General features: G+C 57.7%; 45 protein-coding genes, 1 tRNA gene and 1 pseudogene (1 of these 47 running past the window's edge). 13 read left to right on the top strand and 34 right to left on the bottom strand.

Going from position 1 to position 57671, the window contains the following annotated elements; all coding sequences use genetic code 11:
* The 6 genes from ABF824_RS02640 to ABF824_RS02615 form a co-directional block, all read right to left on the bottom strand.
* Positions 1-2094, bottom strand: partial view of a glycogen debranching N-terminal domain-containing protein gene (locus tag ABF824_RS02640; RefSeq protein ID WP_415486282.1) — the 5' portion only. 129 nt of this gene lie to the left of the window's left edge; the window shows 2094 of its 2223 coding nt (coding positions 1-2094); the start codon lies at positions 2092-2094; its stop codon lies beyond the left edge, outside the window.
* 119 nt (positions 2095-2213) lie between these two features.
* Positions 2214-3056 carry a transglycosylase SLT domain-containing protein gene (locus ABF824_RS02635; protein WP_415486281.1) on the bottom strand — a complete coding sequence of 281 codons (843 nt, stop codon included), beginning with the start codon at positions 3054-3056 and terminating at the stop codon, positions 2214-2216.
* A gap of 171 nt (positions 3057-3227) precedes the next feature.
* On the bottom strand, positions 3228-4448 hold the full coding sequence (locus tag ABF824_RS02630; RefSeq protein ID WP_415486280.1) for an NADP-dependent isocitrate dehydrogenase: 1221 nt from the start codon (positions 4446-4448) through the stop codon (positions 3228-3230).
* A gap of 243 nt (positions 4449-4691) precedes the next feature.
* On the bottom strand, positions 4692-4994 hold the full coding sequence (locus ABF824_RS02625) for a hypothetical protein (RefSeq protein WP_415486278.1): 303 nt from the start codon (positions 4992-4994) through the stop codon (positions 4692-4694).
* A gap of 323 nt (positions 4995-5317) precedes the next feature.
* Positions 5318-5393 (bottom strand) — tRNA-His (locus ABF824_RS02620).
* A gap of 68 nt (positions 5394-5461) precedes the next feature.
* Positions 5462-6631 (bottom strand): aminotransferase, encoded by a 1170-nt coding sequence (locus ABF824_RS02615; RefSeq protein WP_415486277.1) that lies wholly within the window; start codon positions 6629-6631, stop codon positions 5462-5464.
* Positions 6632-6913: 282 nt separating this feature from the next.
* Between ABF824_RS02615 and ABF824_RS02610 the strand changes: the two genes are divergently transcribed.
* Positions 6914-7252: a P-II family nitrogen regulator gene (locus ABF824_RS02610; protein WP_415486276.1), complete on the top strand. Its 339-nt coding sequence runs from the start codon at positions 6914-6916 to the stop codon at positions 7250-7252.
* Between the two features lie 160 nt (positions 7253-7412).
* Positions 7413-8858 carry a type I glutamate--ammonia ligase gene (gene glnA, locus ABF824_RS02605; RefSeq protein ID WP_415486275.1) on the top strand — a complete coding sequence of 482 codons (1446 nt, stop codon included), beginning with the start codon at positions 7413-7415 and terminating at the stop codon, positions 8856-8858.
* A gap of 128 nt (positions 8859-8986) precedes the next feature.
* Here glnA and ABF824_RS02600 read toward each other — a convergent pair whose 3' ends face one another.
* From ABF824_RS02600 to ABF824_RS02540, 13 genes and pseudogenes are all read right to left on the bottom strand, one after another.
* Positions 8987-9235, bottom strand: coding sequence for a hypothetical protein (locus ABF824_RS02600; RefSeq protein WP_415486273.1), 249 nt, complete (start codon positions 9233-9235; stop codon positions 8987-8989).
* 36 nt (positions 9236-9271) lie between these two features.
* On the bottom strand, positions 9272-9757 hold the full coding sequence (locus ABF824_RS02595; protein WP_415486272.1) for an Hsp20 family protein: 486 nt from the start codon (positions 9755-9757) through the stop codon (positions 9272-9274).
* Positions 9758-9898: 141 nt separating this feature from the next.
* Positions 9899-10555 (bottom strand): JAB domain-containing protein, encoded by a 657-nt coding sequence (locus ABF824_RS02590; protein WP_415486271.1) that lies wholly within the window; start codon positions 10553-10555, stop codon positions 9899-9901.
* A 127-nt stretch (positions 10556-10682) separates the two neighbouring features.
* Positions 10683-12269, bottom strand: a complete 1587-nt coding sequence (locus ABF824_RS02585; protein WP_415486270.1) for a DHA2 family efflux MFS transporter permease subunit — start codon at positions 12267-12269, stop codon at positions 10683-10685.
* Positions 12266-13435 (bottom strand): HlyD family secretion protein, encoded by a 1170-nt coding sequence (locus ABF824_RS02580; RefSeq protein WP_415486269.1) that lies wholly within the window; start codon positions 13433-13435, stop codon positions 12266-12268. Before ABF824_RS02580 ends, ABF824_RS02585 begins: the two co-directional genes overlap by 4 nt.
* Positions 13436-13570: 135 nt before the next feature.
* A complete protein-coding gene (locus tag ABF824_RS02575; RefSeq protein WP_415486268.1) occupies positions 13571-15037 on the bottom strand; it encodes a helicase HerA domain-containing protein in 1467 nt (488 codons plus the stop codon).
* A gap of 29 nt (positions 15038-15066) precedes the next feature.
* A complete protein-coding gene (locus ABF824_RS02570; protein ID WP_415486267.1) occupies positions 15067-16290 on the bottom strand; it encodes a TIGR03862 family flavoprotein in 1224 nt (407 codons plus the stop codon).
* A gap of 74 nt (positions 16291-16364) precedes the next feature.
* Entirely contained in the window at positions 16365-17447 is a 1083-nt protein-coding gene (locus tag ABF824_RS02565) for a flagellar biosynthesis protein FlhB (RefSeq protein ID WP_415486266.1), read from the bottom strand.
* 38 nt (positions 17448-17485) lie between these two features.
* A pseudogene (locus ABF824_RS02560) lies at positions 17486-18271 on the bottom strand (flagellar biosynthetic protein FliR).
* 8 nt (positions 18272-18279) lie between these two features.
* On the bottom strand, positions 18280-18552 hold the full coding sequence (locus ABF824_RS02555; RefSeq protein ID WP_415486265.1) for a flagellar biosynthetic protein FliQ: 273 nt from the start codon (positions 18550-18552) through the stop codon (positions 18280-18282).
* A gap of 26 nt (positions 18553-18578) precedes the next feature.
* On the bottom strand, positions 18579-18920 hold the full coding sequence (locus tag ABF824_RS02550) for a flagellar hook-basal body complex protein FliE (RefSeq protein WP_415486264.1): 342 nt from the start codon (positions 18918-18920) through the stop codon (positions 18579-18581).
* Complete coding sequence (flgC, locus tag ABF824_RS02545; protein WP_415486263.1) at positions 18917-19324, bottom strand: flagellar basal body rod protein FlgC; 408 nt, start codon at positions 19322-19324, stop codon at positions 18917-18919. Before flgC ends, ABF824_RS02550 begins: the two co-directional genes overlap by 4 nt.
* Before the next feature lie 14 nt (positions 19325-19338).
* Positions 19339-19731 carry a flagellar basal body rod protein FlgB gene (locus ABF824_RS02540; protein WP_415486262.1) on the bottom strand — a complete coding sequence of 131 codons (393 nt, stop codon included), beginning with the start codon at positions 19729-19731 and terminating at the stop codon, positions 19339-19341.
* Positions 19732-19937: 206 nt separating this feature from the next.
* On the opposite strand from ABF824_RS02540, the gene ABF824_RS02535 reads away from it, so the two are divergent.
* Positions 19938-20216, top strand: a complete 279-nt coding sequence (locus ABF824_RS02535; protein ID WP_415486261.1) for a hypothetical protein — start codon at positions 19938-19940, stop codon at positions 20214-20216.
* On the top strand, positions 20216-20998 hold the full coding sequence (gene fliP / locus ABF824_RS02530; protein WP_415486287.1) for a flagellar type III secretion system pore protein FliP: 783 nt from the start codon (positions 20216-20218) through the stop codon (positions 20996-20998). The genes ABF824_RS02535 and fliP overlap by 1 nt, the downstream gene beginning before the upstream one ends.
* Before the next feature lie 28 nt (positions 20999-21026).
* On the opposite strand, the gene ABF824_RS02525 is transcribed toward fliP, so the two are convergent.
* Both ABF824_RS02525 and ABF824_RS02520 read right to left on the bottom strand, forming a co-directional pair.
* Positions 21027-22490: a gamma-glutamyltransferase gene (locus ABF824_RS02525; RefSeq protein ID WP_415486260.1), complete on the bottom strand. Its 1464-nt coding sequence runs from the start codon at positions 22488-22490 to the stop codon at positions 21027-21029.
* 264 nt (positions 22491-22754) lie between these two features.
* Positions 22755-23372 (bottom strand): hypothetical protein, encoded by a 618-nt coding sequence (locus ABF824_RS02520; protein ID WP_415486259.1) that lies wholly within the window; start codon positions 23370-23372, stop codon positions 22755-22757.
* 349 nt (positions 23373-23721) lie between these two features.
* Between ABF824_RS02520 and ispH the strand changes: the two genes are divergently transcribed.
* Genes ispH through rnhA form a run of 3 tightly spaced genes read left to right on the top strand, consistent with a single transcriptional unit; the run spans position 23722 to position 26174 of the window.
* Positions 23722-24717 (top strand): 4-hydroxy-3-methylbut-2-enyl diphosphate reductase, encoded by a 996-nt coding sequence (ispH, locus tag ABF824_RS02515; RefSeq protein WP_415486258.1) that lies wholly within the window; start codon positions 23722-23724, stop codon positions 24715-24717.
* Between the two features lie 13 nt (positions 24718-24730).
* Positions 24731-25723 carry a homoserine kinase gene (locus ABF824_RS02510; RefSeq protein WP_415486256.1) on the top strand — a complete coding sequence of 331 codons (993 nt, stop codon included), beginning with the start codon at positions 24731-24733 and terminating at the stop codon, positions 25721-25723.
* Positions 25713-26174 (top strand): ribonuclease HI, encoded by a 462-nt coding sequence (gene rnhA, locus ABF824_RS02505; RefSeq protein ID WP_415486255.1) that lies wholly within the window; start codon positions 25713-25715, stop codon positions 26172-26174. The genes ABF824_RS02510 and rnhA overlap by 11 nt, the downstream gene beginning before the upstream one ends.
* 82 nt (positions 26175-26256) lie before the next feature.
* Here the strand turns inward: rnhA and ABF824_RS02500 are convergent, their stop codons facing one another.
* The 5 genes from ABF824_RS02500 to ABF824_RS02480 all read right to left on the bottom strand — a co-directional run bounded on the left by ABF824_RS02500 (position 26257) and on the right by ABF824_RS02480 (position 34761).
* On the bottom strand, positions 26257-29871 hold the full coding sequence (locus ABF824_RS02500) for a Hint domain-containing protein (protein WP_415486253.1): 3615 nt from the start codon (positions 29869-29871) through the stop codon (positions 26257-26259).
* 203 nt (positions 29872-30074) lie between these two features.
* Positions 30075-30590: a hypothetical protein gene (locus ABF824_RS02495; protein ID WP_415486252.1), complete on the bottom strand. Its 516-nt coding sequence runs from the start codon at positions 30588-30590 to the stop codon at positions 30075-30077.
* A gap of 160 nt (positions 30591-30750) precedes the next feature.
* Positions 30751-32172 carry an ammonium transporter gene (locus tag ABF824_RS02490; RefSeq protein WP_415486251.1) on the bottom strand — a complete coding sequence of 474 codons (1422 nt, stop codon included), beginning with the start codon at positions 32170-32172 and terminating at the stop codon, positions 30751-30753.
* A 202-nt stretch (positions 32173-32374) separates the two neighbouring features.
* Positions 32375-33772 (bottom strand): glutathione-disulfide reductase, encoded by a 1398-nt coding sequence (gene gorA, locus ABF824_RS02485; protein WP_415486250.1) that lies wholly within the window; start codon positions 33770-33772, stop codon positions 32375-32377.
* A 113-nt stretch (positions 33773-33885) separates the two neighbouring features.
* Positions 33886-34761 carry a LysR substrate-binding domain-containing protein gene (locus tag ABF824_RS02480; protein ID WP_415486249.1) on the bottom strand — a complete coding sequence of 292 codons (876 nt, stop codon included), beginning with the start codon at positions 34759-34761 and terminating at the stop codon, positions 33886-33888.
* 75 nt (positions 34762-34836) lie between these two features.
* On the opposite strand from ABF824_RS02480, the gene ABF824_RS02475 reads away from it, so the two are divergent.
* Both ABF824_RS02475 and ABF824_RS02470 read left to right on the top strand, forming a co-directional pair.
* Complete coding sequence (locus ABF824_RS02475) at positions 34837-35865, top strand: YeiH family protein (RefSeq protein WP_415486248.1); 1029 nt, start codon at positions 34837-34839, stop codon at positions 35863-35865.
* A gap of 365 nt (positions 35866-36230) precedes the next feature.
* Positions 36231-37175: a hypothetical protein gene (locus tag ABF824_RS02470; protein WP_415486247.1), complete on the top strand. Its 945-nt coding sequence runs from the start codon at positions 36231-36233 to the stop codon at positions 37173-37175.
* Between the two features lie 153 nt (positions 37176-37328).
* On the opposite strand, the gene ABF824_RS02465 is transcribed toward ABF824_RS02470, so the two are convergent.
* The 3 genes from ABF824_RS02465 to tsaD form a co-directional block, all read right to left on the bottom strand.
* Complete coding sequence (locus tag ABF824_RS02465) at positions 37329-38207, bottom strand: ferredoxin--NADP reductase (protein WP_415486246.1); 879 nt, start codon at positions 38205-38207, stop codon at positions 37329-37331.
* A gap of 250 nt (positions 38208-38457) precedes the next feature.
* A complete protein-coding gene (locus ABF824_RS02460; RefSeq protein ID WP_415486245.1) occupies positions 38458-39657 on the bottom strand; it encodes a YncE family protein in 1200 nt (399 codons plus the stop codon).
* A gap of 68 nt (positions 39658-39725) precedes the next feature.
* Entirely contained in the window at positions 39726-40859 is a 1134-nt protein-coding gene (gene tsaD, locus ABF824_RS02455; protein WP_415486286.1) for a tRNA (adenosine(37)-N6)-threonylcarbamoyltransferase complex transferase subunit TsaD, read from the bottom strand.
* A 53-nt stretch (positions 40860-40912) separates the two neighbouring features.
* Between tsaD and hemC the strand changes: the two genes are divergently transcribed.
* The 3 genes from hemC to ABF824_RS02440 are packed head-to-tail and all read left to right on the top strand — an operon-like array spanning position 40913 to position 44020.
* Positions 40913-41983: a hydroxymethylbilane synthase gene (gene hemC / locus ABF824_RS02450; protein WP_415486244.1), complete on the top strand. Its 1071-nt coding sequence runs from the start codon at positions 40913-40915 to the stop codon at positions 41981-41983.
* A gap of 9 nt (positions 41984-41992) precedes the next feature.
* A complete protein-coding gene (locus ABF824_RS02445; RefSeq protein WP_415486243.1) occupies positions 41993-42730 on the top strand; it encodes a uroporphyrinogen-III synthase in 738 nt (245 codons plus the stop codon).
* Between the two features lie 30 nt (positions 42731-42760).
* Entirely contained in the window at positions 42761-44020 is a 1260-nt protein-coding gene (locus tag ABF824_RS02440; RefSeq protein WP_415486242.1) for a class I SAM-dependent methyltransferase, read from the top strand.
* A gap of 2 nt (positions 44021-44022) precedes the next feature.
* Here the strand turns inward: ABF824_RS02440 and ABF824_RS02435 are convergent, their stop codons facing one another.
* The gene (locus ABF824_RS02435) at positions 44023-45819 is read right to left on the bottom strand and encodes a tetratricopeptide repeat protein (RefSeq protein ID WP_415486241.1); all 1797 of its coding nucleotides are present in this window, start codon (positions 45817-45819) and stop codon (positions 44023-44025) included.
* A 178-nt stretch (positions 45820-45997) separates the two neighbouring features.
* Between ABF824_RS02435 and ABF824_RS02430 the strand changes: the two genes are divergently transcribed.
* Entirely contained in the window at positions 45998-47866 is a 1869-nt protein-coding gene (locus tag ABF824_RS02430; protein ID WP_415486240.1) for a superinfection immunity protein, read from the top strand.
* A 19-nt stretch (positions 47867-47885) separates the two neighbouring features.
* Here the strand turns inward: ABF824_RS02430 and ABF824_RS02425 are convergent, their stop codons facing one another.
* The 4 genes from ABF824_RS02425 to ABF824_RS02410 form a co-directional block, all read right to left on the bottom strand.
* Complete coding sequence (locus ABF824_RS02425; RefSeq protein WP_415486239.1) at positions 47886-50012, bottom strand: beta-N-acetylhexosaminidase; 2127 nt, start codon at positions 50010-50012, stop codon at positions 47886-47888.
* A 155-nt stretch (positions 50013-50167) separates the two neighbouring features.
* Positions 50168-54721, bottom strand: a complete 4554-nt coding sequence (gltB, locus tag ABF824_RS02420; protein WP_415486237.1) for a glutamate synthase large subunit — start codon at positions 54719-54721, stop codon at positions 50168-50170.
* A 5-nt stretch (positions 54722-54726) separates the two neighbouring features.
* On the bottom strand, positions 54727-56166 hold the full coding sequence (locus ABF824_RS02415; RefSeq protein ID WP_415486236.1) for an NAD(P)-dependent oxidoreductase: 1440 nt from the start codon (positions 56164-56166) through the stop codon (positions 54727-54729).
* 234 nt (positions 56167-56400) lie between these two features.
* Positions 56401-57381, bottom strand: coding sequence for a complex I NDUFA9 subunit family protein (locus tag ABF824_RS02410; RefSeq protein ID WP_415486235.1), 981 nt, complete (start codon positions 57379-57381; stop codon positions 56401-56403).
* Between the last annotated feature and the right edge of the window lie 290 nt (positions 57382-57671).

The raw sequence follows: 57671 nt of genomic DNA, 5'->3' as shown, positions 1-57671 counted from the left end.
ATCCACCATACCCGGTAGCGTCGGACGTACGAACTGAACCGCGACATTACCAGGATCATAGCGGAGCCCCAGCACGGCCTGAAGAAGAGCAGGAAGTGTGGCGGCCGCCCAAGCCTGAGGAGAACAGGCGACGGGATAGCGCACCGGTCCTTCCGCCTGGCTCCGGGTGAACCCACAGAACAGTTCTGGCAAACGACGCAAATCCGAATACAACGCCGCGTCGCTGAGGGCTTCGAAAATACGCGTCGCCTCTTTCCGGTAGCCATGGCGAGCAAAACCCATCGCAATCAGCGCATTATCATGCGGCCACACTGATCCGTTATGGTAAGCCATTGGATTATAGCGCGCCTCACCAACCGGAATGGTTCGGATGCCCCACCCTGAAAAAGAATCTCTGTTCATCAGGGTGCGCACCACAGCCGCTACACGATCCTGTGGTGCAATATCAGTCAGCAGAATATGACCTGCGTTTGAAGACCGCACGACGCATTGCTGTTTTTTGCCATCAAGCGCCAGCACATAAGTGCCCAACTCCTCGTTCCAGAATTTGACGTTGAAAGCCACACGAAGCGCCGTCGCTTTTTCATCTTGATTGGTGGCATAGGCAGTCTGTCCCAGACGACGCCCGATATTCGCCGCGGCGCGACGTGCGGCATATACGTAAGCCTGAACTTCACAGAGCGCGATAGGCCCTACCGCCAGAGTGCCATCAGCGTGAAAGATACTGTCGTGGCTATCTTTCCAGCCCTGATTGGCCAGACCATCCTTGGTGCGGCGGCTATACTCAACGAAACCGTCTCCATCCCGATCACCAAAACGCTCGATCCAGTCGATCGCGCGCGTCACGTGTGGCCAAAGATGACTGAGCAACCCGACATCACCGGTGCGGTCGAGATATTCTCCCGCCAACATGACAAAGAGCGGCGTCGAATCAATGGAACCGTAGTAACAACGGAACGGCACTTCGCCCAGTTCAGCCATTTCTCCGAGACGCACCTCGTGCAGAATCTTGCCGGGCTCGGCATCTGCCACAGGATCTTCTTTTTCCGCCTGATTGACCGCCAGATATTGCAGCACCCCCTTGGCAATAAGCGGGTCCAGCCAGAGAGTCAGGAGAGCCGTGATAAGGGCATCCCGGCCGAATACCGTGCTGTACCAAGGGATACCGGCATATGGATACGGCCCCGTCTTCTTTTCCGTCAGCAGCATGTAAATGTCGCAAATGCACCGGCGAATAGCTTCGTTGAAAGCCGCATTTGATGTGGCAATCGCCGTGGCGCGAGAGGAACTGGCCCGAAGAGCGCGTCGAGCCTGCACAGCACGCACGAGAAACGCCCGGTCTGGCGGCCATATATCCTTTTCCTTGGGATCGCACTGAATCTCCAGATGGATCAGTATTTTCTCCCCCGGCTTAATGCAAAACGAATATGTCGCCCGATCAGCAGACAGGGTGCTCGGCTGAGGACAGAAACGGAGATGCGTTTTACGCACACGATCATCCAACCCCTCGTAAGACAGAATCACCGTCTCACCGTCAATCTGCGGGGCCAGCGTCTCACCACGTCGGGTCCGCATCATGCCACGCGCCTCAAACAGATCGGCAAAATCGGCAAAAAAACGTAATTCACAGTGTATTTCATGCGGTTTGACATCAAAGTTTCGAATTTCCAAACGTTCGAAACAACTGCCATTCCACAGGAACCGCGATCTCAGAACATGCAGCAGATCGTGAGCAAGCCGCGTCCCGTCTCTCAACTGAAGATTCTCGTTCGTCAGGTTGACGGACAACATGATGTTGTTTTCACGCACGACCGAGGACAGGAGAACCGGCCTCTGATCGTTCAGGCGAAACGTCAGCCCCGACAGATAACGGGTATCACGGTAATATAATCCATCCGCGATATCCTGCCCCCATAGAATATCCCCCGTCTGGTCGAACACCCCGAACAGATCACCGTGTTTGAGCACATGCAGGCGACGATTTGATAAAATCGCGTTGCCTTCGAGACCGAAAACATTCGCGTCCACACTCTCGGACGCTTCTTTGTTATTTTCGTTACTTCTGGAAAAAGAACCTTCGTTTTGATCTGTCATGACGCGAGCTCCCGGACGGACGGATCTTCGTCGCTTCAAGCTCAACGCAACATGCGCCCGGTCGTCGCACAGACAACCATAAAAATGGTAATATTCTGCCTCTAACTGACAGAAAACCGTCAGAAACGAGGCGGAAGAACCATAGCCGACCTCACCAGATGCACCGGATTAGAGCGGTAAAAGGCGAGAGAATGCCCCGGCTGTCCACCGCCCCCTACCGCAGGTGCGGGTCGTGACGGCGGAGGCGCATACCCCTGTACACCGGGGTTAAAGGAAGACGCTGCTTGCTGGGAAACTCCACCCCCTGAAGGAACCTGACCGCCCATCGCAGCCATCGACGCCGCAGCTCCTTTGGCAGACACATAAGGCGTGGCGGGTTGCGTGCTTGGCGCGAGTGGACTGACATGAGGCCTCATGCCGGTAGAAACATGCGAGGTCGCCACACCACCTGACGGCAACGCCCACGATTCCAGCACTTTCCACTGATAGGCTGAACCGATGTCCGGCGTGAAAGAGTGATAGGCCGCAGCGGCACGTGGCCAGCTTCCTGTTTTGTTGAAGAGATCGACCAGAAAACGCGCCGCATACTGCGCATTTGTTACTGGATCGAACGCCGCTTCCAGTGACGGAAACGCATCGGCATGCTGCTGTAGATTGACCTGCATGCAACCGACATCAATAGAACGGATGCCCTGAGCCTGAAAGGCTCTCACAGCCGCAACCGCCTGCGCCTTGTTGTCGTAAACATAGCCCTTGCCCTGCGCATTCACAGTCCAGGGCCAAGGCGCCAATTCGCCATTCACATAGCGACCACTCTCCACACGGCCCATCGCCACGAGAAACTGGTCGGGAATGCGCTGCGCCCGTTCCACCATCATGATCGCGCTGGTACATTGCCGCGCATCACTCGGTGAGATGTTGCCGGTCGGCCGCGGCGGCATATTTCCGAGAGGCGATGCCATCGGAGAACTCCCCGATGAAACCGGCAAAATGGGCCCCGAAGGCAAGGCCAGCAACGACTCCGCATGCGCACTACATGCAGGTAGCCCGCCCATCATCATGAAGGTCGTAAGAAAAATGCGCCGCATCCGGGCAAGATGCGGCGCATTTCCTAATCAACCGTTATCAGCGGCTCAGTTGGCCTTCAAAGCCTTCTGAAGGCGTGTATCGATCGCATCAAGGAACGGCTGCGTATCGAGCCATTTCGTGCCCTTGCCGACCAGAAGCGCCAGATCCTTGGTCATTTCCCCAGCTTCGACGGCTTCCACACAGACTCGCTCAAGAGTCTCAGCGAACGCCACCACATCCGGCGTCTCATCGAAGCGGCCGCGATAGGCAAGACCGCGCGTCCATGCATAGATCGACGCAATCGGATTCGTGCTCGTGGGGCGGCCCTTCTGGTGCTCACGATAATGACGCGTCACCGTGCCGTGCGCCGCTTCCGACTCAACGATGGTGCCCGTCGGGTCAAGCAGAACGGACGTCATCAGGCCAAGGCTGCCGAATCCCTGCGCCACGATGTCGCTTTCCACGTCGCCGTCATAGTTTTTGCAGGCCCAGACATAACCGCCTTCCCACTTCAGGGCGGAAGCCACCATGTCGTCGATCAGACGGTGCTCGTAGGTGATTCCCAGATTCTCGAAATCGGCCTTGAATTCCTTGTCGTAGATCTCCTGAAACACGTCCTTGAACATGCCGTCATAGGCCTTGAGGATCGTATTCTTGGTCGAGAGATAGACCGGGAACTTGCGGTCACGGCCATAGCTCAGCGATGCCCGGGCAAAGCCTTCGATCGAAGCGCGCGTATTGTGCATGCCCAGCGCCACGCCCGGTCCCTTGAAGTCATGCACTTCAAGCTCAAGCGGTTCGCCACCATCCGCAGGCACATAATTCAGCGTCACCTTGCCGGGACCGGGGATTTTGGTCTCGGCAGCGCGATAGATATCACCATACGCATGACGACCAATGACGATCGGCTTGCTCCAGTGCGGCACGAGGCGAGGCACGTTCGAGCAGATGATCGGCTCGCGAAAGATGGTGCCGTCAAGGATGTTGCGGATCGTGCCGTTTGGCGAACGCCACATCTTTTTGAGACCGAACTCCGTCACACGCGCCTCATCCGGCGTGATGGTCGCGCATTTGACGCCCACACGGTATTTCTTGATCGCTTCGGCAGCCTCAACCGTGACCTTGTCATCCGTCTTGTCGCGGTTTTCGATCCCGAGATCGTAATATTTCAGGTCAATGTCGAGATAAGGCAGAATCAGGCGCTCTTTGATGAAGTGCCAGATGATGCGCGTCATCTCATCGCCGTCGAGTTCAACAACCGGATTTTTGACCTTTATTTTCGCCATGAGACGCGCATTTCCTTCGATAATCGTCAGACGGTATGCCGCTTTTTCGGCACAGAACAGATTTTCGGCCTAACACGCTCACCGTTGTCACCCAACCGGTGCTCCCGGCTTTTTCCCTCACATTTACGATAGGTGTCATACAATTGGTGTATGAACTCATACGTTCAGAATTCACTCTCGCGTGAGATGGGAACAGACACTTACTATGGTGGCCCTAGAGGGCCACCTTTCTGTCAATTTTTTTCAGAAAAACGCCCGCGTGTTCCCGCTTGCGACGGCCTGCTGCATGCACATGTAGTGTCCGTTCTGCGTCGCGCCATACCAGAAGCTACCGGGCATATGATAAACGTGCGTTTGAGGGTTTACCCATACTTTCACACACGATTTGGCATCAGCAGACTGCACCACATTCTGCGACGAAGCACGAGCATCATTCACGTGCTGAACGACATTGCGCTGCCGATCAGCGTGTCCTGTCTGGTTATCGGCAAAAGCTGCGCCTGTCATGCTGGTCATCACACACAGAGCGGCGAGATAACGCTTCATGAAACATCTCCGGTTTGATTGAGCCATGCCCAAATCATGTAAAAACCGGATCACGCGAGCAAGTAACGGGCGCGTTAGAGTCAATAATAAAATTGTGTTTTCACGTTTATTCCATACAGAAAAAAAACGGTTTAAACAGAGATACAATTATAACATTTAGGTGATAAAGATAGACGCAATCTATTCTTTAACGTTTAATCTTCAATACGATTTTGAAGGAACATGCCATGTCCCTCTCCTTGATGCTGCCAGCGCAAACCTAGAAACACAAAAACGGTTACGCTTTTGCATAAGGAACGAAAGACAGCTTTTAAGGAAAACGCTGGGGCGAACGACGGGGATCGAACCCGCGACAACCGGTACCACAAACCGGCGCTCTACCAACTGAGCTACGTCCGCCACACAGCGTGAGTGCTGTTAGCGAAAGGTTTTTCCTTCGTCAACAGAAACCTTGCCCATACTGTTTTTCAACGCATCAACCAGTCCCGTAGACGGGTCAGAGCCTCCTGTAGAACGATCGGTTTCTTGCAAAAAGCGAAACGCACGAGATGACGAGGTGGGGCACCTCCGGCTTCATCGTAAAACGCGGAAACGGGAATGACGGTCACCCCTCCTTCCTCCGTCATACGACAACTCCATGTCAGATCGTCTTCACCATTACCGAAAAAAGCACTGATGTCTGCTGTCAGGAAGTAGGTGCCATCGCACGGCAACACACCGAATCCGAGCGCGTGTAATCCAGACGCGAGAATGTCCCGACGCACCTTCATGTCGGTGGCCAGCGTATCGAAATACACCACATCCTGATCCAGCCCGATCGCAACTGCCCGCTGCAAATTGGGCGCGGTCGCGAAGGTAAGATTTTGATGCGCCTTGGCAATCACCGCAGCAAGTTCAGCGCACGCCGTGATGTACCCCACTTTCCAGCCTGTCATGGAGAAGCTTTTGCCAGCACTACCTATACGGATGCAGCGATCTCTCATGCCCGGCAGTGTCATAAGCGGGATATGGCGTGCGCCGAATGTCAGATGTTCATAGACTTCGTCACACAGAGCATAAGCATCGTGGCTGGCCACCAGTCCCGCAATGAAGGCCAGTTCTTCCACCGTAAACACCTTCCCCGTGGGATTCATCGGCGAGTTGAGAATGATCGCCTTGGTTTTTGGACCGAACGCGGCCGCCAAGGCTTCGCGCGGCAATGACCACTCCGGAGGTGTAAGCCGAACCAATCGGGGAACGGCTCCCAGAAGCCGGATCACGGGCAGGTAAGTGTCATATGCCGGTTCAATGACCACAACCTCGTCACCCGGATTAAGTAGCGCCGCGAGAGAGGACGCCAACGCTTCGGTCGCGCCGGAAGTGACGATAACTTCGCGTCCGGCATCGATTTCCAACCCATAAAATCGTGAATTGGACCGAGCAACGGCTTCGCGCAGTTCAGGCAGCCCCGTGAGTGGTGCATACTGATTGCGACCATCCTGCAAAGCGGCGACAGCCGCCTGCACAAGATGCGCGGGGCCTTCCGTATCGGGGAAACCCTGTCCCAGATTGAGAGCGCCATGCTTCTGGGCCAATGCGGACATGACCGTGAAGATGGTGGTTGGCAGCTTCGAAAGCTGTTGATTGAGAGGCTTCACAGGCACTCCAGAAAGAACGGTGAAGTGATTGGCCTCGCCCGCGACGCCTTGCGTTCGGGTCAGCAATGCCAGGACAGCAAGGGATTAAGCCGTGCGTCTTCGCCGCCGTCAATTTCTCCAGGCGCCGTCTGTAATGAAGAATATAAAATGGTCATTTAAGAGTCGGCCAATTGCCCGTGCGGCCATCCCATGCAAAGTTAGGAAGGACAGGCGCGCGAAGGCCGCCGGTCGATGATCGCGCCGACGATCAGGTGGCAACAGAATTGATGTGACGACATAAACATGAAGAAGATCGAGGCCATCATCAAGCCGTTCAAGCTCGACGAAGTAAAGGATGCGCTTCACGAGCTTGGTCTGCAGGGAATCACCGTCATTGAAGCCAAAGGCTTCGGACGGCAGAAAGGCCATACGGAACTCTATCGGGGTGCCGAATATATCGTCGATTTCCTGCCGAAAATGAAAATCGAGGTTGTGTGCCCGGACGAACTGGCCGAGCGCGCGGTCGAGGCCATTTCCAATGCGGCCCGGACAGGTCGTATCGGAGACGGAAAGATTTTCATTATCCCGGTTGATGATGCCGTCCGTATCCGCACCGGCGAACGAGGCGGAGACGCCATCTGAGGCTGAGCCTCACAAAACGGGATGCATGTTCCCGCTTGCCACATTGTCCGGCATAAGCCACAAAGTTTCGACGCGGTATCGATCCGGCTTCAGGCCGCATCGCGCACCACACCGCAAATCAGCGCCGCTGAGGCGGCTTTAACAGTCAGGTAGAGGCACTATGGCGAAGAAAGAAACCGGTTCGACCAAAGCGTCGGCAGAGGCAGTTGCCCGGGTTTTTGAGCTGATCAAGGAAAACTCAGTCGAACTGGTCGACCTGCGCTTCACCGATCCGCGTGGCACATGGCACCACACCACGCAGTACATCACGACCATCGAGGAAGACACCTTCACGGAAGGCTTCATGTTCGACGGTTCGTCGATTGGCGGCTGGAAAGCCATCAATGAAAGCGACATGGTGCTACTGCCGGATCCGTCCACAGCCGTCATGGATCCTTTCTCCGCCAAGCCGCAGCTCATCCTGATCTGTGACATCATCGATCCGGCCACCGGCCAGTTCTACAACCGTGACCCGCGCTCCACCGCGAAGCTGGCCGAGCAGTATCTCCAGTCCACCGGCCTCGGCGACACAGCGTTCTTTGGTCCGGAAGCTGAGTTCTTCGTGTTCGACAACGTGCAGTTCGGCACGGGCCCGAACTACGGCAAGTATCAGCTCGACAGCATCGAAGGCCCGGATGCCTCCCTCAAAGCCTATCCGGAAGGTAACCTCGGTCACCGTCCGGGCGTAAAAGGCGGCTACTTCCCCTGCGCGCCGGTTGACAGCGAGAGCGATCTCCGCGCCGAAATGCTGACGACGATGGGCGAAATGGGCCTGCCGATCGAAAAGCATCACCACGAAGTTGCGCAGTCACAGCACGAACTCGGCACGAAGTTCGACACGCTGGTCCGCTCCGCCGACTTCATGCAGATCTACAAATACTGCGTGCACAACGTGGCCGTGTCCTATGGCAAGTCCGCGACCTTCATGCCGAAGCCCATCTATGGCGATAACGGCTCGGGCATGCACGTTCACCAGTCGATCTGGAAAGCTGGCAAGCCGACCTTCGCTGGCAACGGTTATGCCGATCTGTCCGACACGGCGCTCTACTACATCGGCGGCATCATCAAGCACGCCAAGGCGCTGAACGCCTTCACCAACCCGTCCACCAACTCCTACAAGCGTCTGATCCCGGGCTTTGAAGCACCGGTTCTGCTGGCTTACTCCGCCCGCAACCGTTCCGCTTCCTGCCGTATCCCCTACGCGACGAGCCCGAAGGCAAAGCGCGTCGAGGTTCGCTTCCCTGATCCGACCGCCAACCCTTACCTGGCGTTCTCCGCCATGCTGATGGCTGGTCTGGACGGCATCAAGAACAAGATCCACCCGGGCGACGCCATGGACAAGGATCTGTACGACCTGCCGCCGGAAGAGCTGAAGCAGATCCCGACGGTTGCCGGTTCCCTGCGTGAAGCCCTTGAGGCCCTCGCTGCCGACCACGACTTCCTGCTCGCAGGCAACGTGTTCACCAAGGACCAGATCGAGAGCTATCTCGAGCTGAAGTGGAAAGACGTGTATCGCTTCGAACACACGCCGCATCCGGTCGAGTTCGAAATGTATTACTCGGTCTGATCGCAAGCGCGATAACGGATATTGCCCGATCAGGCTGCCTTGGTGGTCTGATCGGGAAAATGAAAAACGCGACCGTGAAGGTCGCGTTTTTTGTTACTCCCAGCTAAAAAATACGCGCGCCGCGAACTTTACTGAATCGTGCTTGCGACCAGAGAATGCTCGTTGATAGCAGCCCGGATCATATCACCATCCTCGGACGTGCCCATCAGTTGGCCGTTGGCGGCATACAGCGCGAACACTTCCTGCCCAAGCTGCGATCCCCGACGCACATACACCAGATTCGGCAAGCCAAGCGTCAGAAACTGCGCATCCGTCAGATTGCGGACATCAATGGCTTCGTTGGCGAGAGCGGTGCTGGTTGATGCTCTGTTCTGCATTTCCACTCCTCACTGAACATCATGAAATGCGGTCAATCAATCCTCTCCGATGGTTCGGACTGTTCTCGGCACGGGAGGCACAACGCCGTCATTGGCGACCGCACGATCAGCGCTGCCTTTCTTGATATCGATACGCCGCACCCTTACTTCCGGTTCCGGTCGGAACAGATCGATATTCAACAGGCCGTTGTCGAGCCACGCCCCACCAACATCGATACCTTCCGCCAGAACGAAGGACTTCTGGAACTGACGGGCCGCTATACCCCGATGCAGGAAGACCCGTCCCTGTAAATCCTCGGACTGGCGTCCGCGAATGACGAGCTGATTGTCTTCCTGCGTGATCTGCAGATCTTCCATCGTAAAGCCCGCCACCGCGAGGGTAATGCGGAGCGCCGCTGAACTGATCTGTTCGATGTTATAGGGGGGATAACCATCACCCGAAGATTTCGATGCACGTTCCAGCATCGTTTCAAGATGATCGAACCCTAAAAACATCGGTGACCCGAAAACTCTTCCTGACATGCCGCCTCCTCCTTTGAGCGAGACATTTTTACCGGTCCCTATGAAAGGCAACCGATCCCTTTGATCATGATATGGAACACTTCTTCCCCCATGCAAGAGCTGACGCCGTTTCCTCGCGGAAAACCGCCGGTTCAGTAGCTCTTACAGGCGCCCCAACTGCTTCAGGCTCGCCCAGCTTCCACCACGAAGGGCAAACACATCATGCAGCGCGATGGACAGGCAACCTCCGGCCCGCACAAGCTCCCGCGCCAGCGGCTCATCGGCTCCGACCACCGCCTGCGGGTCTACGCCTTTCTCACACAACCTTATCAGAATGAGCGCCGTGGCATGCACCTCCAGACTGCGACGCAATATGGCGGTCGCCTCAGCCATCGTGTCCCGCGCACGCCGGGTTTCATCATCTGAAGGAATGACTTCATCGGCCAGAAGACGGTTCCGGTTATCAAGAAACAGCACCCGCAACTGCCCTGCCACAGCGCCTTCCTGTGCCGTATCGAAATAGGCGAGCAAGACTTCCCAGTTCGAAAGTTGCGGACGTTCGCGTTTTTCCGCCTCGCCCAAACGTCTTGCTGCCAGCCCGGACAATCTCAGGGCCGCCATACAATCCGTGTTCACACCCGTTTTCTGCAAAGTGGCAACCGGAGCGGACAGCACGGCCGCCAGAGAGCCGAACTCGTTGATCAATGCCTTGGCCTGAGGTTTCGTATCACCACGCGGAGTGCCGTAGAACAGAAGCATCTCCAGCACTTCATAATCCGCCAGCACCTCCGCCCCTTTGGCGATGACGCGCTCACGCATCCGCTGTCGGTGCCCATAAGGACCCGTGCTCGCAAACGGGGTTCGGGAAGACGATTCAGATGAACTCTTCATCCGGAAAAAATGTCACCGAATGCAGGGAGTGCCAAGAGGGCACTCCCCATGTCATTCAGTGCGCTCCGGAGGGTGGCCCTCCACCGCTTTTGATCGGCGTCAGAAGGAAACAGAACGGCACGACACAGAACGCCGCAATTCCGAAAATCATGAACGCTTCATTATAGGCCAGCATCGCGACCTGCTGGGCAAAGTCGGAATAGAGATGACGCATGGCCAGCGCATCCGCACGCATCGGCTGGTTATGGTCCAGCATGACCTGCCTGCCCTGCGCCAGATATTCGTTATACGGCTGATGAAATGGCGTCATCCAGTGCACCATATCGGACTGGTGCGCCTGACGACGTTCAGTAATCAGCGCTGTCGCAGCAGAAATGCTCAATGAACCGAAAAAATTCCGTACCATTGAAAAGAGTGCCGACGCGTCGGCGTTCATCTCGCGCGGCAGGGTCGCGTAGGCAATGGTAGAAAGCGGCACGAACAGGAAAGCCAGACACGCCGTCTGACTCATGCGGAACATGACAAGATGGCGGAAGTCCAGCGTCGGCACGAGATGGGCCGACCAGAACAACGCGATACCCATCAGGCCGAACCCAAGCGCAATCACCGAACGGATCGACATAAAGGTCATCATCCGGCCGACAATCGGAATCAGGAAAATGACTGCGATTCCACCCGGAGACAGGACCAGACCAGACAGCGTCGCAGTATATCCCATCACCTGCTGGGCGAACTGCGGCACAATGATCGCGGCCGAATAAAGCAGCGCGCCCATCGCCCCCATCAGAAAGGTGGCGACAGCAAAATTCCGGTCCTTGAAGACCCGCAGATCCACAGCCGGACGCTTTGCCCGCAGCAACCACGTCACGGCACCGATCAGGCCGATGGCTGCCAGAACCGCCATAATGCAGATGAAGTTCGACCCGAACCAGTCATCGTCCTCGCCACGGTCAACCATGACTTCCAGACAACCGAAGCCAAGGGTGATCAGACTGATGCCAATGACGTCGATCGGCTCATGCCGCTTCTTCGCCCACGGCGGGTCTTCCACCAGAAAGCCAACGGCCACTGTGGTGAGAATACCGAACGGCACGTTGATGAAGAAAATCCAGCGCCAAGAATAGTTGTCGGTGATCCACCCTCCAAGGGTCGGACCGAGGACAGGCCCCACCACTGCGGCAATCGCGGTCAGGCCGAATGCCGCCGCGCGCTTCTCGGGTGGGAACACATCAAGGATGATGGATTGCTGGTTCGGCTGAAGGCCGCCTCCGAAGAACCCCTGCAACAGACGGAAGAGGATCAGTTCGCCAAGGCTGGTTGAAATGCCACATAGAAAGGACGTCACTGTGAACATGGCGATGCACACCATGAAATACAGCTTGCGCCCGAACAGCTTGCCCAGCCACCCGGAGATGGTGAGCACGATCCCGTTGGCCACGAGATAGGACGTCAGCGTCCATGTAGCGTCGTCATAAGTGCTGGAAAGACTGCCCGCGATATGCGGCAACGACACGTTCACAATCGTCGTATCGAGAATTTCCATGAAAGCCGCCATCGTCACGACGAAGGCGATCAGCCACGGGTTATGGCGCGGCTTCCAGTCCGCGTCCTTTTTCTCGGTCTCTCCAGCAGCGGCGCTCATTGTGGCTCCCGCGCGATTTCCTCATGGCCCGGATCACGGTTCACAATGTGACCAGCCGAATCACGGGTCGGTGTGCTGTCCGTATGCACAACAGGCACCACCGACAGTCCGAGAGCCAGCGGCACATCGGGGTTCAGCCCGCTGTCGATCCGGATCTTGACCGGCACACGCTGGACGATTTTCACATAGTTACCTGTCGCATTCTCGGGCGGAAACGCACTGAACGTCGCGCCCGTGCCCTTCTGCAACGAATCGATATGCCCGTGCAGATCGTGGGAAGGATAGGCATCCACCGAGATGTCGACTTTCTGGCCGGGACGCATGTTGGTGATCTGCGTCTCCTTGTAGTTCGCGACCACCCACACTTCCGGATCGATTATTGAAAACAGACTCTGCCCGACGCCGACATACTTGCCCCGCTCGACATTACGCTGGGAGATCCAGCCATCGCGAGGCGCGCGAATCTCGGTCCAGCCAACATTCAGTTCCGCACGGGTCAGATCGGCCTGGGCGCTGGCCAGAGTCGCATCGTCACCCGCGACCTGAGCCTGCACGTTGGCAATGTTCGGCTTGACCGGCATCGCGACAGTCACCTGCGCCTGAGCCTCCGCTACACGCGCCCGCGCCTCATCCAGTGCGGCCTTGGAATAATCGATATCCTGCTGCGAGGTCGCCGCGCGCTGGACGGAATGCTGGCGTTTGTAATCGGTCAGAGCCTTGAATTCATTGGCCTTGGCAATCGCCAGATCAGCCTCAGCGGCAGAAAGACGACCAGGGAAGTTCTTTTCGGCCACGGCCAGCAGCATCTGATGGGCGGCAAGACTGGCCTGAGCCTGCTTGACCGCAGCTGCTGCCCGATCACGTTCCGCAATCCAGTCGCGATTATCGATGCGCACCAGAAGCTGTCCCGCATGGACAAACTGGTTATCGTCCACGAGCAGGTCCGTCACATACCCCGCGACATGCGGCGCGATGGTCACCGCGCGTCCCGCTGTGAAGGCATCGTCCGTCTCGACTTCGAATCGGTGCAGAAACCAGTAAAGCACCCCGCCCACGATCACCAGAAGCAACACCAGAATCAGAATGACACGGACAAGCGGGTTCCGCTTCTTGCCGTTCTTCTGGTCCTTGTTTGCGCTGCCCTGCTGCTGTTCCTCGTCGGCCATGCCGTCTCCAATATACCTGCTGCCCGGCTTTCCCAGCTCAGCGTTCCATCGCGTTGCACGCTGACCGATCGGTTCGGTCAGTTTTGTTTCGCACGAGACCACGTCTCCATCAAGTCGGAACCTGACGTGACAAAGCTATAAGCCCGGATCTCCCGGCAGCGTTTCCCACCCGAGACCGATAATCGCCGCCCGCCGACGCCCCATGCCGTCCATCCGCAGGACGATGGCGTTCCGCTCCTCCAGCCAGCCCAGCATACGACGCGCGCGCCCAATGGAATGCGTGCCATAAATTCTGGCGATCGTCGCATCCGAAGGACAAGCCGCCTGCTCCAGCGCGGCCCGCGCGATATAGAGGAATACGCCCTGCATATCGTCAGGGAGCTCCGAAGCCATGGCCTCAGCCTCCTGCCATTCCGGCGTTTCCGCAGTCTCCACCGCAATTCCACTTCGGGCCGAGGCGAGAGCACGCTGGAAGCTGCGCATATCCATCGCCTCACGCCCCAAACCGGCAATTCGACAACGCACAAGAAAATCCTGATAGATCGATGCAGGTGGCCGGAACCCGGCATCCTCATCAGCGAGAACATCCCGCAGAACGGCTTCCATCTGTCTCCGCCGTTCCTTCGGATCAATTGGGTCGGCTTCTTCTTCCGCTTCCGCCAGCGCCGCTCCGTGCGTGGCAAGCTGCGTAACCAGATCGGGAGGCGGCGGTGTCACCGGACGCTTCGGTCGGCTGAGAAGTTCCGGCTCTGGCAAGGGCGCGAGAATAAGGTCTGCAACCGGCTCCACAGGTGGCGCAAATGGCTCAAGTACGGGGCCAGCGGACCGACTGGCCGTCTGCACCGAGCCGATTCGCACCGTTGTCGGCCGACGGTAGAGCGCCGGACCGAGCGCCACGAATGTGCCCCGATCAAGGTCACGGAAAGCTTCGGCCTGCCGTCGCTCCATGCCCAACAGATCGGCGGCGCGTGCCATGTCGATATCCAGAAACGTGCGGCCCATGAGAAAATTGGAGGCTTCGGCCGCAACATTTTTCGCCAGTTTCGCCAGTCGCTGCGTGGCGATGACGCCCGCCAGACCCCGCTTGCGTCCCCGACACATGAGGTTGGTCATCGCGCCGAGAGAGGCACGGCGGGCTTCATCCGATACCTCGCCCGCAGCAGCAGGCGCAAAAAGCTGGGCCTCGTCCACCACCACGAGCACCGGATACCAATGCGCGCGGGGCACATCAAACATCCCCCCGAGAAAAGCAGCCGCCCGGCGCATCTGCAGATCGGCATCCAGCCCTTCCAGATTGAGCACGACAGAGGCCCGATGCACCCGCATCCGCTCCCCCGCAGCCTGCAATGCGGCTTCCGTATGCTCGGCGGCATCAATGACCAGATGGCTGTAAGCATCCGCCAGACTGACGAAATCGCCCTCCGGATCAATGATGGCCTGCTGCACCAGCGTGCCTGTCTGCTCAAGCAGACGACGTAGAAGATGCGACTTTCCCGAACCCGAATTGCCTTGCACCAACAAACGGGTGGCAAGCAGTTCGGCGAGGTTCATCATCGCCGGTCCGCCTCCGACGATCTCTCCCAGTGAAATGGTGCTGCTCATGCGCGTCCGGATACAGGTCCGAATCCTGATCAGGCAACTGCCCTGCGTTGCGCAAGCCACGCGAGAGCACCCTCACCTGCCGCGCGCCCCGTCGCCATGACTGCCTGCATCAGGTAGCCGCCCGTCGGCGCCTCCCAATCCAGCATCTCTCCACAGACGAACACGCCGGGCATATCTTTCAGCATGAAACGGTCATCCACGGCCTCCCGCTTCACGCCGCCAGCCGTGGAAATCGCCCGATCGAGTTCATCCGTCGCGGTCAGAACAAGCGGAAGCGATTTCAACCGCCGTGCAAGCGCATCGGCATCAGCCGGAAGAGGACCGCTTTCGCGCAACACGCTGATCGCAACGGGCGGGAGCTGAACGGCTTTTCTCAGCCGGTTTGAAAGACTTTCGCGTGCCCGCGTCCGCCTCAGTTTTTCCGCGATGACCGTTTCGGAGAGATCAGGACGCAGATCGACAAAAACTGTCGCCTTCCCTGCTTTCTCGATCGCATCGCGCAATCGCGCAGCCAGAGCGTACACCACGCCCCCTTCGATGCCACGCTGTGTGACAGTTGCTTCTCCCCGCCGCCTTTCCTCCTCAAACGAGAGCGCAATTCTCTTGAGTGGCGTTCCAGCAAAACGTTCGACAAACGTCGGAGACCAATCGATTTTGAAACCGCAATTTGCCGGACGGAACGGAGCCAGCGGGACATGATGAGCGGCAAGCTGTTCCATCCATTTTCCGTCAGATCCAAGACGCGCCCAGCTTCCACCACCCAGCGCAAGGATCGTTACATCGGGTGTCCAGTGTTCCTCCGCCCCATGACGAGGCAACAGCGCCACCTCGCCCGCGTCGGTCCAACCCCGCCATGTCATTCCAGAGCGAAACTGCACGCCGCGCTCATCCAGCCGCCGCATCCACGCACGCAAAAGCGGCGACCCTTTCATGGTTTCTGGAAAAACACGCCCTGAAGAACCCGTAAAACACGTCTGTCCCAGATTTTCCGCCCAGAGACGCATGGCAGACGGCGAATATGCCTGAATTGAAGGCGTCAGCCATTCCTCCGCTGCGTCATAACGCGCAAGAAACTGCGGCAAAGCCTCTACATTCGTGAGGTTCAGGCCGCTCCGGCCTGCCATCAGGAACTTGCGGCCGAAACTACTCATCCGATCGACAACACAGACTGAACATGTGCCGCTCTCAGACAGGATTTCCGCAGCAGACAAACCTGCCGGGCCACCACCGATAATCAGCACCTGTTGTTGCACGTCCACTGTCCTTCTCTGCTGGAAGTGATGTGCACCAGCGAGCCGACAAAGGAAAGAAAGGGATTCTCGTTCTTTTACATAACGGGAGGGCGACCACCATTGGCTGGTTGCTTGCGCCGCCAGACATAGGCGATGATTGCCGCCACTGCCTGAAAATATTCGTAGGGAATTTCCGTGTCTTCCGGAACTTTATACAAAGCACGCGCCAAAGGCGGGTTGGACACAATGGGAATTTTCTCCTCGTAGGCAAATTCCCTGATGCGGGCGGCAAGTTCATCCGCACCCTTAGCTACGATCCGGGGTGCTCCGCTGCTGCCCGCTTCATAGGCCAGCGCAACCGCATAATGCGTCGGGTTTGTGATCACCACCGTAGAGGACTGGATCGCGGCCTTGAGCATTTTCCGGTTACGCTGCATGCGTATCTGTCGCTGGCGGCCTTTCACCTGTGGATTGCCGTCAGAATCTTTCATCTCATCCTTGATGTCCTGACGACTCATCCGCAAGTCTCGCCAACGCTTGTATCGCGTCCATCCTTCGTCAAGGACGATAATGGCGACCTGCACGACAAGAACGGAAATGATCGTCTCGACGGTCAGCTTTGACAGTTGAGCTGTGAAAGCCGCCGCCGACCAGGACATGGCTTTAGGAGCCAGAGTCAGCATGTCTTTCACAACGCCATAAAGAATCAGCGAAAAGACCATTACTTTCACCAGAGATTTCACAGCCTCGATCAGGCTTGAAATCCCGAACATCTTTTTTATGCCCTTCATCGGGCTCAACCGCCCTATGTCAGGAACTAATGCCTCCGGTCGGAAGAGAAACCCTGACTGCATGGTCGCCGTCAAAACAGCACCAGCAATCGCCGCCACCACAACAGGCAAAGACAGATAGGCCATCAATTTACAGGATGAAGCCAGCAGAGTCCCCGTGCCGCTGGGATCAAGATGAATTTCTCCAACATGATCGAAAAGAGCGCCCATTTGTCTAACGAATTGCTGGACCGTGGTCGGAACAACCATGATCAATGCAATCGTTGCAAAGGCCAGCCCGGAAAAAAGGTGCAATTCCCGAGACTGGGCAACATTACCTTCCTCCCGCGCCTTCTCCAGCCGGCGGGATGTCGGGGCTTCCGTATTGTCACCGCTTGATTCAGCCACCTAGCGCACCTGACTGCGTGTTGTGCTTGACCCGAATATCAAAAACCTGCCCCGGGAAGCGACCCGAACCCATTTGTCGTCGCATTCATCCAAACGGACAACATTGCCTTGAGTAACAATGCCAGCAAAAGCAGTCCGCCTAGCAACTGTGCGGGCATAGCAAGCGAATAAACCTGCAAACCGGGAGAAAAACGACTCAGCACACCCAGCATCATGGGCCAGATCGTGCCAATCAAAATCATCGGCATGGCAAGCTGAAATGCCAGAAGGAATGAATGCCCGGTTTCGCGTGCGACGGCTTTCGCCGCGTCCCCCAAAAACGGAAAATGTCCTGGTGGAAAAACATGATAGCTACCCACAAAGGCATTCAGCGGCAACACATACAGACCAGAGGTAAAAATAACGACCGTCACCGCAAGTTGCGCCATGTGACTGATGGGCGTGCTCTGCGCTCCCAATTCCGGATCAGGCTGCAAAACATTCGACAATCCAATGAATGTGGACATCATCTGCACTGCAACCGGAAACGAAAGCACCATCAACTGCGCCAGCCATCAGATCAATGCTCCACTTAAAAATTCAGCACAAAAGAAGACAATCAAGCGACCCGGATTCATGATGTCATCTGTTTGGGCTGCCGAAAAAAGTGGAGAGAGAAGCGGGAAAAACAATAATGTAAAACTTACAGCCACAGCCGCCCTTACCACCATAGGAATCGACTGGGAGGACAACGCAGGGAAAGCGACAAGAAAAGCCGCCACCCTTGCGAGAATAGCAACAAAAATGACAGTCTGTTCCGGTAGCGTTGAAACAAACGCAGCCATATCACCGTTCAAGACGTACCTGCGGCAATCAACTGATCAAAAATATGATGTGCATACGACACAAGAGTCGAATACATGAATGGACCGCCAAACAGCAAAGCCGCCATTGACGCTAGAAATTTCGGCAAAAACGCTAATGTGGATTCATTGATCTGCGTCACCGCCTGAAAGATGGAAACGACCAGACCCGCCAGCATAGAAGCGAGCAAAGCTGGCGCACCCACCTTAACCGCAACAAAAAGAGTTTCTCGTAATATCAATGATACATCAATAGAATTCATAAAATATACTCACGCAATATATAAGATCAGATCGTCATACGCATGATGTCCTGATAGGATTGGATGACACGGTCTCTTACTGTCGAAACGGTCTGCAGCACCATCTGAGCCTGCGAGATCGATGTAACGATATCGGTCAGATTACCGCGCCCCTGCAGACCCGCTGCAGCTTTTACTTCCGCTTCTTTATTTGTAGAAACAGCCCCTTCAATGGCCGTTTCAAGCGTTTCACCAAAGCTCGGTTTATTTACGGGCGCAGCTGAAAAATCATCATTTTCTTCAACAGAAGCGCCTGTTTCCAAAGCAGACTGAGTGCGTGCATAAGCAGCCGCGGCAGCCGAGTTCTTATAATCAGAGGAAATTATCATTTGAGCAGATCTATCGTCCGAGTGATCATGGAACGTGTTGTCTGGAAAGTATTGAGATTGGCTTCGTAAGAACGCTGAGCCTCATGAGAATCCACCACTTCCACCATCGTATTTACGTTGGGCACTTTTACATACCCGCGCGCATCCGCGGCTGGGTTCGAAGGATCGTAACGGGTCTCAAAATCGGACATATCATGTCCAATTTTTTTTGTTTTTACCTTTGAGACACCCGTTTCTTTATCAATAACATTTTCAAATGATATCGTTTTCCGACGATATGGATCAGCTCCCGGCGTTGATCCAGTTGTGTCCTGATTGGCGATATTCTCCGCCACAACGCGCAGACGCTCAGACTGGGCCTGCATACCTGCGGCAGAAACGGATAGTGTCGAATTAATATCCATTCGTGATAATTACTTTACTTTCCAAGAACCGTCGTGAGCATGGCATGGTACGTCGAATAAACATTCGTCGCCAGCCGCTGCTGGTCCCCCGTCTCGGCCACCAACTGCATCTGCGTTTCAAGAGAAACACCATTTCCATCCAAGGAATGTTCCCCGGATGAATCATCCTGCATGCGACGCCCCTTTGCCTTGCCAGCGATATGCATCTCGGATGTCGTGGCTAGCTCGCCCTCAAACTGCGACATGACACTTTCAAAAGGCGCAAGATCCTGTGCTACATAATGAGGCGTATCTGCATTGGCGATATTGGAAGCCAGCACCTGCTCCCTTGCATCAAGCCAAGACAGGCGACGTTGCGCCAGACCAAAAAGATCAACACCACCAGCAGAACGCGAAGCATCAAGCATTGAAAATCCCTTTAAATCGCACCCTAAGGAAATGCCTTTCATTGCGATAGAACGCTACTTTGGCGATTAAAACCTGCAATATCGTTAAAATTAAAATCAAAGTAGAGTATTCGTTTAAAAGAATGGAAAAATCGCATCCGTAAGTAAATCATTCATATTTTCCCGCCAAATCTGATCGCCGAAACCGCAACTCGGAACGCGTCAGCATGGGTCTCTATGATTTTTTTTCAGTAATTCTGGCGCTTTCTGCTGTGCTGGCCATGATTCTACTGAGCAAGAATGGATGGCAGTTCGCGGCAAAGCTAAGCGGGAAGCAGAACAACGCAGGACTGCTCTCTGTTGAGGCCACTTTAGCCCTTGATGCCAAGCGACGCCTTAATGTTGTGTGTTGGGAAGGAAGACGGATTCTTCTTCTTACAGGTGGCAGCACCGATATCGTTGTGGACAGACTAACCTCAGACGACATCATCAGGGAGAGCACATGATGGCATACGCTCTCTTGCAGCGGCGTTCTTCTGCTTTCAGATGTTTGGCGGTCAGCGGACTGCTGGCCATCACTCTTTTACTGTTATGGCCAATATCGTCTCATGCGCAGTCCGTGAGCCTTGACCTTGGACAGAATGGCGGTCCTGGAACGACAGGGCGGCTCGTCCAGCTGTCAGCACTCATCACGGTCCTTTCTCTCGCTCCCAGCCTGCTGGTGATGGTCACCGCCTTTACGCGCATCATCATCGTGCTGTCGCTGTTGCGTGGTGCGATTGGCGCACAGGGAACGCCTCCCAATACTGTTCTGATCGGGCTGGCCTTATTTCTTACTCTCTTCGTCATGCAGCCCGTTTTCGAGCAATCATGGCAACATGGAATTTCCCCCCTTATCGAAGGGCAGGTCAGTGAAATGGATGGCCTGAAAGCGGCTGCCGAGCCTTTCCGCACTTTCATGCTCCAGAACGCCCGTCCGGCTGACCTTTCGACATTTTTTCACTTAGCAAACACCAAGGCACCTGAAGTCTCAGCCGACACACCCTGGCGTGTTTTGATGCCCGCTTTCATGATTGGCGAATTACGCCGCGGGTTTGAAATGGGATTTCTGCTCTATCTGCCTTTTCTCATCATTGATCTGGTGGTTTCCACAGTCCTGATGAGTCTTGGCATGATGATGCTGCCACCCACCACCATATCGCTGCCATTCAAACTGATTTTCTTCGTCATGATTGATGGCTGGCAACTGACAGCGGGCAGTCTCGTCCGAAGCTTCGGGGGAGGATAGCCTCCCCTCCCCAACTGGGACAACAGCTTTAGTCGTGATCCAGTCCCGTTGCATATCCGCTACCGCGCGGATCAACCCAACCGAAGCAGTGGCTACTTCCACCCGGGAGACCTTCCTTGCAGGAAATGGCATTGGCGCGGCCTGCGGAAGTCGCAGGTTTGATATTGCCAGCCAGAGCCCCGTCCAGCGCGACGGCAGCGGCGTCCGCCGCATCGGCCTGACCAGACGCTGTGGCCGCCGCCAGAAAACGATCATCACGATAGGCAATCGCGGCAGGAATCATCGCATTGGGCCGATGAACAGAGGATGCCCCCAACACAATACCGGTGGAACCAGCGACACGCCCCGTCCCGAAGAGATTGTTCATGGAGACAGCGCAGGCAACTGCACCGCCTTTCCGATCCACCACAGCGAAAGACGTGGAAGCCGGAAGGTTTGGCAATCCTGAGCCACCCGAAGTGCGGCCTGCGTCGAGAAGAGTTTGCGCACGCGCAGTCAGGGTCTCCACTGAAACCCTTCGCCCCTCAACAACCTTCCGCCAGCCCGTCACAGCACGCGCACCGATATTGCCTACCCCTTCGCCCGATTCCAGAGCTTTCCATGCAAAGGCCATACCATACCCACCATCGGCTGGCGGGGGGAGGAAGGAAACGCTGATCCCATGCAGGCTGACCGTCAGCGGCTTCCCTTCGACAGGCACACCAGCGCGAAGACCATCCATGGTCAGACCTGCGCCCGTCTTGTCATTCGCAGCGACAAGCACCTGCGCCAGAGCACCAGTATATAGATCCCCCACACCAGCGGAACGCATACGCTCCAACGTGCCCGTGAGGTATCTCTGCGTGAGGATGTCGCCTGCGCGCAGAACCGTGCCATCCGGGCGCGCAAATATCTGGCGTGCACCCTCATTCGCCAAAAGCGGGGCCTGAACAGCGGAGAGGTCCGAAGCAAGCTGAGAGCCGACTTCAATGCCATTGCGCGCAAGCATGATCGCGGGCTGCACTGTTTCCGAGAAATCGACGCTGCCGTAATGCAGCTGCATCATGAAGAGACCACGCGCCAGCATCGGCGAGGAAGCCGGCCGGTCGACACGGCTCTTATCGTCAGAATTCGTGCTTTTCGGCGAATCTCCGGTCGGCATGAACAGGAAAGCCTTGCCGGCTCCATGATCTTCCGGTCGCCATGCAAGACAGGCGCCCCCCGCTCCCAGAGAAGCGCGCGAAGGCAGCGTCACGGCCAGAGACAGCCCCAGCGCCGCAGCCGCGTCAGCAGCATTGCCTCCCCGCTGCAGGACCGTCATGGCCGCCAATGCGGCATGTGGCTCGTCGGCCACGACGTTCCCGACATAACCGGTCAACATTTTCGAGCCTGCGCCATAGAGAGAAAGCACGGGGTGCTCATCACCCCCCGCATTCTCCGCACCGCTGCCAAAAATCCATGAACAGCCAGAGAGAGCGCCTACGGTTGCCAGCAGAAGGCCGGTCTTCCACACAACCTTTCTTCCTCGCCCGCAACGTCTGGAGTTGAGCGCCGTTTCGCGCGAAACAGAACGAAGACTTGCAGAACGTTCAGACACGCGAGAGGCACTCCATTTTCCAGCGCTGGCATCCGCTAACCGCGGCTCGGACCTGCGCGATAAGATCGTCCGACCGTCTCAAATTCATGAAACGGATATTCGTATTCTGGTTAGCTTTCTTCCCGGCAGGCAGCAACGGGGAACCGCTGCTTTTCCAGTCTGACAGAGCCTCCCAGCCAATCATTTCGACAGGAAAGTCGCCGTGATGTTGTGCTCGCGGTTATAGGCCAGCTGCGTATGGTTCAACTGGAAACCAACCTCGAAGCGGTAGTCGTTCTCCACCGTCGTCGGCTTGATCGGCAGATCAACCGTCACAAGGCGCGTATCGACCGCCACAGTGTCCTGTCCGGCGGGGAAGGTCACATCCTGAGCGAACACATGTTTGCCGACAATCTTGTCGTTATGCACAACGACGACAAACCAGGGTAACGACACTTTCCCAGATGTCGCAGCCGGACCGCGACGCACGATCATGCGGACTGCAAGACGTGTCCGCAGATCCTTCTTGCCCTGCGCGAGGCAATCGCCGTTCAGGGCCGTCAGGCTGGCATGGGTCACAAGATGATCGAACGATGGGCCTTTCGCCGAATAATTGTAATAGTCGGCGACTTCGGCAGGGATGTGCATCTCCGGGCAGCTCGGCGCAAAAACCATGCTTTCATTCTCACCGCAGCCGGTCAAAGCAAGCGGGAGCAGGAGGGACACCGCGCCCCAGCCCCATGCGCAACGACTCGAACGGAAGATGTTCCCCATGCGCGCGCCACGAAAGAGATCAATCACAGAAAAAAACCGGGCCATTCAACAATCCATGCTGACAGGTTGCGCGATCCGCCACCTCAGGTTCCGTCATGACAGACGAAAGAGACAGCATGAACGTCAGACCGCACCCCAAGTATCATATAGAAACGCGCGGACGAAAACTCCCCCACGCAAGGAAAGCTGTTAAAACTGCATTACCAGAGTGATGCAGCCGCGCAATACCGTCCATATTATGGCATACAGATGAGAGACGACAGCCTGCCACGATGCGATAACGGCTTGCACGATCCGCCTGTCTTGCGTAGGGCGGGGCACATCAGATGTATTGGACAGCTGGCGCACCCGCCGATTGCCCCGTAAGCCGCCTGCCGAATGTTTGGGGAGCCCCATGCCCGATCAGACCACACTTTCCTCGAAGCCCGCCGCTGACAGCGAGACCCGCGCCCTGAAGGTTCTTCTGGCCGGACCACGCGGTTTCTGTGCCGGTGTCGACCGCGCCATCCGGGTTGTGGAAGAGGCCATCCGCGCCTATGGCGCCCCCGTCTATGTGCGGCATGAAATCGTCCACAACCGCACCGTGGTCGAAGAACTGGAAGAGAAAGGCGCCATCTTCGTTGAAGAACTCGACGAAGTGCCGCCGGACGGCCATGTGGTGTTCTCTGCGCACGGCGTCCCCAAGACGGTGCCCGCCGAAGCTGCACGCCGTAATTTGCTCTATCTGGATGCAACCTGCCCGCTGGTTTCCAAGGTGCATCGTGAAGCAGAGCGTCACTATGCAAATGGCGGCCCCGAAAGTCGTCACATTCTGATGATCGGCCATGCCGGTCATCCGGAAGTCATCGGCACCATGGGCCAGTTGCCACCGGGTGCGGTCACACTCATCAACGATGCTGAGGAAGCCCGCACGGTCCAGCCGGAAGACCCGAGCCGTCTGGCTTTCATCACCCAGACCACACTTTCCGTGGATGATACGGCAGAGATCGTGGACATTCTGCGCGACCGCTTTCCCCTCATCGAAGGCCCGAAGCGCGAGGATATCTGCTACGCGACGACGAACCGTCAGGAAGCCGTGAAAGCCATCGCGCCGGAATGCGATCTGGTGATCGTCATCGGTTCCCCGAATTCGTCCAACTCCCAGCGCCTGCGCGAGGTTGCGGAGCGCTCGGGCACCAAGCGTGCGCTACTCGTGCCGAAGCTCGCCGCTCTCGACTGGTCGGTGCTGGACGGCGTGCAGACGCTCGGCATCACGGCTGGCGCCTCCGCGCCAGAAGCGCTGGTGCAGGAAATGGTGACCGAACTCGCACGTCGCTACACGTTGCAGATCGAAGAACGCACCGTGAAGGAAGAAAACGTCACATTCCGTCTCCCCGCGCCGCTCGGCTGATTCAAAGGCAGTCATGGCCGTCTACACTGAGATAGAAGACGAGGAACTCGAACGGTTCCTCGCAGACTACGATATCGGACATCTGACCGCCTTTCGCGGCATTGCCGAAGGGGTCGAAAACAGCAACTTCCTGCTCCGGACCGATAAGGCAGGCGTTGCGTCCGATTTCATCCTGACCCTCTACGAAAAACGCGTTAACCCCGACGATCTGCCGTGGTTTCTGGGTTTCATGCGTCATCTCGCAACGGAAGGCTTGTCCTGTCCGCTGCCCGTAGCAGGCAAGGACGGCAATGCCCTGCGCATGCTTGCGGGACGCCCCGCCGCCATAACGACCTTTCTGTCCGGCGTCTGGCCCCGCCATGTCCATGAAGCCCATTGCGCTCCCCTTGGCGCTGCGCTTGCGCGCCTGCATGTCGCCGGAAGCAGCTACGCGCCCACCCGCGCGAACAGCCTCGGGCCCCATGCGTGGCGTCCTCTGCTCAATGCCACACAGCAATCAGCGGGTTCAGAAGAAGCTTTTCCCGCCCTTATCGGCGAACTCGATCAGGCACTCGGTCGGATTCTCTCCGACTGGCCCGGCACCAACGGTCAAAAAGATCTGCCACATGGCCAGATCCATGCTGATCTCTTTCCGGACAATGTGTTCTTTCTCGACGGCAAGGTTTCCGGGCTGATCGACTTCTATTTCGCCTGCACCGATCTGCTGGCCTATGATGTCGCCATCTGCCTGAATGCTTGGTGTTTCGACGATGACGGCGCGTTCCACCCCGTCTTTGCCCAACGACTCCTTGAAGGCTATGAAAGCATCCGCCCTCTAAGCGCAGATGAACGTGCTGCCCTCCCGACCCTGTGTGCGGGTGCGGCGATGCGCTTCGCCCTGACGCGTCTTTACGACTGGATCAACACGCCGGCTGGCGCGATGGTCACGCGCAAGAACCCGATGGCCTATGTCCAGCGTCTGCGCTTCCATCTCTCCGCTGCTGGCAGCGAGGCTTATGGTGGCTGACGAACAGGTTATCGAAATCTGGACCGATGGCGGTTGCAGGCCTAACCCCGGCCCCGGTGGATGGGGTGTCCTTCTCCGCTACAAAGGTCACGAACGCGAGTTGTCAGGTGGCGAGTTGGAAACCACCAACAACCGCATGGAGCTGACCGCGGCTGCCGAAGCGCTGGAGGCTCTTACCCGCCCCTGCAAGATCATCCTGCACACCGACAGTGAATATGTCCGTAATGGCATTACACGCTGGCACACGGGCTGGGTCCGCCGTAACTGGCGCAACGCTTCAGGTGATCCCGTGAAGAACATGGATCTCTGGCGCCGCCTTCTCGATGCCGCCAAACAGCACGATGTGGACTGGCGGTGGGTTCGGGGCCATTCCGGCGTGCCGGAAAATGAACGGGTCGATGAACTTGCCACAGCGGCACGCATAGCGGTGGAAAACGAACAACAAGGCTGAAACGTCAGGTAGTCTCAGCCTTCTACAAAAGAGTCAGCCCTATTTGAGATGGAGGAATGCAGAACATTCCTCCACCAGCCCCTCAGGCTCTTTTGGCTTCATTCTGGGCGTTGGCGACAGGAAGCCCCAAGGCCCGAACGAAGCACTGATCGACTTCATCTACACAGAACTTTGCCTGAATCATCCGATGGGCAAGCTGCCCAAGATCATCCGCCATGTCAGGATTTTCATACAGGCGGATGATCTCTTCAGCGATTGCTTCAGCATCATCCTGCACCAGACCTGAAAGAGCTTTGGGGAGGGCAAATCCTTCCGCCGCAACGGACGTCAGCACACAGGGCACACCAGCGGAGAAGCTATCAACCACCTTGGCGACGATACCGGCGCTGAACTGCATGGGCGCAACGCTCACACGTGCCTTGGCAAACAGATCGTTCCGGAGATCATCGACCGGCCCCAGAACCTGCACGTTTCCACCCAGTTCTCCCGCCTTCGTCGCCAGCGTATGCAGGACGTGCTCCTGCCCATAGCCTGCCAGCAGACAAGGCACATGCGGAAGCTTCTGCCAGACGCGCGGCATGATATCGCGGACAAGCACCAGTGCGGCGTCCAGGGATGGCGCGCTGTTGTAATTGCCGACAAAAGCAATTCCCGAACGTGCGGTCGCGGGTGTGTCCACCATTTCTCCAGCGACGTCCCAAGGCGTGATATGCACGTTTAGACCCGGCAACAGGCTACGCAGCGCCGTGGCTTCCGTCGCCGAATGCACAAGAACCACATCGCACTGCAAGGCGGCCGTCATCTCATATGTCCGCAGGCGCCCAATGGCCCGCTTCAGATCCATACGGCCTTCAACCGTCGCCTGACGGTCCATGCGGATATATTGCAGATCCCGCGCCCCATAGATCAGCTTGGCACGCTTCATGTAGCGCCGCGCCAGACCGGCGAAGGAAGACACCACGCTGAGGCCACGCAGATAGACCACATCGAATGAGCCAGCCTGCCGACGCAGCACTTCTTCCGGAGAACCATAGACCGGCGCTCCCGCGATCCTGATTCCCTCCTGCTGGAGCTGTTCTTCCAGATCCGGCGCAGGCGCAGCGTCTACTGTGGTGAACGTGACATCGAAGCCCAGACGCACCAGCGACCGCATATGCGACAGCATCGGCACGGCATCCGCATTGTCACCGATTCGAGGCATACTCTCGGCAATCACCAGAGCGCGGCGGATCACGGGCATGTTCGCCGCAGCCGGACCGGCCTGCCTTCTGGCACGATGGAGTTCGATTACTTCCTCACGACGCGTATCGAGATCAGCCTGTTGCTGGCGAAGCTGGTCTGCCTGCTGCTGAAGGAAGGACAGTGCATCCTTCCGCCGCGCCGGGCTCTCCAGATCCTGTACGGCGTGTTCGATCGCCGTACGCATCGCCTCATCGAAATTTCCGGGCACTCCCACTCTCGCGGGCGAACCATTCAGCGGAGCCGTTGTGCCCGCGAAAAGAACCTCGACCACATGCGCCTTGCGCCAGTCGAGAGGCGTGGGGAAATTGTAACGGAATCCGGCCCAGCCATTCCCCATCCCGGCAGCGGCAAGGTCGCCACGGTGGTCAGATGCGGAAATGGTAGCAACACACTCTCCGTCGACAACGATGTCAATTTCCGCCCTGTCCCACGGATGCGCCGCATTCCATGCCCAGCCGCTCACATATTCACGGGTGACATGATCAATCCAGCCATGAAGCTGCTGCCGATCAACTTCCACACGCGGTTTCTCGGACGCTTTTTCCACCGGCGTGGCGGATGTGACACCCGGATAAAGCTGCGCTCTATCCCTGAAGCGGCGCACCACCACATTGCGCGCCTTCTCCATCTCCATTGGCGTCCGATAGGAAACAGCGAAGCTGTGCCGCACTTCCTCTCCGTTTTCTGTGGCAACCCGTTTGGCCTCAGCCGTTAACTGACGTGCAACAATCCTCCGGTCGGCAATGACCTCGATCTCAAAAGGCGCCGTGTCTTCCTGCGACACAAACCAGCCGGAAATTTCGTGACCGTTGGCGTATTCCACATGGCCGGCAATACGGGGATGTTCCAGCGCCAGTGCCCGGTCGTTCAGACGATTCCAGATCGCCAGCAGCTCCTCGCCATCATCAATGCGCGGCGCACAGTGAACGGGCACCTGTGGGTCGGTTTCAGGATAAAGAACGTAAAACTCGGCGGCGTTATGAAAGATGCTGCGTCCGCCGTCTTCGATATAACTTTCCGAAGGTGCCCCTTCGGCCAGAAGCAGATCGTGACTGTCCAGTTCTATGTGGAAATAGTCGATCTGTTCTGCGGTCTCCTGCTGCACGATGGTGCGATTGTTGAGCAGGGCACCAGCCGGAACCAGAACGCCGTCCACATACATGGCATGTTTTGGCGAAACACGCAGATCACGACGGGGAACATTATCCGCAATCGCACCAGCCTTGATGACAATCGGCAGGAGGCTATGACTGTTGCGCACGAACTCCGGCGCATAACTACGCCTGCCAATCCAGCGTATTTTACGCAATTCACCCGAGGCAGTGCGGACCATATCACCAATCCGCAGCGTCTCGACTGGCACTTCCCCTTCCTCAACCGCGATCAGCGTCCCGAGGCAGTAGCACGCGACATACGTAAGCAGAGCCGACCCCGTCCCATCGTCCACCATCTGGAATTCGTCGGCTGAAATTGCGCCGACCGCACTGGCGAGAGAGAATGCCTGAGTGATGGCATTTCCATCGCTGTCCGTGCCCGTGACAGTAACGGTATTTCCGTCGACAGTGACTGCCGGAACGGTCGATGAATAGTCAAAGCTTTGAAGATCAATAGTCGCGCCCTTCTGGAGCGTCAGACCAGTGATTGAAAAACCTGCGTTCCGAAGAGTAAACGTGCCCCCGCTATCCACCGTAACATTTGCAAGCGAGGCTAGGCCGTCACCACCGGAAGCGATGGCAAGAGTGCCACCACTTGCTATTTCAGCGCCATTGATCGTGCCGCCATCATTCGCACTCAGACTGGCACCACTGCCAACAGTGACATTCGAAACAGTGGCACCCGCTTCATCCAGCGACAGGCTACCACCAGTCTCCAACTTAGTACCGGACGCGACACCACCAGAAGAAACAACCTGCACACCGTAATTTGTCACAACAGTGCCGGACGCGACACCACCATTCATGACAGACTGAACACCATAATACTGATCGTTTATGCCACCACCAATCACCGTTACATTAGTGGAAGAGCCATATACTTGTTGAACGCCGCTATTCTGTATTATTGTATTAGCCGCGCTACCACCAACCTCAATATTCTGTGTTACCCCTTTACTAACAGTTGCGCCTGAATCAACGCCAAAAACATCTTCCTCGACATTTAAAATGAGACCGGAGGCTGAACCACCTTTTGCCACCGTGAGCAGGGCGGCACCCGCATCAAACGTCACATTTTCTACAATACCGCCCGAATTAACAACTAATGTGCCGCCCGCCTCCACAGTGCCACCACTGACAACACCCTGATTACCGAGGGTAAGCTTGCCACCATTTACAACAGTAACCGTGGAAAAAACGCTCCCACTGACTGCAGAAATGCTCACCCCGTTTTCGATTGTAGCAGAATCATAAGATGACCCTGAGACGGTGGTCGATGAGGTGAAATCCATGTCGCTCATTCTGTTACCTCAGTTTTGGCGGTGCCTGACGCGGTTTTGCAAAATCATTTCTGGGTCTCATTATTCGCTCTAATGACTAATTTTCTCGATACAGACCTTGCTGAGCCCTTAACTCCGGCCGCAAAAGGTGTGGTCAGGTCATAAAAAAAGCCGCCACAATGTGTGACGGCTTTTCAGGCACAAAGATTAAAGGGGCTGAGGAATTACAGACCTTTCAGGTGTTTGTTGCAGACGCTGTAATAACCGCCGCCTTTCTGAATCCACTTCAGACCGGCGTTTGCGCCTGTCGCCTTGTTCGCATTGTACTGGTCGACGCAGGTTTTCATGCGCGCCTTGCCTGCGGACAGGGACGAATATTTCGACGAAACCTTGCTAGGAAAAACAGCATTGCCCGTATAGGCAGGAGCCGAACTCTTCTTCTCCGAAGCCTTGGTTGCGGCTGTTTTTTCCTCTGCGGCAGCCGGAGTCGCGGCCGCGTCTGTTTTGGCTGGCGTGTCCGCCTTGTCATCCGCTTCAGCTTCCGAACCCGCGCACTGCGCAGCCTTGAACTCTTTGTAGGTCTGCGTGCCCAGAGTACCGCCTTCCTTGGCGGCCTTGAATTGGGCGTGGCATTCCTTGGCCGTGACCGCAGCCCGTGCGTCCGCCACACCAAACCACGCCACGCCTGCCAGAAGAGCAAACGCGGCGGTCGCCGCGCGTGCGGAACGATTGAAGCTCATCAAGTGTCCTTACATCTCAGTCGTATTACTGATGCCGCCTTCACGCGACACAGCCATGATTTAACAGAAAACCGAAGAGAAACAGACATCGAAATCAGCAGCGCAAGAAAAAAGGGCGGATCAAAGACCCGCCCTTTACATCCATTGCTGTGGATGAAGATCAGTTGATGCGCTCGCCGTGCAGCGCAAGGTCGAGACCTTCCTGCTCCGCTTCTGTGGAAGCACGCAGACCCACCAGAAGATCCACCACTTTTAACAGCACGAACGTCATGATGCCACACCAGACAATCGTCACGCCAACAGCCTCGGCCTGCACGATCAACTGGTGAATCGAGCCGGACGTGCCGGAGGGGTTAGCATCAGTGGCAGACAGCGGACCGTATGCGAACACACCTGTCAGCAGCGCGCCGACGATACCGCCAATGCCATGAACACCGAATGCGTCGAGGCTGTCATCATAGCCCATCATGTGCTTGAGCGACGTGGCGCCCCAGTAGCAGACCACGCCCGTGATCAGACCGATGGCCAGCGCGCCACCCGGCAGAACGAAACCGGCCGCCGGGGTGATGGCCACAAGACCACCGACCGCACCGGAAATGATGCCCAGAACCGTCGGCTTACCCGTGCGCGCCCATTCCGCCAGCATCCACGACACACCCGCAGCAGCCGCAGCGATCTGCGTCGTCGCCATCGCCATGCCCGCGCGACCATTGGCTCCGACTGCCGAGCCGGCATTGAAGCCAAACCAGCCCACCCACAGAAGAGAAGCGCCAATCACGGCATAGGTCAGATTGAATGGGGCGAGGTCATCATGACCATATCCACGGCGCTTGCCGAGCACGATGGCGCACACCAGACCGGCGATACCGGCGTTGATATGCACAACCGTGCCGCCCGCGAAGTCGAGGGTGCCCATTCCGGCCAGCCAGCCAAGCGGGCTCCAGACCCAGTGAGCGACCGGGGCATAGACAATCAATGACCACAGAATGCTGAACACACAGACAGCGGAAAACTTCATACGCTCCGCATATGCACCCGCGATCAATGCCGGTGTGATGATGGCGAACGTCATCTGGAACATCATGAAGATGCTCTCAGGAATGGTCATCGTGGAAGCGGCATCCGTGCCAGCGCCGATCGTGAAGGGAATATCCGCACCCTTCGTGATGTGATCGCCCAGCGTCGCGAGAAACGCCTTTGACAGACCACCGATATACGGCGTGCCATTGGTGAAGGCCAGCGAGTAACCCGCGACCATCCAGACGATGGTGATGATGCAGCAGATGGCGAAACTCTGCATCAATGTCGCAAGGACGTTCTTCTTGCGGACCATGCCCGCATAGAACAGGGCAAGACCCGGAATGGTCATCATCAGCACAAGCGCCGTGCTGATCAGCATCCATGCGGTATCGCCCGTATCGATGGTCGGCGCGGCCTCATCGGCGGCAAAAGCCGGAAGGGACGAAAACAGCACTGTGGTGCCAGCCAGAACAGCGGCAAGGAAGCCGGACTTCCCGTATCCCGCTGTCTCGTTCTGTCGGTGCGGGCGATGACCCGCGAACGAGGAAAACTTATTATTCATAAACGCTCGCTGCCCCCTGCCTCATTCGCGTCTGGTTCGTCTGTTTTGCGACATGCGCTATCCGCGTGAGACGGGCGCGCACCGCCATATCCGGCACACAGCACGCCCCCGCCATTATCTCTAAACCTATACGTAGCCTATTCGTAACGAAATGCTCAAGGCCGCAATTCATAAAGAAAATAACGGCCGAATGCAGATAAATTCAGGAGCCCCTCACCCGGGTCCGGGTCCGCATGGTAACGAACTCCTCGGCGGAGGTCGGATGGATTCCGATCGTCCTGTCAAAATCCGCCTTCCGAAGTCCGGCAGTGACCGCAATGGCCAGCCCCTGCATCAGTTCGGCGGCGTCCTCACCCAGCATATGCGCACCAACAACCTTCTGGGTCGCCTGATCGACAACGAGCTTCATCAGAGTGCGACGCTCGCGCCCACTTAGCGTGTGCCGCATGGGGCGGAATTTCGAGAGATAAATATCCGTCGCGCCATTTTCCGCAGCTTCTTCTTCCGTCAGGCCAACGCTGGCCAGAGGCGGGGTGAAAAACACTGCCTTCGGCGTGGTGTCGAACGACCAGGAACGCGCGGTATGCGCGAACAGGCGATCGGCAAGAATATGCCCCTCAGCAATCGCAACGGGCGTGAGATTCAGGCGGTTCGTTACATCTCCAATGGCGAACACACCCGGTTCAGCCGTTTCCGAATGATGATCGACCTCGATTCGCCCCTCTTCCGTCGTACGGACGCGGGTGTTCTCCAGTCCCAGCCCTGCGGTTTTCGGATGCCGCCCGGTGGCCAGCAGCACACAGTCGACCGTTACGTCCGAACCATTGTCGAGAGTGACCACAAGATCATCACCATCCTTGCGGATTCGCGTCGGACTCGCCTTCACATGCTGCGTTACGCCCCGCTGGTCGATGGCTTCGTGCAGCGCCGTCCGCATGTCCTCATCGAAACCGCGCAGAGGAAGCGCCTGCCGGTAAACCAGATCGACCTTCGCCCCGAGGCCTGCGAAAATGCCGGCAAATTCAATACCGATATAACCGCCCCCGATGATACAGACACGCTTCGGCATTTCCTTCAGACCGAACACCTCGTCCGAGGTGATGGCGAACTCGGCCCCGACAATATCCAGCTTGGAAGGGGTCGATCCTGTCGCAATGACAATCTGCTTCGCCGTGATGCGTTCCGGTTTGGCGTCAGGCGCGAGCGCCGTCGGCTTCGTGACGATGGTATGGGCATTCTCGAAATGGGCGAAGCCCGTCAGCAGCCGCACGCCCGCCTTTTCCAGCATCGAGACATAGATGCCGTTGAGACGGGAGATTTCCTTGTCCTTGGCGGCAATCAGCTTGCCCCAGTCAAAAGCGCCCTGCTCCGTGTTCCAGCCGAATCCGTGACTGTCCTGAACATAGTCACCATATTCGCTGGCCTGAACCATCAGCTTCTTGGGCACGCAACCCAGATTGACACAGGTGCCACCCCAGTGACGGCTTTCCACGACCGCCACGCGTGCACCATGTCCGGCGGCGATCCGTGCGCAGCGGACGCCGCCCGATCCCGCGCCGATGACCAGCAGGTCAACGTCGTACGATGTATCTTCGGGCATTCTGTCCACTCCACTCGGGTTCATCAAACTGTCGGTCGGGAAAATGCCTTGAGTGAGGAGCGGAGACAACCATCTGTGGATTTAAGACATTGCTCTGTGTGACAGATGGACGGTTAAAGCATCTCCACAAAGGCCTGTGCCGCGCGGCTCATAGGCCGCTCACGATGGCGCAGCATGTGAAAACTGCGTTTCTCCAGCGTGCAATCCAGCGCTTCAACCAGCCCCGCCCGCACCCGCGACGCTGCGGCGAGGTCGGAGACTGCCGAGATCAATCCGCCACTTGAAACACCTTCCAACACAGCTTCATTGGAAGGAAGCACCAGCCTGATATCGAGATCAGCCAGATCAATCTGGAAAATGGACTTCAGACATCGCGCAAGGTGATCGCGCGTGCCGGACCCCTCCTCCCGTAGTACCCATTGCGTTTCGACAAGATCCTGCCGACGCAGCGCACGCCCAACGAGTGGGTGTCCGGGAGCCGCATACAGGCGAAAATCGTCCCCTCCGACAGGCTGTTTATGCAGCAAAAGCGCATCATCAATCTTGCCCTCGACAAAACCCAGCTCGGCTTCGCCACCCATGACAGATGCTGCTGCCTGCGTCGTGTTGCCAACGCGCAGATTCAGCCTGATAGTCGGATAACGGACGGCGAACCGTGTCAGAAAACCCGGCAGCCAGTAGTTCGCCACCGTCTGGCTGGCAGCGATACGCAACTCGCCGCGCACCAGCCCCGACAGATCATCAAGCACCTGCAATGCTTCGGTCGCTTTGGCCAATACATTCCGCGCAGCAGGCAGAAACGCCCTTCCTGCCTCGTTCAGTTCAAGCCCGCGTCCGATGCGGTGAAAAAGGCGCGTCGCATGGCGCTCTTCGAGAGCCGCGATGGCGGCGCTGATGGCGGGCTGTGAGAGATGCAGCCGTTCCGCCGCGGCCCGCATGTTCAGCATTTCTGCGACTGTCACGAAAATACGGAGCTGCTCAAGCGTCATTCAATAAATTTCCTTTATTGAAACAAATATATCAATCCATTGGATTTGTCATTCGTGCGGCGCGATGTTTCCTGCATGAAACGGACACCCCTTCTCTTTCGCACGCTACCCGGCTTCCTTCTGAGTCTGGCCGTCGCGGGGAGCGCCATGCTCCTTGAACAGGCGGAAATCATCCTTACAGGTTCGGCCTGGATCGAAAGCCTCGTGCTCGCCATTCTCGCAGGCACCGTTCTGCGAACCCTGTGGAAGCCGCCGGCGACCTTTGAGAGTGGCCTCCATTTCTCTGCTCATACTCTGCTGGAAGCAGCCGTCGCCCTGATGGGCGCTGCGGTCAGCATCGAAATGGTTCTCAAAGCCGGGCCTGCGCTGGTGGTTGGCATTGTAGCGACTGTCGGCATCGCGATTGGTACAGGCATTCTACTAGGTCGCGCATTCGGTCTGCCAGCAAAAATGGCGGTGCTCATTGCCTGCGGTAACGCCATCTGCGGCAACTCGGCCATTGCCGCCGTGGCAGTTGCCATTGACGCGGACAGCGACGAAGCCGCGACCGCCGTCGCGTTCACAGCCGTGCTCGGCATTCTGGTGGTCCTGTGCCTGCCGTTGGTGGCCCATAACCTGCATCTGACACAGACAGCCGGTGGCGTGCTTGCGGGCCTGACGGTCTATGCGGTGCCGCAGGTGCTGGCGGCCGCTGGGCCGATGGGTGCAACGGCCGTGCAGATCGGCACACTGGTCAAACTGGTGCGCGTGCTGATGCTTGGCCCGGTGGTGGCGGTCTCTTCCATGATTTACGCCCGCCAGACTCCGTTCAGAAACAGCACGAAACCGAGTTTCAGTCTGAACAAGTTCCTGCCGCCCTTCATCCTGGTCTTCATGGGACTGATGGCGGCACGCTCGCTTGATCTGGTGCCGCATGCCCTGCTTGGACCGCTCCACACGATGAGCGGTTTGCTCACTCTCGTTGCCATGGCGGCACTTGGGCTGGGTGTTGACCTGCGAAGCGTGCTGGCAGCCGGCCCGCGCGTGGTGGCTGTTGTTACTCTGTCGCTGGGGGTGCTGGGTGGCGTGGCGCTAGTGGTGGCAAGGCTATGCTGTCAGGTGTGAAGGGAGAAATTCGTTTCATAACCGATGCCTATGGCTGCTTTTTGTCAAAAAATGGCAGTTCACTCCGGATGGGCAGACATTATGACACATCAACTGAAGTGCTGCGGATCAACCGTGAGCGATTGTATTGTGATGTTGTTAGGAACAATAGAAACAGACGAAGCGGGACAATCTGGAAATCGCACTTACACGCTTTCATTCGACCAAACAAAGCACGACCCAAGCATGTTATTGCCTATTCCTTTCTCGCGAATATTTGAGAAAATTTCAGGTGTACTTTAAACTAGATCAGTAAATTCCGAATTCGTTAACCTATGCGTTGGCATTCTTTTTTTCGGGAAAAATCCACGAAACGGAAAAAAGCCATGTCCGATACGATTTCCGCACTGAGTGCATTCAACATTCTCCAGTTTTCATTAAGTCAGGGGCTGGGTATCAAGACAGACACTTCCGCTACATCTTCCTCGGGAGTTGCTGAATCCGAGACAATCAGCACTAAGTTTATCGACACGCCGTTGCAGGAAAGTGACGAGGAAAACCTGCTGTCCCACACGGATTCGATTAGCCTTCTGGGAAAGCTGTTCAGCGAAGCCGCAGCGACCATAAACAGCAGCACCTCAACAGATCTGGACAAGACTACCGCATTCGCGGAGGTGGCCCGCTATTCCACTCTGGCGCGTTATGGCGACCAGCCTGACGTCGTGGCAAAGGCACCGCAGGTCGAGGCACTTGAAAAAGCCTTTTATCAGGCAACGGCAGGTTCGTCGTTCATCAACACCGCTGTCCAGATGGCGGACGCCACATCCCTGCCGGCCAATGCCACCGCCACTGAAAAGCAGTTGTACGACATAATCCAGAACATCAGGAGCCCTGCCAATCTGGATACGGCAGTCTATACACTTTCCGAAACAACCGGCTCTGCGGTCGCGGCGAGTGAGACTGGAGCAGGTGCATCGGAAGAAGTGTCCTTCACCTATGGCATGACGCGAACAGAAGTTGAGAACGCGCAGGTTATCCCCGATTATGTAGACACGGCCGCCGCAGGACGGACAAAAATCGTGACTACATCCGCGACAGAAACTAAAACAGAGCAGGTAACCGCTTCCGTCCAGCAGACCGACAGTGGAAAGATTACAACGCCTTCAACCGACAATACCGCTGACAATACAGCGAAAACCCTGTTTGAAGCGAATGCACAGGATCATCTCTCGGTCGAGCAGCAGATTGTGGATGTGCTGTTCGGCGGAAACAGCAGAAAACAGGAGAAGACTGGCTTGATGTCAGGAACGGACAAAACGGCCATCAATTGACTTCTGTCCGGAAAGAATCATGGTGTAGCTTGGCCGCATAAGGAACATCGCTGACAGACGGAATGTCTTGAATGAGGCGAGGACTATCACAAAACAAAAAGGCTCCGGACAACACGCCCAGAGCCTTTCCACAAACCAGCATTCCAGCGCGGCTTACCGCTCGGCGAACGCCTTCTCGACAACATAAGCACCCGGCTTGGAGTTGTTGCCTTCGTCGAAACCCCGTGCTTCGAGCAGTTTCTCGGTATCAGCCAGCATTTCCGGTGAACCGCAGATCATCACGCGATCCAGTTCCGGATCGAACGGCGGCAGGTTCAGATCCGAGAATAGCTTGCCGTTTTCGATCAGCGTCGTGATGCGATCGGTCACTTCGAAGTCTTCGCGAGTCACAGCCGGATAGTAACGCAGCTTGGAAGCGATCATCTCGCCAAGGAACTCATGCTGCGGCAGTTCGTGACGAATGTGATTGAAGTAGGCCAGCTCGCCAGAAATACGCACGGTGTGCGTCAGGATGACGTTCTCGTAGCGCTCGTAGCACTCCGGGTCCTTGATCAGGCTCATGAACGGCGCGAGGCCAGTGCCCGTGGACAGGAAGTAGAGGTTACGGCCCGGACGCAGATTGTCGAGCAGCAGCGTGCCGACGGGCTTGCGACCGATCAGCACCGTGTCCCCCACCTTCACATGACGCAGACGCGAGGTCAGCGGACCATCCGGCACGGCGATGGAGAGGAACTCCATGTGCTCTTCATAGTTCGGCGAAGCGATGGAGTAGGCGCGCAGCAGCGGCTTGCCGTCCACTTCCATGCCGATCATCGTGAACTGGCCGTTCTCGAAGCGCAGGGCCTGATCACGGGTGGTGGTGAAGCTAAACAGGCGGTCGGTCCAGTGATGAACCGTCAGCACCTTGGCCGGGAAGAGGTGACCATATTCCTTCTCCGGCGGCGCAAGGTGCCACACGCCTTCCTGCCCTTCGACCGGCAGCAGGCCGGAAGGGATGTTTTCAGACGAAACGCGCGGCAAGACGTCTAACATGAGCCGGAGATCTCCATGTCAAAAGCACCGTGTGATCATAAGTCTGTCCGCCGCCGTTCGCGGGACCATCTGAGCACACAATGCGAGGTTGGTAATAAAATTTGGGGGCAACTTTTAGGAGGAAGCGTCGCCGGGCACCAGAAATAATTTACCAGAGCTGAATTGAGGCACGGAAATACCTCGGCTGGCTCGCCACAGCCACCTTCCCTGAACGAAGGTCATGGACCTTCGCCAGTTCAGGAATATGGGCTCAGCGCATGATACCCGTATGACCCACGGAATAACGACCGGGCTGCGGCCAGACAGCCAGGCCATGCGGCTCGGCACCAACAGGGATGATGGTCATCGCCCCGGTATTCGTGTCGATGGCATAAACGACATCGTCAAAACGACCGGACAGCCACAGCAGCTTTCCGTCTTCGCTGACATTGCCCATGTCGGGGCTGCCGCCACCGGGAATCGGCCATGTCTTCACGACCTGATTGGTCACGAAATCAATAACGGAAACACTGCCGTCCTTGCTGTGACGCGGGCCATGCACCTTGTGGGAACCACGATTCGCCACATACATGAATTTCGCATCCCGGCTCGGATAGATGCCGTGCGTGCCGACGCCTGTCGGAATGAAACCAATCTCCTTGAACGTATCGCCATCGACGATGAACACGCCGTCAGCATGCATGTCAGCCACGTAGAAGGTCTTGCCGTTCGGAGCCGTCAGGATGTCCTGCGGCATACCACCCTTGGACAGCTTCAGATAGCCGATCAGCTGACGGTTGACCGTATCCACCTTCGCCAGCATGCCGCCGAATTCGCAGGTGAAAATGGCATAGCGTCCATCGATGGAGAAGCCGGCGTGGTTGATGCCACGGCACTGAGGCGCTTCCACCGAACCCTGCATCTGCATGGTATGCGGGTCGCGGAAATCCAGCCGCTTGCGGGCTTCCGCCACCACAATGGCCGACTTGCCGTCGGGCGTGAAATACATGTTGTAAGGGTCATCGACCGGAACCGGCGCGCCGGGCTTACCCGTGCGCAGATCGATCGGCGTCAGGCTGCCGTCGGTCGTACCCTCGGCATTGTTCGTCGCCCAGAGCGTGCGCAGATCCCATGAAGGCACCACATGCTGGGGGCTTTTCCCGACAGGGAAACGGTCCACGACCTTCATCGTCGCCGGATCGATGACATACACATCGTTCGAGCGCAGGTTCGGCACATAGATGCGGGCCGGGTCTTTGGCCACCTCCGGATTAAGATTTCCGGCACGGGCCTCGGAATAGATGTTGTTCGGATCGACAACTGGCGGCATGCCCGGAATGGTCTGAATGGCCGCAGCAGTCACCGCCGGATTCACCCGGGTGGACTCAGTCTGCGCCTTTGCCGGAGCGAGACCGAAGGCGCCAAGCAGTGCCAGAACCGCAGCGCCGGTCAGAAATCGATTTTTCGTCATGTTTTATCCGTAAGCTTCCGCAGGGCGACGGACATAGCACATGGTCGCGCCCCGACAAGCGATCTGGATCAAATTGCAGGGGTGACCGACGCATCCGTGTTCTGCGCGAAACGGCTCTCCATTTCCGTCAGAGGCCAGCGAGGGCGCGGACGAAGCGCCCGATCATCCGGCATGGGACAACCCCGCCGCGCTGCTTCCCGACAGACTTCCAAGGCTGCCCAGCCAACCATCACCGCATTATCCGTGCAGAGCCGCAATGGGGGCGCCACAAACGGCACCCCATGGTCCTCCGCAATCCGGGTGAGACAGGCGCGCAGCATGCCATTGGCGGCCACACCGCCTGCTGCAACCAGCGCGGTTGGCTGTTCCATCATCGTGAAGGCATGACGCACCCGGTCATCCACCACATCGGCAATGGCCTGCTGGAAGCTCGCCGCCAGATCCGCCGCCAGAACACGCGGCAGAGTCTCCATGCCATAAGGCTCAAGCTGCCGCGCCAAAGCGGTTTTCAGGCCGGAGAAGGAAAAATCGCAGCCCTCCCGTCCTTTGAGCGGACGCGGAAAAGCGAATGCCGTCGGATCACCTTCTCGAGCCAATGCTTCAAGTTGTGGGCCGCCGGGCCAACCTAGCCCCAGCATCTTCGCCGCCTTGTCGAACGCCTCTCCCGCCGCGTCGTCGATTGTGCCGCCGAGCCTGCGGTACCGTCCGACACCCTCCACCGCCAGACACTGGCAATGCCCCCCGGAAACCAGAAGCAGGAGATAGGGAAATGCGACACCCTCCGGCGCCACGCCGGGCAGCCTTGCGGACAGCGCATGAGCCTCGATGTGATTCACTGCCACGAAAGGCTTGCGCAGGGCGATGGCCAGCCCCTTGCCGAAATTGGTTCCAACGATCAGGCCCCCGATCAGACCCGGTCCGACACTGGCAGCGACAGCACCGAGCCCTGAGAGCGTAAGACCTGATTTTTCAACGGTTTTCCGGACGATATCCGGCAGAAGAACCAGATGCGCGCGCGCGGCGATTTCCGGCACCACGCCGCCAAATGCCGCATGGTCCTGCTGCGAAACCAATGTCTCGGCCAGCACCTGCCCCTCCGGTGAAAGAATGGCACATGCCGTCTCATCGCATGAGGATTCAATGGCAAGGATTGGCCCTGTCGGGTATAGCTCCCCGCCACAAGTAGCGTTTCTGTCGGTCATAACTGGCGTCACGTCACCTTTCCTTCATCCGGTGCTGGTAATAAACACGCCACATGGTCTCCGCACAGCCATCTCAAACATCTCCGTCTCCCGCGCTCCAGAAGGTTGCCGCCGAAGCAGCAGCGCGTCGGAAGACTACGACACCCCAGCACCGGCGCCAGCTTCCGCTGCGCGTCGGCACGCGAGGCTCCCCTCTGGCGCTGTGGCAGACCCGCGCCTTTCTCACGCGGCTGACGCGTTTCTGCCCTGTTCTGCGCGACATGAACGCCTTTCAGGAGCACCTGATCAGCACGACAGGCGATCAGGTGCAGAACCGGCCGCTGGCGGAAATTGGCGGTAAAGGACTGTTCGCCAAGGAAATTCATGAAGCGCTGCTCGATGGGCGCATCGATTTCGCGGTTCACAGCCTGAAAGACCTAGAGACGACCCTCCCCCCGGGTCTCGTGCTGGCTTGCACCATGCGCCGGGAAGACGCCCGCGACGCCCTCATTCTCGGTCCGGGCCTGAAGCCCGCTAAAGACTCGAACGATCCTTACTCCGCCCTGCCGAAGGGCGCGCTTGTGGGCTGTGCGTCCGTGCGGCGACAGGCTCAGATGCTTCATGTGCGGCCCGACCTCCGATTCGGCCTTCTGCGCGGCAATGTGCAGACGCGACTCGACAAGCTGGCGGCGCGTCAGTGTGACGCCACGCTTCTTGCGCTGGCCGGCCTGCGCCGTCTCGGCATGGAAGATCGTGCGTCCATCGTGCTCGATCCCGCAGTCATGGTCCCCTCCGCAGGACAGGGCATTGTGGGCGTCACGGTACGCGAAAGCGATATCGAACTGCGTGAACTGCTGGCGGCCATTGAAGACTACGAAGCCCGGGCCGTCTCCACCGCCGAACGGGCTCTCCTTGCCGAACTCGACGGCTCCTGCCGCACGCCGATTGGCGGTTACGCGCGTCTGCTCCAGCCTGCCGCTGGCCCCAAAGGTGAGCTTCACCTGACCGGCCTTGTGGCCTCGGAGGACGGCACCTTCCTGCTGCGTCGGGAAGTGACGGGGCCTGCCACCGACGCCGAACGCATCGGCCGTGAACTCGGGCGGAATCTGCGCGCCGACAGCCCTGCCGACATCTTCATCGACTGATCGACCAGCATGAACAGGGACACACCTCAACGCCGCGGTGTCCTTGTCGTGCGCCCAGAACCCGGACTGACTGAAACCCGCGCCTTGCTGGAGCAACAGGGCTGGCAGACATGGGGGATGGAGTCGCTATGCGTGACGCCTCGTTCGCTGGCACCGCAAACTGGCATGGCAGCCGTTCTGATCACCAGCAGTCAGGCGATCCCTGCCCTCTCGGAAGCCGTTGACCATACTATCCCGGTCTATGCCGTCGGCGACGCAACGGCTTCCCGTGTCCGCGCCGCGGGCTTTCGCACAGTCATCAGCGCCAGTGGCAATGCGACGCAACTGGCAGAAGTGGTGCTGACACACCTATCACCGAACAAGGGATCGCTGCTGCTGCTGTCGGGTGAAAAGCAGGGCGTCGATCTGGCGAAAACCCTTCGGCATGCAGGTTTCCGCATCCGGCGGCGCTTAGCTTACAGCACGTCGGCTGCCACTCAGCTTCCGTCACCCACGCTCCAAGCATTTCAGGAAAAGGCTATCGGCGTAAGCATGGTTTTTTCGGCCGCCAGTGCACGTGCATTCTGCGCGGCTCTGACGCAGACCGGAATAGCCACAGAAGGGCTGCGGGCCATTTCCATTTCAGAAAATACGGCAAAAGAACTGCGAAAAGCCGGTTTTTCAGAAGTCGTCACAGCCAAGACACCGAATACAAACGCAATGATCGAAAGTCTCAAGCAGGCTTTCCATCAACACGCGACCTTATAACAGGCCGTTTTCAGGAAGGATTTCCCTCGTATGACGACAGACTCCGCCATCGACACCCGCGATGCAGAACTGGCCGCGCAATACGAAGCCTATCCTTACCCGGAACGGAATCCAGCCGACGAAAAGACACGCCTGCTGATCGGCAGCCCAAGCCATCTGAGGGAAATCGATTACTGGGTATTCGGCGCACGGCGCTCCCCTGAAATGCCCCTCCGTGTTCTTATCGCCGGATGTGGAACGGGTGATGGCGCGATTATGCTCGCTACTCATCTGGCTCGCGCCAACCGTCCCGGAGAAGTCGTCTGCCTTGATCGTTCTTCTCATGCGCTGAAGATTGTTCAGGAGCGCGCGAAAGTCCGCGATCTGCACAACATGCAGTTCATTCAGGGATCTCTGACAGAACTCGACAGCCTCGAACTGGGGCTTTTCGATTACATCGACTGCTGTGGTGTGCTGCACCATCTCCCCGATCCTTTCACCACATTGAAAGCGCTGGAAAACCGACTTGCACCCGGAGGTGGCATGGGGCTGATGGTCTATGCGCCCTATGGACGAACCGGCGTTTACATGCTTCAGGAAGCCCTTGAGAAAATAACACCTTTTTCTGAAAGTCCTTCGACCCGTCTCGATGTCGCCAAACGCGTCATGCGTCATCTTCCAGCAACGGCATGGCTGCATCAGAATGGCAATTTCGGCGATCATCTGAATGGCGGCAATGCCGGGCTCTATGACCTGCTTCTGAATCCTCGTGATCGTGCCTACACAATCACCGCATTTCTTGATCTTCTGGAACAGGCAGGTCTCGAACCTTCCTGCCTGATGGAACCAGCGCGTTACGACCCGGCGCTTTTTCTGCCCGATCCCAAATTGCGCACACGCATCGAACAGATGACACCGCGCGAAAAGGCGGCGACTGCGGAAGAACTGACCGGCAACATGGCTACGCATGTGGTTTATGTCGTGCGCAAGGGAGGTCGTATTGTGCCGCCAGATGCCTGCGCAGTAGAGGCTGTCCCCGTCATGCGGGAAATCCCCGGCGAAGAACTCGCGAAACAGATTTTACCGAATGGCACGCTGCCTTTCGCGTTTGGCACCCTCATCGTGCCCATTCCCCTCCCCGCTCAGGCTCGCAGCATCCTGCCACTGATCGATGGCCAACGGACCGTGGGAAAGCTGGCCAGCATCATGGCTGACCGTGGTATGAAGGAAGAGAAATTCTTCAGAATATGGAAGGAAATGTTCACAGCACTGGAAAGCGTGAACCGTCTCCTGCTGACTTACTCAAAATAAGATCACGGTCTGGGCTGGTTCGCTTTTTGCCATAAGGCCCGGGCAGCTTCAGCGATTGGTTCCCGCCATGCCTGTTCGGGCATATCCGCAGTCTGTTGTGCGAACATTCTCGTCTGCGGATACCACAAATGCTTTCCCGTCTTGGTATCCCAGTTGCCCGATGCCCACCGCCAGTCACCACCGAAGCGGTTGAACAGCCATAACGGAACACCCAGTGCTCCCGCCAGATGCGCCATGGCGGTATCCACAGAAATGACAAGATCAAGATCGTTCATGACGGCTGCCGTCACGGAAAGATCTCCTTCAGGAAGCGCTTTGAAGCCATCAGGTATTTTTGAAGGAACGAGAGAAAACCACTCTACGCCAGGCACGGACAGAAGAGGTTCCAGCCGCTCAAGACCGATCGAACGACGACGATCGAACCGGTATCCGGGATTTCCCTCCCAACAGAGTCCTACTCGTAGGCTATCTCTCTTTTGCAGCGTTGGTTCTGCCGTCCTGTGCAGGTAAGGGCCGGACGAAGAGAGTTTCGCTCCTCCCAGAAGACTGGGCAGGCTCAGAAGCGAGGCTTTCGCCTTTGCGCGGCAGTCCTGTGCGGAAGAATACATTCTCAATCGATCCGCATCACAAGCCTCTCTCCAGAAGGGGAGTTCCAAGGATTCTTGCAACAAATAAAACAAGGTTTCCGGAACAAGAAGATCGATTGGGGCGCGATGTGCGGCCTGCGGCACATAACGCAGGAACTGGAGGTAATCACCTAGTCCCTGTTCACCACATAGCAGCACCGGATGTGAAGTTTCTCTGCCATCCCACGCAGGCAGGTCTGGACGCGGCAAAGGCTGCACAAGCGTGCGCCGTGCCTCGAAATTGCGCCATCCTTCGGAAAACCTGCCTTCCGCCAACTGTATCGTGCCCAGATTGAAACGGGCCCGGACAGCATCAGTGCTTTCCGGATTTCCGGTCATGACATCACGGAAAAGTCTTTCCGCTTCATCCCATTGGCCCAAGTCACTCAGGCAGGTGCCGCGATTGAGCATGATACGGGTGTCGTCCGTGCGCAAACTCTGCGCGGCGGAAAAAAGCCTGTCGGCTCCAGCAAGGTCGCCGAGCGCCATGCGGACCAGACCGAGATTGCTGAGTGTTTCCGCCGCAGGAGCGGCCATTGTCACGGCCTGCTCTAGTACTTCACGCGCCTCATCGAGCTGGCCAAGTTCGAACAGGATCGCCCCATGATTGGCCCACGCGGCCGGATCATGTGGGCACAGCGCCCTTATCCGAGCGAAAAGCGGCTCAGCCTCCTGTACGTCTCCCATGCGAGCCAGCAATGAGGCCTCATACTGCCGCGTCATAACGTCGTCCGATGCGGCAAGGCGTGTGGCCCGCCGCGCTACACTCAGTGCTTCGCACACACGGCCATGACGCTCGAGAAACCGGGCCAGCACCAGATGATATCCTGCCTCCAGCGGGCGCATATCCACTGCGAGACGCAGTTCCGCCTCTGCGTCCACAACTTCCCCATCTTCCTCAAGACTCTCTGAAAATGCGAGATGCGTGGATGGATTGTCCGGATCTGTCAGAACAGAGACATGAAGGGCCGAACGCGCGGCCTCTTTATGGCCCAGCCGTCGCAACGCGAGACCGAGCGTGACGTGGAACGCGCCCCTTGGATCAGTCCGCACCGCACGTCCTGCATAGGCCACAGCGATATCGTAGCGTCCTAGGTCATAGGCCGCGCGCGCAAGAGCATGCTGCAACACAGGGTCATCCGGCTTCTCAGCCAGTCTGGCCTTCATGTCCATGAAGACATCTTCTGCAGAGGAAACCGGCTGGTCTTTCACATGTCACCTTATGCGTCAGGCATCGCTGTCACGTTTATTCTAGCAGTCAGGGGACTGAAGAACGAATGCCCTCAGGAAAGAAACATGGCGACTGGAGAAGCGTCGCGGTAATGTGGAGCAAAATCAAGGAATACGCGTCATGACACTGAGGCAAGCAGTCTGCGCAACAACGGCGCTCATGCTTCTGACCGGAGCACTAAAAGCGCGGGGCGCCACAGCAACGCCACCCCTCGCCCATGCGGATCTGAACGACCAGAACCAGATCGCGATCTCAGCGGCAGGCATCAACGCGGCAATCGACCTCCGTCAGCAGGCTGACTGCAACATTCCCACGCTTCTGAACACCGAAGACTCCTTTCCTTCCGGTGCCTGTCGCATGGCGACTCTTACCGTTACGGACACGAGCCACCCCAACCGTCCGCCTTTCGTCGGTGCTCTGACACCCTATAATCGCGATGCCAGCGATGTACGGGACATGCAGCTTGAACTGCGCCGTCTCGACGCGAACACCCCACTCCCGCAAGCCATCACCTCCATCTACACCGGGGGGGCGCATTGCTGTGCCATCACTTCCGTGGTCGGCACGGCAACCGATGGCACATGGACAGCGACGCGCCCCTCGGAACTGGCCGGAGAGGGGCGTCCCCGCTTCATCGATCTCGACGGAGATTCCGCGTCCGAAATCATCACGGGCGACGAAAGTTTCCTTTATACCTTCGCATCTCACGCTGGCTCCTATATCCCCGACATCATCTACCGTTACGTCGGTGGTCGGCTGGTCAATGTGACAAGAGACGCGCCCTTCCGCCCTTATCTCGAGCAGGAACTGAAAGAGAACGAAGGGTTCTGGACGCAGCAGAATCGTTCCGAACCCAATGGGTTTCTCGCCTATTATGTGGCGATGAAAGCCCTCATGGGACAGTTCGCGGCTGGCTGGACTTATATGCTGCCCCGCTACGACCATGAGATCGACTCCGGCTTTTCCCTGTCTCTCTGCACCATTGGTGGTCGCATGGAGTCAGAATGTTCGGAAGACGAGCGCGCTCCGCTTCCGTTCCCTCAGGCGCTCGCGGGCTTTCTCGTGGCGCAGGGATATGTCTCTCCACAGGAAGCGCTGACAGTCGCTCCCGACGCGGAGCCAGCCATTCACGAAGCCAGCCGTTACCATCCTGATTTTTCCTGCCTCACTCCGCCGCAAAAGAACGGCGTCGCACTGGCTCTGTGTGAAAACAGCAGTGCAGCAGAACATCAACTGGCGTTTGATCGTGTTTATTATGCCTTGCGTCAGGCCGTTGGACCGGAAGGATGGAAAGGTCTGCGGCAGGAAATCGTTCTGGCGGAAAACGCCATTGATCAGGAATGCCAACTCCCGATCCCCGGAGCTGATGACCAGACGGTCTCCGCTGATGCAATGTCCTGTTATGCTGCGGCCATGGACAGGTTGGCTGAGAAATACCGGGCCAGACTGTCCGGTGCGGCTCTGGAAGAATCCCAGCGTCCAATCGACGAACATATTGCCTTGCAACGACGTCTGATCACTCTTGGCTACATGCCTGCGCGCTCGACGGCGGATGGTGTGTATGGTGAGGCGACGCGCGCTGCCATCGCGCAATGGAAACGCGACACACAAAGGCCCGACCCCACACCATTCCTCTCCGACGCCGATGCAGCTGTTCTTCTGGGACATCCTGTGCAAACCGTCGCAGTCCCGCCCAAAGCAGAGCAGCCTCAAACAGCAAAAGCCCCTGCCCTTTCGCCAGCACCAGCGACGTCTCAGCCTGCATCGAAATCGCTATTCGGACTCCCCATTGCCCTTGCTGTGCTGTTACTGGCCAGTGGGTTCGCCATCTACTTCGTGCCGTTCATCATGGCCTGCTTACGCGACACCATTCGGAAACCTGCTGTCTTTGCCGTCAACTTTTTTCTGGGCTGGACACTGATCGGATGGGTCGCAGCGCTCGTCATGGCGTTTTCTCTGGAAGGCCGCCCTACGCCCCACTCCGACTGAGCCGGTTGCGAAAGTCAGACTACGGCGCTTTGCCTGTCTGGCTTTCCACCAGCATTTTTACGCCCGGAACAATATTGATGAGCAGCCCACCAGCAGGCTGCGGCAACGGCGGAGGCAGCAGTTGCCAAGACGACGCTGCCTGAGCCCTGTCCTGCTCGGCCAGAAGTGTCCTGGCTTTTTCCCTGAATGTAGAAGTGCCTGCTTTTCCATCCAGAACATCCAGCCCCAAACGTGCAAGAGCCGCCAGTTGTGCTGAAATGGGACGCACCATCTTCAGGTCTGCGGTTTCTTCCGAAATGCTCTCGAAAACATGGTCATTGTCAGACCATCGCCGCAAATCGCGACGCAGCACCGGCTCTACAGAACGATCTCCTCGCACATAGGCTTCAGCCAAACGGTTGAAGCGCATTGCGGTGAAGGAATCCGGCGTGGCAATGGCAATAGGCCATGAGAGAATGGCGTCGCCTGTTTTTTTTGCCATCCGATTGATCGTATAGTTTCTGACTGGACTGGTAACATCGACCAAATTGGCAATGGTTTCAGGTTTCCGTGTGCCAAAATCATCAATCATGACCTGCCGGTCATGCGGCGTGTGAAGCACCAGCGCCTCCAGTTCCGCTTCGATCTGTGGCAAACGCTGTTCCATGTCACCTGTGTCGCGGACCGATGCAGGCGACCAGAAGCGCTCGGCGATCGCCGCTGTGCGCGGCCAGACGCGCTGATCGAGCATGGGTTCGGAAACAACCTCGGTCCATAAGGCCGCTTCCCCACCCAGAACGAGACGCTCCTGCTCTGCCTTCAGAGACGGCATGTCTGGATCAAGCGCGAATGCATCCGCCATGCGGAAATGTGTACGATGCGCATAATCCAGTTCTTCACCGGACAGACCTATGGCCCGCATATCGAGCGGGTCGACACGATAATGCTCACGTGTAGGTCGCAGAAGATCGAGATAATACCCTGCCGAGACAATCACCGGGTGTCCTGCCTGCACGGCCGCTGCGGTCCATTTCGAGGCACGCCAGCTTTCCACAACAGCATCTTTTGATAAGGGCGCAGACAGAATTTCATCCCATCCGATCACAGTCTTTCCCTGACTGGCGAGAAAAGCCTGCACGCTGGCTGTGAAAGCCCCTTGCAAGGCCTGCGTGTCAGCATATCCGCCCGCTTTCATCGCAGCGACAATCTTCGGGTTATGCGTCCATTGCGATGCGACCACCTCATCGCCACCGGCATGAAAATATCGGTCAGGAAACAGGCCTGCCATCTCGGCAAAGAGTTTCCTGACGAAATCCATTGTATGGCCGTTTGTCGGATCAAGCGCGGGATTGTTGATGTTCCCACCGGCAACACACGCGGAACTTCCTGTGCAGGCCGCATTGGCGGCGGGCAGTTCAGCGGCTGCCAGATCGGGGTAGGCTTCGAGAATGGCCATAGCGTGCCCTGGAACATCGAATTCCGGCACAATCCGCACCCCCCGATCCGCAGCATACCGCACGAGCGCCCTGATATCCTCCTGCGTATAATACTGCCCGTGCGCGCCGATCATTTGCAGGCGGGGAAAGACGTGACTTTCCACCCGAAAAGCCGCGCCGTCATTCAGATGAAGATGCAGCACATTCAGCTTGGTCAGTTCCATCGCGTCGATCTGACGACGCAGCGCGGCAACCGACATGAAATGACGCGCCACATCGATCATCAGACCGCGCCAGCGAAAACGCGGCGCATCATTGATTTCGACATGCGGCAGCCCCGCTCCGTCCTGACCGAGTTGCAACAGGGTTGAAAGCCCATGCAACATGCCAGCCGGGCCACCGGCGTTCAAAATGATCTGCTCGTCAGCCACTTTCAGCCGATAATTTTCTTTCTGTGCAACAGTCAGCCAATCATCATCCGGCGAGACAGAAAGCTGAACTCTGCATGATTTCCCAACTCCCTTTCCTGAAACACGCTGACTTTGCCGTGTCTGAAAACGCTCCCATGCCTGCTCAAGCAATGGCGTACGTTGCGTTTTCCACACCGGAGCAAACGTCGCGCAATGGGATACGCCTTTATCTGTCATGACCATGCTGCGCGGCACTGGCATCAGCACCGTACTGGCGGCTGCATCGGTCTCAAATGCAACGATACTAATCGAAGCAAGCAAGAAGGAGAGAAATGCGCGTTTAAAGTCAGGAACAATCATTTCTGCTCTTTCCAGCGATCAGATCGGGATCATCCGCAATCATGAAACAAAAACGAGGAGCCAAAGGCTCCTCGCTGATGAGTGGGGTGCGCCCCAAACCTGCTCTTTCCAACCTGTCAGGCTGATACCGCTGCCTTTTCAGGTGCAGCAAAACCGATGATCCGGGCATAATCTTTCGGAACCACCTGCCAGAAGCGTGGCAGCACCTCATTCCATTTATGCAGGAGCATCGCACCGTAAGACGAATGTGTCGCCTCGACATACTCCTCTACCAGAGCACGCAGTTTTTCCTGCCATTCAGCCTGTTCCACGCGCACCCAGAAGACGTTGTCCGGGTTGACCTTCTGCTCGAAAGAGCCGTCTTCATCGTAGACAAAAGCCATGCCACCCGTGAAGCCAGCGCCAAAATTGTCGCCAGATTCACCAAGAATCACAACTGTGCCTCCGGTCATGTATTCGCAGGCGTTGGAACCACAGCCTTCCACAACCGCTGTCGCGCCGGAGTTGCGCACCGCGAAACGCTCGCCCGCCAGACCAGCGGCGAACAGCTTACCAGCCGTCGCGCCGTAAAGCACCGTATTGCCGACAATCGCGTTTTCATTCGACGCCAGCGTGCTGGATGCGGAAGGACGCACGACGATGGTCGCACCTGAGAGACCTTTACCGACATAGTCGTTGGCGTCGCCATGTACTTCCAGCTTCAGACCCTGCACGGCGAACGCACCCAGAGACTGACCGGCAGAACCACGCAGACGCACCGTCAGATGACCCGGCGCAAGCGTGGCCATGCCATACTGCCGCACGATCATGGAGGAGATGCGTGTGCCGATAGCGCGCATGGTGTTCTGCACGTTGTACTGAAGCTGCATCTTCTCGCCGTGATCGAACAACGGACGCGCATCCGCGATCATCTGCGCGTCGAGCGTGTCCGGCACCTCATTCCGGCCTTCAAGCGTGCAGTAGCGCGCATGCGGGCCAGGGTCTGCCTGAACCAGAAGCGGGTTCAGATCGAGATCGTCGAGATACTCCGCACCACGCGAAACCTGATGCAACAGATCCGTGCGACCAATCACCTCGTTCAGCGTCTTGAAGCCGAGCGATGCGAGAATATTCCTCACATCTTCAGCAATGAAGGAGAACAGGCTGATGACCTTCTCGGGCGTCCCTTCGAACTTGGCGCGCATGGCCGGGTCCTGCGAGCAGACGCCCACCGGACAGGTGTTCGAGTGGCACTGACGCACCATGATGCAGCCCATCGCCACGAGACTTGCCGTGCCGATGCCGAACTCTTCCGCACCGAGCATGGCGGCAATCACCACGTCACGACCCGTCTTGATGCCGCCATCCGTCCGCAGAGTGACGCGATGACGCAGACGGTTGAGCATCAGCACCTGATGCGCCTCTGCCAGACCAAGCTCCCAAGGCAGACCGGCATATTTCACGGACGACAGCGGGCTGGCACCTGTGCCACCGGAATGACCGGAGATCAGAATCGCATCGGCTTTCGCCTTCGCCACACCAGCCGCGATGGTGCCGATGCCCGAACGGGCGACGAGCTTTACCGTGACCTTGGCATCCGGGTTGATCTGCTTCAGGTCATAGATGAGCTGGGCAAGATCCTCGATCGAGTAAATATCGTGATGCGGCGGCGGGGAGATCAGAGTCACACCCGGCGTCGCATGCCGCAGCTTGGCGATCAGTTCCGTGACCTTGAAGCCCGGCAGCTGTCCGCCCTCACCCGGCTTCGCACCCTGTGCAACCTTGATTTCAAGCTCGCGGCAATCATTCAGATACTGCGCCGTGACGCCGAAGCGACCGGATGCGACCTGCTTGATGGCCGAGGAGGCATTATCCCCGTTCGGGCGCGGCTTGGCGCGCGACGGATCTTCACCACCCTCACCGGAATCAGACTTCGCGCCGATCCGGTTCATAGCGATGGAAAGCGTTTCATGCGCTTCCGGACTGAGCGCGCCGAGTGAAATAGCCGGGGCGATCAGGCGTTTGCGCAACTGCGTGATGCTCTCGACCTCTTCCACCGGAATGGCTTCACGGTCGCTCTTGAAATCAAGCAGATCGCGCAGAGCCACCGGCGGCTGACGACGCACCGCATCGGCATAGCGCTGATAGATGGCGAAACTGTCCGCCCCCACCGCCGTCTGAAGCATGTGGATCAGCGTGCCATCAAAGGCATGCGTCTCACCGCTCCGGCGCATCTTGTAGAGACCACCAACAGGCAGCACAGCCGCAGTCGTGCCCCATGCCTGCTTGTGGAAGCTGAGCACGTTCTTCGCGATACCGGCCATGCCGATGCCGGAAATACGTGACGGCATGCCGGGGAAGAACTCGGCCACCAACGCACGGGACAGACCGACGGCCTCGAAATTGCAGCCGCCACGGTAGGACGCCATGATCGAGATGCCCATCTTGGACATGATCTTGAGCAGTCCCTTGTCGATGGCCTTGCGATAACGCTCGACCGCCGTGCGCAGTGTCATGTCGCCACAAAGGCCACGACGGATGCGGTCCGCGATGCTTTCCTGCGCGAGATAGGGATTTACGGTCGTCGCGCCGACGCCGAGCGTCACCGCAACGGCATGCACATCCAGCACGTCAGATGTCCGCACGTTCAGCGATGTGAACGTACGCAGGGAATGGCGGACGAGATGCGTATGAACCGCCGCTGCCGCGAGGATCGTCGGGATACCAGCACGCTCGGGCGACTGGTTCTCGTCAGTCAGGAAGACGTGCGAGCAGCCTTCACGGACACGCTCTTCAGCCTCCCGACGGATGCGGGCAATGGCTTCGCGCAGGCCCGTTTCACCTTCTACCGCGACGAAAGTGGTGTCGATCGTGCAGCCGCGATCACCGCAGAATTTGCGAAGCGCCTCGAACTCGCCGTTCGTCAGAACCGGGCTTGGAAGCTGAAGCAGATCGCACTGATCTTCCGATTCTTCGAGAATATTTCCCAGATTGCCCAGACGTGTGAGCAGACTCATCACCCGGGATTCACGCAGGGAATCAATCGGCGGGTTCGTGACCTGGCTGAAGCCCTGCTTGAAGTAGTGCGCCAGTCCACGATAACGCTCGGACAGAACCGCGAGCGGCGTATCGTCACCCATAGACCCCACGGCTTCCGCCGCGCTGTCCACCATCGGCTGAAGGATATGCTCCAGCTCTTCCAGCGTATTGCCGACAGACAACTGACGGCGACGCAGCTCTTCCGGCTGATACATCACCGGCTCGACAACGTCGTCGCGAACAACCGACCCGATTTTCTGGATCTTCTTTACCCAGCGACCGAAATCCTGACGCGTGGCAAGGAGGTCGAGCAGTTCGTCATTGTGATAGAGCTTGGCCTTGTCGAGATCGACCGCGATCATCTCACCCGGGCCAAGGCGCCCGCGACTGACGACATCCTCGACCATCACCTTCACCATGCCCGCTTCCGAGCCGATGATCAGCAGATCGTTGGAAGTCTGCGTATAGCGCAGTGGACGCAGACCCGAGCGATCCAGACCAGCAATGATCCAGCGTCCATCTGTCGCACACAGCGCCGCCGGACCGTCCCACGGCTCCATGACCGCATTACAGTAAGCGAACATGTCGCGGTGCGCGGGCTTCATCGACGAATGGGCGCCGACGCTGGCCGGAACCATCAACGTCTTTGCGGCAGGCGCATCACGACCCGCATGAGTCAGCAGTTCGAAAACGTTATCGAACGTCGCCGTATCGGACCCACCGCCCTGCACTACCGGCTTGAGATCGGCCATGTAGGGGTCGAGTTCCGGATCGGCCAGCCGTGTCTCGTGACTGCGCATCCAGTTCACGTTACCGGAGATCGTGTTGATCTCACCGTTATGCGCCACGCGACGGAACGGCTGCGCCAGCTTCCATGTCGGGAAGGTGTTGGTCGAATAACGCTGGTGATAGATCGCGAACCGACTGACGAAACGCGGATCGAGCAGATCTGGGTAAAAGTTCGTCAGATGCTCGGCAAGGAACATGCCCTTGTAGATCAGCGAGCGGCAGGACAGCGAGCAGATATAGAGGTCGACCTGATTGGCGATGGCCGCCTTCTCGATCCGACGACGGATCACATACAGATCGCGCTCGAAATCCTCCTCGGCACGATCCACCTTGCCCCGGATGATGATCTGCTCGATTTCAGGGCGCGTCGCATTGGCTTTCTCACCGATGCAGGCCGTGTCGATCGGCACCTGACGCCAGCCATAGATGCTGTAACCAAACATGAGAATTTCGGTTTCGATGATCTGACGGCAGCGTTCCTGCGCGGCGAGATCGGTCTTGGGAAGAAAGACCTGCCCGACAGCCAGCGGAATACCGGCATCGCGCTCTGCCTGCGGCACGCCGATGGCGTCAGCAAAGAAATCCGGCGGAATCTCGACATGAATGCCAGCGCCGTCGCCGGTCTTGCCGTCAGCATCGACCGCACCACGATGCCAGATCGCTTTCAGAGCCTCGATGCCCGCTTCCACGACGTCGCGCCGCTTGCGTCCGTCCAGCGCGGCGACAAGACCCACACCACAGGAATCACGTTCGTCAGCCGGGTTATACAGGCCGTTCTGAAGTGCGGTGCTGTTGCGCTCCCAGTTTTCGATAAATGCCTCGCCACTCTCGATGGCGGAGGAAAAACCGTCAAATGCATCCATGGTCATTACTCCGCAGCCAGAGAAGAGGAAGTAGAATGAGCGGCGATCCACTGGTCGATCTGGGCCGCCGCGTCGCGTCCATCACGGATCGCCCACACGACAAGGCTCGCGCCGCGCACGATGTCACCCGCCGCGAACACGCCGGGGATGGATGTCTCGAAACTTGTGCGATCCACCTGAAGCGTGCCCCAGCGGGAGGTCTTCAGGTCATCGGCTTTCCACATGTCGGGCAGTGGCTCCGGATCGAAACCCAGCGCCTTGATGACCATGTCGGCCTTTACGGTGAACAGCCCATCGGCTTCCGGCTCGATCGACTGACGACCGGAACCGTCCGGCATGCCGAGCCGCATCTTCTGGGCGCGCACGCCAGTCACGGTCTTGTCGCCAAGGAAGCTTTCCGGCGCCGCAAGCCAGACGAACTCAACGCCTTCTTCCTCGGCGTTCTTCACTTCACGCATCGAACCCGGCATGTTCGCCTTGTCGCGACGATAGAGGCACTTCACCGATTTCGCGCCCTGACGGACAGCCGTACGCACGCAGTCCATGGCCGTATCACCGCCGCCGATGACCACCACATCCTTGCCCGCAGCGTCCAGTTCGCCTTCTGGCAGGCTGTCGCCCAGCGAGCGGCGGTTGGAGGCCGTCAGATAATCCAACGCACGAACGATCCCATCCAGCCCTGAGCCGGGACCACCAATCTCGCGCGACTTGTAGACACCCGTCGCAACGAGCACCGCATTGTGCTTTCTGCGCAGTTCCTCGAACGGAAGCTCGCCTTGACCGGACCCGATGGCCTGCCCGAGATGGAACACCACGCCCTGCTCTTCCAGCAGCTTGTGGCGACGGGTGACGATTTCCTTTTCCAGCTTGAAGCCGGGAATACCGTAGATCATCAGACCGCCCACCCGGTCATGACGATCATAGACATGCACCTGATGACCCGCCGCGCGCAGCCGTTCGGCAGCTGCCAGACCCGCCGGGCCAGCCCCGATGATGCCGACGGAGCTTTCCAGCTCAACGGCAGGCAGAACCGGCTTCACCCAGCCGTTCTCGAACGCGGTATCCGTGATGTAGCGTTCGACCGCGCCAATGGTGACGCTTTCGAAACCCTTCTCGATGACGCAGTTACCTTCACACAGACGGTCCTGAGGGCAGATACGGCCACAGATTTCCGGGAATGTATTGGTCGCCTGCGAGACGTTGTAAGCCTCTTCCAGACGCCCGTTGGCAGCCAGCATCAACCAGTCAGGGATATTGTTGCCCAGCGGGCAGTGCACCGAGCAAAACGGCACGCCACATTGCGAGCAACGGCTGGCCTGCGTGGAAGCCTGCGCTGGCGAAAACTCCTGATAGATTTCGTCAAAGTCCTTGAGACGTGCATCAGCCGCCCGCTTTGGCGGCTGAGCCTGCGGCACGGAGACGAACGAGAGCATTTTCTCGGACATGCGACGGCTTCCTTAAACTGGGCCGGGCTCGGGGGGCGCGGACACAGGACATCTTCCAGAAATCCTGCCGCCGAGACATGACTGGCCCCTCGGTGTTCTGGCAGGTCGACATGTGCGATAGCGCAGGCACAATCAACACAAAAGACAGCAACACTGACCAATTAGTCCCCGTGAGCCATCAAACCTTATACGCGCAGCCCTGAGAAACCGAATTAAAATATCAACACATCATACCTATTTAATCTCAACACCCTGATATGGATCGTTTATTTTTTCACCACCTACGGCATATCGTTTCATATAGGCAGGAACCACCAGATCCATCGCTGTGGGTGCCATACCCAGATCGTGAAAGCCGGGAAGATTCCCGGGCACGACATTATCGACTGTCAGCATCTTGAGCTGATCGCGCGTCAACATACCCCCCGGCAGACGCTCCAGAATGAGCGCTTGGAGAGATGCAAGCCCCGGGGGCACTTCGAAGGTCGGCTTCGTGCGCCCGGTCATGGCCAGCACGCGCTCGGCGATCTCCCGCATGGTCAGAATTTCGGGGCCACCCAGTTCACAGATTGCGGAAACTGTTGCTGGCGTTTCGGCAAAAGCCGCGACGATCCGCCGGATCGCCTCCGCCACATCGGCAACATAGACCGGCTGGAGCTTGGTTTTCGCGCCATAGACCGGCATCACGCATGGCGTATAGCGCGCCACACCGCCCAGCATATTGAAGAAATGATCCTCCGGCCCGAACAGCACGGAAGCCCGCACAATGGTTGCCGACGGAAAATGCTTCAGAACTTCTTCTTCGCCAGCGGCCCGGCTGCGCCCATAAGCCGCCGGACTGGATGAAGACGCACCAATGGCGGACATGTGAACGAAAGTCTTCACGCCTGCTGCCGCTGCGAGTCGCGCCACACGAGAGGCACCTTCGACATTGGTCGCGTTCAGAGCGGCAGGCGACAAACCGCCCAGAATAGCCGCCAGATTGATCACAACAGTCGCGCCGCGCACTGCCGTCGTCACATCCGCTTCATTCTGGACAGGCGCATAAAACGGTGAGACCTGCCCGACATCGCCCAGCTGACGCAGATCGTTGGCCAGATCGGTGCGGCGGCAGGCAACACGCACGGCGTACCCATCCTCAGCCAGCTTCCTAACCACATATTTCCCGAGAAATCCCGAGCCACCAAAGACTGTTGCCGTCCTGCGACCGATCATGCCCCTGCTCCCTTTTCGTGCACCGCCCTACTTTCTGCATCGCTGCATGGGCGAGACATTCTGCCTTCCGACCATATCGCTACAACGTCCTGTCGCAATACGCCCGAAACCTGCTTCGAACATGAGGGACCGAATATACACGCTCTGGCGGAATAAAATCTTCACTTGCCCCTTGACCGCCTTCAAGGACGCCATTAAACGCCTGCTCCACCACCCGGTCTCCACCGGGTTGTCATCTAAGCCCAGATGGCGGAATTGGTAGACGCGCAGGTTTCAGGTACCTGTGGCCG

This window comes from Acetobacter sp., assembly GCF_047721705.1.
Taxonomy (GTDB): Bacteria; Pseudomonadota; Alphaproteobacteria; order Acetobacterales; family Acetobacteraceae; genus Acetobacter.
This window is presented reverse-complemented; position numbering and strand designations above follow the sequence as displayed.

Excerpts from the sequence above, each read along its gene's own strand:
- ABF824_RS02635 (WP_415486281.1), bottom strand. The coding sequence starts at position 3,056 with ATGGCATCGCCTCTCGGAAATATGCCGCCGCGGCCGACCGGCAACATC.
- ABF824_RS02630 (WP_415486280.1), bottom strand. The coding sequence starts at position 4,448 with ATGGCGAAAATAAAGGTCAAAAATCCGGTTGTTGAACTCGACGGCGAT.
- ABF824_RS02625 (WP_415486278.1), bottom strand. The coding sequence starts at position 4,994 with ATGAAGCGTTATCTCGCCGCTCTGTGTGTGATGACCAGCATGACAGGC.
- ABF824_RS02610 (WP_415486276.1), top strand. The coding sequence starts at position 6,914 with ATGAAGAAGATCGAGGCCATCATCAAGCCGTTCAAGCTCGACGAAGTA.
- glnA (WP_415486275.1), top strand. The coding sequence starts at position 7,413 with ATGGCGAAGAAAGAAACCGGTTCGACCAAAGCGTCGGCAGAGGCAGTT.
- ABF824_RS02600 (WP_415486273.1), bottom strand. The coding sequence starts at position 9,235 with ATGCAGAACAGAGCATCAACCAGCACCGCTCTCGCCAACGAAGCCATT.
- ABF824_RS02595 (WP_415486272.1), bottom strand. The coding sequence starts at position 9,757 with ATGTCAGGAAGAGTTTTCGGGTCACCGATGTTTTTAGGGTTCGATCAT.
- ABF824_RS02590 (WP_415486271.1), bottom strand. The coding sequence starts at position 10,555 with ATGCGTGAGCGCGTCATCGCCAAAGGGGCGGAGGTGCTGGCGGATTAT.
- ABF824_RS02585 (WP_415486270.1), bottom strand. The coding sequence starts at position 12,269 with ATGAGCGCCGCTGCTGGAGAGACCGAGAAAAAGGACGCGGACTGGAAG.
- ABF824_RS02580 (WP_415486269.1), bottom strand. The coding sequence starts at position 13,435 with ATGGCCGACGAGGAACAGCAGCAGGGCAGCGCAAACAAGGACCAGAAG.
- ABF824_RS02575 (WP_415486268.1), bottom strand. The coding sequence starts at position 15,037 with ATGAGCAGCACCATTTCACTGGGAGAGATCGTCGGAGGCGGACCGGCG.
- ABF824_RS02555 (WP_415486265.1), bottom strand. The coding sequence starts at position 18,552 with ATGAATTCTATTGATGTATCATTGATATTACGAGAAACTCTTTTTGTT.
- ABF824_RS02550 (WP_415486264.1), bottom strand. The coding sequence starts at position 18,920 with ATGATAATTTCCTCTGATTATAAGAACTCGGCTGCCGCGGCTGCTTAT.
- flgC (WP_415486263.1), bottom strand. The coding sequence starts at position 19,324 with ATGGATATTAATTCGACACTATCCGTTTCTGCCGCAGGTATGCAGGCC.
- ABF824_RS02540 (WP_415486262.1), bottom strand. The coding sequence starts at position 19,731 with ATGCTTGATGCTTCGCGTTCTGCTGGTGGTGTTGATCTTTTTGGTCTG.
- ABF824_RS02535 (WP_415486261.1), top strand. The coding sequence starts at position 19,938 with ATGGGTCTCTATGATTTTTTTTCAGTAATTCTGGCGCTTTCTGCTGTG.
- fliP (WP_415486287.1), top strand. The coding sequence starts at position 20,216 with ATGGCATACGCTCTCTTGCAGCGGCGTTCTTCTGCTTTCAGATGTTTG.
- ABF824_RS02520 (WP_415486259.1), bottom strand. The coding sequence starts at position 23,372 with ATGGCCCGGTTTTTTTCTGTGATTGATCTCTTTCGTGGCGCGCGCATG.
- ispH (WP_415486258.1), top strand. The coding sequence starts at position 23,722 with ATGCCCGATCAGACCACACTTTCCTCGAAGCCCGCCGCTGACAGCGAG.
- ABF824_RS02510 (WP_415486256.1), top strand. The coding sequence starts at position 24,731 with ATGGCCGTCTACACTGAGATAGAAGACGAGGAACTCGAACGGTTCCTC.
- rnhA (WP_415486255.1), top strand. The coding sequence starts at position 25,713 with ATGGTGGCTGACGAACAGGTTATCGAAATCTGGACCGATGGCGGTTGC.
- ABF824_RS02500 (WP_415486253.1), bottom strand. The coding sequence starts at position 29,871 with ATGAGCGACATGGATTTCACCTCATCGACCACCGTCTCAGGGTCATCT.
- ABF824_RS02495 (WP_415486252.1), bottom strand. The coding sequence starts at position 30,590 with ATGAGCTTCAATCGTTCCGCACGCGCGGCGACCGCCGCGTTTGCTCTT.
- ABF824_RS02490 (WP_415486251.1), bottom strand. The coding sequence starts at position 32,172 with ATGAATAATAAGTTTTCCTCGTTCGCGGGTCATCGCCCGCACCGACAG.
- gorA (WP_415486250.1), bottom strand. The coding sequence starts at position 33,772 with ATGCCCGAAGATACATCGTACGACGTTGACCTGCTGGTCATCGGCGCG.
- ABF824_RS02480 (WP_415486249.1), bottom strand. The coding sequence starts at position 34,761 with ATGACGCTTGAGCAGCTCCGTATTTTCGTGACAGTCGCAGAAATGCTG.
- ABF824_RS02475 (WP_415486248.1), top strand. The coding sequence starts at position 34,837 with ATGAAACGGACACCCCTTCTCTTTCGCACGCTACCCGGCTTCCTTCTG.
- ABF824_RS02470 (WP_415486247.1), top strand. The coding sequence starts at position 36,231 with ATGTCCGATACGATTTCCGCACTGAGTGCATTCAACATTCTCCAGTTT.
- ABF824_RS02465 (WP_415486246.1), bottom strand. The coding sequence starts at position 38,207 with ATGTTAGACGTCTTGCCGCGCGTTTCGTCTGAAAACATCCCTTCCGGC.
- ABF824_RS02460 (WP_415486245.1), bottom strand. The coding sequence starts at position 39,657 with ATGACGAAAAATCGATTTCTGACCGGCGCTGCGGTTCTGGCACTGCTT.
- tsaD (WP_415486286.1), bottom strand. The coding sequence starts at position 40,859 with ATGACCGACAGAAACGCTACTTGTGGCGGGGAGCTATACCCGACAGGG.
- hemC (WP_415486244.1), top strand. The coding sequence starts at position 40,913 with ATGGTCTCCGCACAGCCATCTCAAACATCTCCGTCTCCCGCGCTCCAG.
- ABF824_RS02445 (WP_415486243.1), top strand. The coding sequence starts at position 41,993 with ATGAACAGGGACACACCTCAACGCCGCGGTGTCCTTGTCGTGCGCCCA.
- ABF824_RS02440 (WP_415486242.1), top strand. The coding sequence starts at position 42,761 with ATGACGACAGACTCCGCCATCGACACCCGCGATGCAGAACTGGCCGCG.
- ABF824_RS02435 (WP_415486241.1), bottom strand. The coding sequence starts at position 45,819 with ATGGACATGAAGGCCAGACTGGCTGAGAAGCCGGATGACCCTGTGTTG.
- ABF824_RS02430 (WP_415486240.1), top strand. The coding sequence starts at position 45,998 with ATGACACTGAGGCAAGCAGTCTGCGCAACAACGGCGCTCATGCTTCTG.
- gltB (WP_415486237.1), bottom strand. The coding sequence starts at position 54,721 with ATGGATGCATTTGACGGTTTTTCCTCCGCCATCGAGAGTGGCGAGGCA.
- ABF824_RS02415 (WP_415486236.1), bottom strand. The coding sequence starts at position 56,166 with ATGTCCGAGAAAATGCTCTCGTTCGTCTCCGTGCCGCAGGCTCAGCCG.
- ABF824_RS02410 (WP_415486235.1), bottom strand. The coding sequence starts at position 57,381 with ATGATCGGTCGCAGGACGGCAACAGTCTTTGGTGGCTCGGGATTTCTC.